Raw genomic sequence first — 55,422 nt, 5'->3', positions numbered from 1 at the left:
CCCGCGAGCCGGCTCCCCGGTTGTGCAGTGTCGTTTCATCGAGTGCTCGAAGAGTGCGCCCCTACTGTCGGATCCGCCGCGTCCGCCCCGAACCAGGAGTACAGACATGACTGTGACGATCACAACACCCGCCCGTTACGCCCTGACCCTTCTCGCCGGAGCAGGAACGCTGGCGACATTGGCCGCCTGTTCGAGCACGACCACCGGCGCCTCGACGGACGCGACGACCGCACCGAGCACCGCTTCCAGTCCGGCGACGGGTGCCGCCGCGAGCGGCAGCACTGTCAAGGACGGCACCTACCAGGCCGAAGGGTCCTACACCTCGCCCGGCGGCAACGAAAAGGTCGGCGTCTCGCTGACCCTTGCCGACGGGGTTGTCACGGCGGTCACCGTCACCCCCGAGTCCGAGAACCCGACCGGGCAGCAGTACCAGGAGCGCTTCGCAAGCGGCATCTCGGGAGAGGTCGTGGGCAAGCAGCTCGACGAGCTGAAAGTGTCGAAGGTCTCCGGCTCTTCACTCACCTCCGGCGGGTTCAACGACGCCGTCACGACGATCAAGGCCGATGCCACGGCGTGATGCCTCGTTCGCTCTCGAGCACGCCTGGCGGTTCGACGCGATAGGGACCGTCTGGCAGATCGACACGGCCGAACCGCTCGGCGACGCGCGGCGCTCAGCTGTGTCGGCCCGTATAGAGGACTACGACCGTACATGGTCGCGTTTCCGCGAGGACTCCACGGTCTCGCTCCTACGCTCGGGAGGCGCGCACGTTTTCCCGGCCGAGGCCGGTGAACTCTTCGCCCTTTACGACGCGCTCGACGAGCTGACCGGGGGAGGCATCACTCCGTTCGTCGGAGGCGCGCTCGAGCAGCTCGGCTACGACCCCGCCTACAGCCTCGTCCCCCGAGGGCCCGCCGCTCCCGCCCCGTCCTGGAGCGCGGCCCGCGGTGGCGAACCGGATGAACTCCGCGTCGAAGCGGGCACGGTGCTCGATGTCGGCGCCGCAGGCAAGGGGCAGCTCGTCGATCTCGTGCTTGCCGAACTCGCGGCGACAGGAGTCGAGCACGCCCTCGTCGACGCGAGCGGCGACATGCGCGGAGTTGGCGCGGGTGAGTACCGGGTCGGGCTCGAACACCCGTGGAATCCCGCCCTCGCCCTGGGTGTGGCGGTCCCCGGCGAGCGCGCGCTGTGCGGCTCTGCGAGTAACCGCCGGGCCTGGGGGGACGGGCTGCACCACGTCCTCGACGGTCGCACGGGGATGCCCGTCGAGACGATCGTGGCGACGTGGGCCGTCGCCGAGAGTGCCCTGCTCGCCGATGCCCTCGCGACGGCGTTGTTCGTCTGCCCACCCGAGACCCTCGCCGAACGCTTCGACTTCGACTTCGTCCGCGTCCGCAGCGACGGCACCCTCCACTACTCATCCTCCTTCCCCGGAGAGGTCTTCCGATGATCGGCACCCTCGACCGCGCCCTCGGGCGCGTCACCACTTATCGACTGGTCTGGATGACGCTCGCCGCGCTCCTGATCGTCACCATCGGCTACGCCGCCGCGGGACTCGTGTCTTCGACGCCGCTCGAGATCGTCGCCAGCAGCGCGGTCGCGGTCGGCTCGACCGCCCTCGTCAGCGCTGGGCTCGCACGGATCTTCCGCAGGCGCGCGCACCTCGAATCCTCGCTCGTGACGGGCCTTCTCATCGCGTGCCTGCTCTTCCCCACGGCGGATCCCAGCGGGCTCGCCATCATCGCCCTGGTCGGCGCTATCGCTGCCGCCTCGAAGTACGTCCTCGCCTGGCGCGGGCGCCACCTCTTCAATCCGGCAGCCATCGCCGTGCTGATTATTGGCGTCACTGGCTTGAACGCCGGTGCCTGGTGGATTGCGAGCGGCGTGATCTGGCCCTGGGTGGTGCTCGGGTCCCTTCTTGTCGTGGCACGGGTGCGCCGATGGGCGGTCTTCGCCGTCTTCGTGCTCGTCGCGGGCGGAGTCTCGGTTCAGCAGGCGGTGCAGCACGGCCAGGACCCGGGACCGGCTCTCGCGCAGGTCGTCACGACCTACCCCCTCGTGTTCGCCGGTGCGTTCATGCTGACTGAACCGCTGACGCTGGCGCCGCGGCGCTCGCAGCAAGTGATTGTCGCCGTCGTCGCTGCGCTGCTGGCCAGTGTCCCGTTCCGATTCGGCGTCTTCTCCGCTACTCCCGAACTCGGCCTCGTGGTCGGCAACGCGCTCGCGTTCGTCTTCGCCTTCCGTCAGCGCCGACATCTCGCGCTCGAACTGACCGCGACCAGGACCCTGGCCCCCGGTATTGCGGAGTATCGATTCCGGACGCGTTCACCGCTGCATTTCGAGGCGGGGCAGTGGCTCGAGTTCGATCTGCCGCACCGCGCTGATCGACGGGGGAGCAGGCGAACCTTCTCCGTCTCCTCCGCGCCCGGTGACAACGAGATCACGATCGCCCTGCGGATGCCGGAGCGCGCGAGCAGCTTCAAGCGCGCTCTCGCCGCGCTCGAGCCCGGTGGCACAATCCGTGCGACGAGTGTCGGTGGCGACTTCGTGCTCCCGGCCGACCCCTCCGTGCCCCTTTTGCTCGTCGCAGGCGGGATTGGCATTACTCCGTTCGCCAGTCATCTGCGTTCCCTTGCCAACGGCCAGGGGCGGGACGTGGTGGTCGTGGTGGCCGCGCCGAGTCTCGAGCATGTCGCCTACCGCGATCTGCTGCAGGAGTCGGGCGCACGCGTCGTCCTCTTTGCTTCGGAGGCGCCTACAAAGCTGCCGACGGGCTGGTCGCACGTGTCGGGGCGGCTCACCGGCGCACTACTGGCGGACGCAGTACCGGATGCCGGTCGACGCGTCGGCTACGTCTCGGGATCGCCGTCCTTCGTCGATTCCGTTCGCGGAGCCCTCCGCAACGCGGGTGCGAAGCGGATCCGCACCGATGCCTTCGCCGGGTACTGACGCTCTCACGGGGTACTGACGGTTAGTGTGATTCCGGCGCTCCCGTCGGGGACTGACGCCCGCTCGGGGTACAGGCTCCAGCATTCTGACCGGCTGGCCGTCTACACTGTCGCGGTGCCGTCCTCCCCTTCCCGCGCGTTCTCCCGCCCCCTCGCCTGGCTGCGTGAGAACCGCGACTCCGTTGGAGTCCTCTGGGGCGGATTCGCGCTCGTGCACGTGCTGCTCTCACTCCTGGCGCTGTTCGCGCCGGGACTCCCTCTGGGCGACGTCAGCATCCACTACAAAGGATGGATGCAAGCGGCCGTCGAGGGAGGCGCTGTCGCGGGGATCGACACCGGCTGGGTCTACCCGATCCTGGCCTGGGGCCCGATCGCCTCCTCCTGGCTCTTCGGGGCCGACGGCTACGACCTGACGTGGCTCGTGCTCGTGGCTCTCGCCGACGCGGCGGCCTTCGCCCTCCTGCTGCGCGGACGCACGGCGGCACGTCTCGCCGCTGCGCGCTGGTGGCTCCTGTTTTTCGTCCTGCTCGGTCCCATCACGATCGGTCGAATCGACGCGTTCACGGCGCCACCCGCGATAGCGGGGATGCTCTGGGCCTCCACACGGCCGGGCGTCGCCGCGTTCCTGCTCACCATCGGCACCTGGATCAAGGTCTGGCCGGCCGCGATCCTCGCCGCCGCCGTACTGGTTCTTCGCGGTCGCGTCCGGATGGTGCTCGTCCCCGCCGTCACGTCCGTCCTGATCGTGCTCGGAGTCGTGCTGATCGGAGGCGGCGACCAGGTCTTCAGCTTCGTCACCGACCAGACCGACCGGGGGCTCCAGATCGAGGCGGTCGTCAGCACGCCGTGGATGTGGCTGTCGGTCGTTCCCGGCACGGGCAGTTACGTCTACTACGCGGCCGATATCAACACCTTCGAGATGCACGGGCCCGGCACAGAGTGGGCGGCGAGCCTCATGACCCCGCTGCTCGCACTGGCGATGCTCGGCGTGGCGCTGCTCGGTCTGCGAGCCCTCGCGCGCAAGGCGGAGCCCACATGGCTCTTCCCACTGCTCGCCCTGACCTTCGTCGTCGTGTTCATCGACACGAACAAGGTGCTGTCTCCGCAGTACATCGTCTGGCTGGCCCCGCCGGTGATCGCGGGCCTCATCGCGTGCCGCGATGGTTCCTTCGACCGTCCCGCTGCGCTGACCCTCGTGACGGCGGCGCTGACTCAGGTCATCTACCCCTACCTGTACCTCCTCCTTCTCTGGTCGCAGTGGTGGATGGTCCTCGTGCTCACCGCGCGCAACGCGCTGCTGGTGGTGCTCCTCGGCTGGCTCGTGCGCGAACTCTGGCGGGCAGGCTCGCCTCGGGCTCTGGAGCGCGAAGCCAGCCTGCCTGCGGTGGCTCTCGCCGCGCACTCGGCCTGAGAACCAGGGCCTCGTAGGCTCGCAGTGCGCAACCGAGACGCGGCTGCGTTGAGGGAGGCTCTCATGCTCGTTGCTTTCTCCGTCGCTCCGTCCGGGGGTGAGGCGCCCGACGCCTCCGTGCACGACGCCGTCGCCGCCGCCGTCCGCATCGTTCGCGAGAGCGGGCTCGCGCACCGCACCACGTCCATGTTTACCGAGATCGAGGGCGAGTGGGACGACGTCTTCGACGTGGTGAAGCGGGCGACAGAGGCCGTCGGCGCCTATGGCACGCGTGTCTCGCTGGTGCTGAAGGCCGACATCCGACCCGGCTACTCGGGCGAGATAGACGGGAAGCTCGAGCGGTTGAACCGGGCGCTGGAGGAGTAGCGGCGCTCGCGGAAACCTCTCTTCCGCATGGGTGCTCGAATCGATTCGACATTGCGCCGATCCTCGGTACCCTTGGCCCGTGACACTCACCCCAGCCCGCACCCGACTCGCCCTACTCGCCCTCGCGATGGGCGGATTCGGCATCGGCTGTACCGAGTTCGTTGCGATGGGACTTCTGCCGCAGCTGGCTGCCGACCTTCTGCCCGACGTCTACGCCGAGAGTTCGGAGCGGGCCATGTCGCAGGCCGGGATGCTGATCTCGGCTTACGCGCTCGGCGTGGTCGTCGGCGCTCCGACGATTGCAGCCGCAGCGGCGCGCTGGCCGCGCAAGCGGCTCCTCCTGACGCTGCTGGTCGCCTTCCCTGTGGGCACGATCGGGTCAGCGCTGCTGCCGACCTTTTCACTCGTCCTTGTGGCGCGATTCGTCGCAGCGTTGCCGCACGGCGCCTACTTCGGCATTGCCTCCCTCGTCGCCGCGGATCTGATGGGGCCGGGTAAGCGCGGGAAGGGTGTGGCGTTCGTCCTCTCGGGCCTCACCATCGCCAATGTGGTCGGCGTGCCGGCGATCACGTGGGTCGGTCAGGTGGCGGGCTGGCGCAGTGCCTACGCGGTGGTCGCCGCGCTCTTCGCGCTGACGGTCGTCGCCGTGCAGGTGCTCGTTCCACACCAGCCGGGAAACCCGGCCGCGACGATGCGCAACGAGCTCCGGGCCTTTGGCCGACTTCAAGTGTGGATGACCCTGCTGGTCGGTGCGATCGGATTCGGCGGTCTCTTCGCGATGTACACCTACATCTCCCCGCTCTCGACCGAAGTGACCGGGTTGCCGCTAAGCGCGGTCCCGTGGATCCTGGTCGTGATCGGCCTGGGGATGACCGTCGGCAACCTCGTGGGCGGGTGGGCGGCCGACCGGAACGTGCGGCGCGCGCTAGTCGTCTTCTTCGTGGGAGTCGGCGTCTCGCTGATGGGACTCGCGCTCACCGCATCGACGCTCGCGGGACTCATCACCTTCACCTTCCTCGCCGCGGCATTCTCGGCAGCGGCATCTCCTGCGATCCAGACCAGGTTGATGGATGTTGCACGCGAGAGCCAGACCATCGCCGCCGCACTGAATCACTCCGCCCTCAACATCGGCAATTCGATCGGAGCCGCCCTCGGAGGCGTCACGATCGCAGCGAGTCTGGGCTACCTCTCGCCCATCTGGGTCGGAGTGGGCCTGACAGCTGCCGGCGTCATCCTTACTCTCGCCAGCATCGGGATCGACCGCGCTCGCGGCACTCTGTACCCGGTGTACCGCGAATCGACGGAACCCGGCGCGCGCGAGATCCCGATCACCGTGGCGTAGCGCCGCCACACAGCTCCGACTGCGACGCGGTCAACGGGTCGGGTCCGCGCTCTGGAAGACTCGCGTCATGCGCGCCGTCAGATACGTGGATTTCGAAGCTCCTCCCGAGATCGTCGAGGTCCCCGATCCGGTCTGCCCACGTGACGGGGTCGTGGTTCGCGTGGCCGCGACCGGGGTTTGCCGGAGCGACTGGCACGCCTGGAAGGGGCACGACGACTCCGTCGTGCCTCCGCAGATCTCGGGTCACGAGTTCGCCGGGACCGTCGCCGAGGTCGGCGCGGAAGTGGTGAATTTCGCCGTCGGCGACCGGGTCACGGCGCCTTTCGTGTTCGCGTGCGGCGACTGTGACCAGTGCCATGAAGGAGCGACGCAGGTCTGCCTTCGCCAGCAGCAGCCGGGGTTCACGCTCGACGGATCACACGCCGAGGCGCTGGTCGTCCCCCGCGCCGACCTGAACCTGGTGGCCCTCCCCGACGCCGTCGGCTTCGTTGAGGCCGCCGGGCTCGGCTGCCGCTTCGGGACGGCCTACCACGCGGTGCACGCCCGGGGTCGCGTTGCCCGTGGCGAGTGGGTCGCCGTCTTCGGTTGCGGAGGAGTGGGCTTATCGGCAGTGCTTGTCGCACTGGCAGCGGGAGCGCGGGTCATCGCCACCGACGTCTCCGCTCGGGCACTCGAGGTGGTCGCGGCGCTCGGTGCGGTCACTGTCGTGGCCGGTGACGGCGCCGTCGAAGCGATTCTGACGGCGACCGGCGGCGGAGTCCACCTCGGGATCGACGCTGTCGGGAGCAGGGCCACGGCGGAGGCGTCGATCGCTGTCCTGCGGCCACGCGGGCGGCATGTCCAGGTGGGTCTTCTGCTTGACGCGGAGGCTGCGCCCGCGATCCCGCTCGGCCGGGTCATCGCCCAAGAACTCGAGCTGCTGGGTAGCCACGGGATTGCTCGCAGCGAGTACGCGGCTCTGCTCGGCGAGATCGTCGCGGGACGACTACGCCTCGGCGACTCCGTAGGGCGTGTCATCCCCTTCGAGGACCTCCCCGCCGCCCTGGTCGCGATGGACGGCCCATCCGCTTCGGCCGGCATGACCGTCGCGGTCGCCCCCACCCGGTCCTGACTCGCCGCGCTCCTTAGCGCCCCGCCCCCCGCTCTTCCCCATGCGTCCCCTTCGAACAGCCAACGGCGGCGCCGCCTGCCGCGCACGACAACTCAATCCGTCTCGATGAGGATTCCGTCGTGGATGGCGCGTTTGCGCAGCGCCACCTTGGTGCCCACATCGATGCCGACCACGCGGTACTTCTCGCGGATGCGTTTGAGGTATGACTTCGCGGTCTCCTCCGAGATGCCGAGTTCGAAGGCGACGGACTTCACGGGCTCGCCGCCCCCGTAGAGGGCCATGACGCGGCGCTCCTGAGCGCTCAGCTTCGGGGCACCGTCCGAGTCGCCGGTCGACAGAGCCATGTCGAGTTCGTGCGAGATGTAGGAGTGGCCGTCCTTCGCCGCGCGGATCGCCTCGACGATCATGTCGGCGTCTTCGGTCTTCACGAGGTATCCGAGGGCGCCGGAGGCCAGGGCCTCACGCACGACAGCCGGTTCGGAGTAGGTGCTCATCAGCACCGTCTTCACGCCCGTCGTCTTGAGGGTCGACAGCTTCACCGAGATCGGGATGTTGTCCTTGAGGTCGAGGTCGAGCAGCACGACATCGACCGGGAATTCGGGATGCGTGAGGAGCTCGGGCCAGGAGGCGACGGCCGCGACCAGCTGGATATCGGACGCGGCTCCGCGGATCCACTCGGTTAATGCACCAAGGAGCATCTTGTGGTCGTCGACGACCGCGAGGGTGATCTTTGAGTCAGGGGTGTGGGTCATCGGTGTCCTTCGGTCGGCTGTCGTCTGCGGGATCTCGGCCACTCACCGGTCGGCAGGATTCTCGACAAGGCAGTCGATCTCGATCCATAGCTCTCCATCCCGCGAGGTGTCGCGGAAGACGCCGACCTGAGCGATAGCTTCCCACGTCGCAGGATCGACTCCGCGCAAAGGCGCGCCCGAGGAGCGGAGGGTGATGGGGACCAGCAGGTGGCGTCCGGCCGCATCGCTGCCCGTCGCGCGTGCTCTGCCGGCCTCGACTTGCAGTTCCACGGCGAGGCCGGTGGCGCTATCGGCGATGAGCCACACCGCCGAGAGGAGGCCATCGCGCTGGCGATGGTTCAACAGGCCGGCGCTTCCGTCGGGATCGTCCAGGTCGACGAGGGGCGCGAGCAGTTCGGACTCGAGAATCGCGTGGTGCAGCCAGGTTTCGTGGCGCCTGTCAATCAGGTGCAGGCGGAGTTGCGTGGCGAGGGACGCCGCTTGGGCTGCACGTTGTGTATCGAGTGGCAGGTCGATGGAGCCGTCACCGACGTCGGTGAGGAGACGCTCGGCGGCAAGATCGAGGCGGGCCAGCTCCTCGGAGGCGAGCATTCCCACTGCGTAGCGCGGCCCGAGAGTGGTGCTCTGCACAAGGGCGCGATCGATCTCGAGTTGCACCATCCGACGGAAGCCGCGCATCGTCACCACCACGACGACGGCGGGAGCGATAGTGACCACGAGCGCGCCGATCCGAACCGAGAGGATGTCCGCCTCTCCGGAGCCCATTGTGCAAAAAGCGATCACCTCGGCGCCCGCGACGAGGATCCCGACGGTGAGAATCTCGAAACCGCGCCGATGCACGATGAGGGCGGAGTGCGCGACGACCGCGGCCACGGTGGCGGTGGGGACGGTGCGGGCGGAGTCGGATCCGGTGATCGCGAGCAGGTCGAGCGCAACGGCCGTCGCGGCGAGGAGGAGAAAGCCCACGTACACGCCGGTCGGCAGGCGTCGTCCCGGCAGGTGCACGACGGCGATGGTCGTGGCGAAGGCGAGGAGCACGAGAATCCAGGCGACGACGGTCAGACCGGGCTGGGTGTATCGGCTCGATGTCGCGAGGAAGATCAGCAGCTCGTAGGCCATGATGGCCGCCGCGATCCCGTTCAGTCCGCTGCCGAGATAGTTGGTGCCGAGCCCCTCCTGCCGACGGCGCAACGATCGGGCGGCCCGTGAGAGACGACCCGGCGCGGCGGTACCCCCCGTGAGCAAAGGGGCGGAGGAGTCCGGCAGCGCGTCGCTCACTTGGGCACCTCGAGTACCACTGTCGTTCCCGAACCGGCGGAGCTGAACAGTCGTGTCCGACCGCCCACATCGCCGAGCCGAGCGACGACCGACTCCCTGAAGCCGAGCTTTGAGGCTGGCACTGTGGTGACGTCGAAGCCCGACCCGGCGTCGGTGACCATCGCGCGCACGGTCGTCTCGTCCTCCGTGATGGTGACGTCGGCGGTGGAGACGCCCGAGTGCCGGCGCACGTTCTCGAGGCATTCGGCCAAGGCGAGCACGAAAGAGTCGAGTGCCACGCCGGAGAGCGCCACCTGGCCGGATCCGTGCCAGATCACCTCGAGGCCCATCCTGCCGAAGCGGCTGCGGACGGTCTCGAGCGTATTGGCCGCGGGCGCGGTCGTGACGCTCGTGAGCCGGTAGGAGCCGGAGGCGCTCGGAGTCGGGGTAGCGCCGAGCCGAAGCTGGCGCAGGAGTTGCGCATCTTGAGCGGCCTGCTGGCGGAGCGCTTCGCTCGAGACGCCGAAGCCGGAATGCGCCAGGAGAGTGAGCGTCGCGAGCACGGTGTCGTGCAGGAGTCGGGCGCCCTGCCGCCGCCGCGCCTCCATCTCGCTGGCCTGTCGCTCGACGCGGTGAGCATTGCCGATGCTGTCGATCCGGCGAATGACGCGGGGGACGGCTGTGCTGATCCAGAGGGCGAAGCCGCTCAGGGTGCCCCACGGTAGAAGGCTCTGCAGGACGACGGTGGGAATCGTTGTGCCGCTCGAGGCGAGGACCGAGGGGATGATGCTCAGGATCAGCACGGGCAGCAGGAGGGCGAGGCGGCGCAGAGAGGTCGTCACGACCATGGCGATGCTGGCGGTCACGGCGTTTGCCGTGTTGACCAGCACGAACCCGTCAAAACCGCTCTCGGGCGTGATGCCCACAGCGAGACCCGCCCCCAGCAGGAGTCCACCGACGGCTACGGCGATGAGGCTGCTCGGGCGGCCGGTGCGGGCGAGTTCGATATGCGCGGCGACCAGACCCAGGAGCAGCAGCACGGCGAACGGGACAGCGGCGGGCCGCAGTGTGCCGGGCACGAGCGCCATCGTGAGCGCGGCGACGTCGATGATCACGCCGATCCCGCATGCGGAGTGACGCAGGAGTCGGTCGCGCTCGCGTGCGCTGCGGATCATCGGCACGCTGTGGACTCCCTCCGGTCATCGACGCGGGGTTGACCCCCCGGTCTCACGATAGCCACTGGCCGGATGCGAAGGATCTGAAGTGGCAGCTCCGGCGCGTCAGCTTCAGCGACCGGCGCTGTTGTCGGGAGACGCGAGCAGGCGGGCGAGGTGGGCCCCGACAGCGTCGTCCTCGATCAGGAACCCGTCGTGCCCGAAGGTCGAGGCGATTACAGCGACGGTGCCGTCGTCGAGGGCGCCGGGGGCGTGCGCGGCGATGATCCGCTGGCCCGCGACGGGGAACAGGCGATCGCTGTCGATCCCGAGCACGAGCGTGGGACTGGTGATGCGGCGCAGCGCCTCCGCCTCACCGCCGCGCCCGCGACCGACATCGTGCGAGTTCATCGCCTCGACGAGTGTGATGTAGCTGTTCGCGTCGAAGCGGCGGGTGAACTTGTTGCCGTGGAAGTCGAGGTACGACTCCACGGCGAATCGGCCGCCACCGCCAAGAGGGCTGAGCCCCGACTGCCAGCTGCGCTCGAAACGGTCGTTGAGTTCCGAGGGGCTGCGGTAGTTCACCAGCGCCATCCGCCGGGCCAGGGCCAGGCCGTGGTAGGGGCCCTTCCCGTCGCCGGCGTCGTAGTAGGCGCCGCCCGCGAAGGCAGCATCGTTGCGGATCGCCTCAAGCTGCACGAAATTCAGAGCGATTTGGTCAGCGGTGGCGCGCGGCGGGGCGGCGAGCACGGCGAGGCGAGCGACACGCTCCGGATAGTCGATCCCCCATTCGAGCGCCTGCATCCCGCCCATCGACCCGCCGACGACGGTGTGCCAGCGCTCGATGCCGAGGAGGTCGCTGAACAGCACCTGCGCTCGGACCTGATCGCGGATGCTCGTGTAGGGGAATCGGGCTCCCCACTCGTGCCGGTCTGGGGCGAGGGAAGCCGGACCGGTCGACCCCTGGCAGCCGCCGAGCATGTTTGGGGCGACGACGAACCAGCGGTCGGTATCGAGGACGCGGCCTGGTCCGACGAGGCCCGACCACCAGCCGTCGGTCGCGTGGCCGGGATCATCGCGGCCGATGAGGTGCGAGTCTCCGGTCAGGGCGTGCAGGACCAGGACGGCATTGTCGCGTTCGGGCGCGAGTGTGCCCCAACTCTCGTAGGCGATCCGCACATGGGGGAGGTGCCCGCCGGCCTCGAAGTCAAACGGTCCAAGGTCGGCGAAGCGTCGGCCGCCCGGGTGGTCGCCGTCGCGCCAGGCGCCGGTGGCGGGGGGCTTCCCCAGCATCGAGCGGAGCTGGCGCTCGGTGACGAACGCCGAGGGGACAGTGTCTTCGAGTGTCTGCTGCCAGTCCATAGCGGTGTCCATCGTGGCAGAGCACGGCGGAGCGTCCTTTCTCGTGGCGGCCGGGTGGGCCGCCCGCATTGCACGAGATCCCACCGAACGGACGAGATTCCACGCAGTGGCAGGCAACCTCGTCCGGCCCTGGGGATCTCGCGACATTTCGCGAGACGGCTGGTAGGGGTTAGGCGTTCGCGCGGGAGGTTTCGACGAACGTATGTGCGGCGCGGAGGGCCTGGTCGAGGTCGGCACGCAGGTCGTCGATGTTCTCGAGGCCGACCGACAGGCGCACCAGACCGGGGGTGACGCCGGCGGTCAGCTGCTGCTCGGGCGAGAGCTGCGAGTGCGTGGTCGACGCGGGGTGGATGACCAGCGAGCGCACGTCTCCGATGTTCGCGAGATGGGAGAACAGCGTGAGCGAGTCGACGAAGGCGCGCCCGGCATCCACTCCGCCCGTGAGTTCGAACGAGAGGACCGCGCCAACCCCCTTCGGGGCGTAATGGTTCGCCGCCGCGTACCAGGGCGAGGTCGGTAGGCCGGAATAGTTGACCGACGCGATGTCGGAGTGGTTCTCGAGATACTCCGCGATCTCCTGCGCGTTCTGCACGTGGCGCTCGATCCGCAGTGAGAGGGTCTCGATGCCCTGGATGAGCTGCCAGGCGCTCGCCGGAGCGATGGAGGCGCCAAGATCACGCAGCAGTTGCACGCGGGCCTTGACGATGTAGGCGAGGGAGTCGCCGACCGCTGCGGTGTAAACAGCGCCGTGGTAGGACTCATCCGGGGTCGTCAGGCCGGGGAAGCGCTCGGCGTTCTCGCTCCACGAGAAGCGGCCACCGTCGATGATCGCGCCGCCGATGACGGTCCCGTGCCCGCCGAGGAACTTGGTCGCGGAGTGCACGATGATGTCGGCACCGTGCTCGAACGGGCGAATCAGATACGGCGTCGCGATGGTGTTGTCGACGATCAGGGGCACGCCCGCGTCGTGCGCCACGTCGGCGACGGTGCGGATGTCGAGAATGTTGATCTTGGGGTTGCCGATGGTCTCGGCGAAGAACAGCTTCGTGTTCGGGCGGACCGCGCGGCGCCACTCCTCCCGGTCGTCCTGGTCCTCGACGAAGGTCGTCTCGATGCCCAGCTTCGCGAGGGTGTACTTGAAGAGGTTGTAGGTGCCGCCGTAGATCGAAGAGGAAGAGACGATATGGTCGCCGGCCTGCGCGAGGTTGAGCACAGCCGCCGTCTCAGCAGCCTGTCCCGAGGCAAGCAGTAGGGCGCCGGAGCCGCCCTCAAGAGCAGCGAGGCGCTCCTCCACGACCGCGTGAGTCGGGTTCTGGATGCGGGTGTAGATGTTGCCGAACTCGGCCAGCGCGAACAGGTTCTGCGCGTGTTCTGCACTGTCGAAGACGTAGGAGGTGGTCTGGTAGATCGGTGTCGCGCGGGCCCTGGTCACCGGGTCCGGTGCGGCTCCCGAGTGGATCTGCTTGGTCTCGAACTGCCACTTCTCGGAGTCGGTCATGATTCTTCCCATCGGATCATCGGGGTCGAGGACGGGGCCTTTCTCCGTCGCGATGAGCGTACGCGCGCCCCTGCACGGCGGCCAGGGTCCCCGAAACACGGGGTAATGCCGGTCAGCGTCGCTCGGGCTGCCGGTCGCGCTTTGCTCCGGTGGGGTCGGCGCGGTCCGGTCGCGGCGGTCGCGCGTCGGCGTTTGGGGCGAACAGCCAGGCTGCGCGGGGCTCGACCAGCCGGTGGAAGACGGTGCGCGTCCAGCCCAGCGAGAGGGCGATTGAGACGGCGATACAGAACAGGATCATCAGCACCAGCGCGAGCGTGCTCTCCGTCCGGGACAGGAGCCCCGACTCCCGCAGCGGATAGAGGACGAAGCTGTGCAAGAGGTAGACGTACATCGTCGACTGGCCCCACGCAGTGAGCGGCGTACGTCGGCGCGGAACGAGGGCGAACAGCGCCAGCGAGAGGACCACGGCGGCCACCATCAGCGCCAGGCGCACCAGGCCGGCCCACCACTGCGTCTCGCCGAGAGCGTCGTAGGGGCGGTCGTAAAAGAACCAGAACCGCAGGTCGACCGCGCGGAACGCCTCAATGTTGACCGTCATCACGACCGTCGCCACCGCGAAGAGGAGGACCGCGGCGACCCGGGCTCCCAGTACTCGCGCGGACGGTTGTGCCAGCCACCACTCGACGACGGAGCGGCCGCCCGGTGCGAATCCGCGCAGCCGCCAGCCGAAGACGAAGAACGGCAGGATCCCGATCGCGCGCGCGAGAGAGAAGGTCGAGTCGATGTTGTCGTAGTAGCTGACCCCGACCGCGAGCATCACGCTGATCAGCAGCGGCCAGCGCAGCAGCGTCAGATAGGGGAGGACCAGGCGGAAGATGCCCAGAGCGAGCAGGAACCACAGCGTCCAGCTCGGCGTGGTCGGGTTGAACTCCTGCTTGCCCTCGACCAGGAACTGTACGAGCGTCCAGATCGTCTCCATGATCAGGTAGGGCAGCAGGATGTCCGTGAGAACCCGGCGCATCGCCCGTGCACTCGGCGCCCCACTCTTGGAGAAGTAGCCCGAGATGATCGCGAACGCCGGCATGTGGAAGGCGTAGATCGTCAAGTAGACGATGAGCGAGGTGTCCGAATGGGCCGTCAGCCGCTGGATCCCGTGGCCGATCACGACGAGAGTCACGCAGAGAAAGCGCGCGTTGTCCCAGAGGGGCACGCGGCGCTGGGGAGCAACGGCTGTCCCGGCGGTCGCGGGGGCCGGGTCGGCGGGCGGCACGCGGCCAGACTAGCGTTGGGCTGCGACGACGGGGTCGAGGGTGTCCAAGGCTTGACGGAAGGGAACGGGCGTGGGTCGACGCGTTGTGGTGACAGGAGCGAGTTCGGGGATCGGAGCGGCGACGGTCCGCTTGTTCCGAGAGCACGGCTGGGAGGTCGTCGCTGTCGCGCGCCGGCGCGACCGTCTGGAGGCGCTCGCCGCCGAGACGGGCGCCGAGTTCTTCGTCGCCGACCTCACCGACGCCGCCCAGGTCGACGCGATGCGCGACCATCTCGCCGCGTCAGGGCCTGTGCACGCCCTGGTGAACAACGCGGGCGCCGCGCTCGGACTCGATCCGATCGAGACGTCGGACCCCGAGGACTGGCGCCGCATGTTCGAGATCAACGTGCTCGCGGTCAAGCTGGTGATCAGCGCGCTGCTCCCGCTGCTGCGTGCGGGGATCGAGGGGAGCGGCTCCTCCGCCGACATCGTGACCGTCACCTCGATCGCCGGGCACACCTCCTACGAGGGCGGAGGCGGCTACAACGCCTCCAAGTTCGCCGCGCACGCGCTCGTCGGCGTGCTACGGCTGGAGCTGGCCGGGGAGCCGATCCGCGTGATCGAGATCGCTCCCGGGATGGTCGCCACCGATGAGTTCGCGCTGCTGCGCTTCCGCGGCGACCGCGAACTCGCCGACGCCGTCTACGCGGGTGTCACCGATCCCCTCGTCGCCGAGGACGTCGCCGCCGCGATCGTCTCCGCCGTCGAGTTGCCCGCCCACGTCAACCTCGACCTGGTGACCATCAAGCCGGTCGCTCAGGCGGCCGCGCACAAGGTGGCGCGGGCGCCTCTGGCACCGCGCGCCTGAGCGATGTGACGCGAAGGCCCGCGACGGCCTAGCCTGTCCCTCATGGTTTCCGACGCCGACGACTCCGCCGCCCTCCTCGCCGCCGCGGAGAAGGAGGTGCTCGGCTGGCTCGAATTCGGTGATGCAGCACGCCACTTGGCCGACGACGTCGTGGCGTCCGGCTACCGCCCGGAGCTGGTCGTCGCCATCGCCCGCGGCGGACTCTTGCTCGCGGGCGCCGTGGCCTATGCGCTCGGCATTAAGAGCTGCGGGGCCCTGAACGTCGAGTTCTACACCGGCGTCGAGGCGCGTCTGGCGGAGCCCGTCGTGCTGCCGACGCTGCTTGACGAGGCGTCGGTCCGCGGCAAGCGCATCCTCCTGGTCGACGACGTCTCCGACTCCGGCCACACCCTCGCCCTCTCGGTGACGCTACTTCGCGCGATGGGCGCCGAGGTGCGCACCGTCACCCTCTATACGAAGCCGCGGACGGTTCTCGAGCCTGACTTCTTTTGGCGCCGCACTCCGCGCTGGATCGTCTTCCCCTGGTCGGCTCTGCCCCCGGTGGACGGAGCCCTTGCCGAGGACGACCGATGAGCGTCCACCTGATCGGCGGCGGAGGCGGCGCCGAGCACGACCAGCAGTTGTACGGAGCCTTCCTGGCGGAGGCGCGTGCTCGTGCGGTCAACGCCGGCCGCATCGAGGGCCCCCGCATCGCGATCGTCGTCGTGCACGACGGCCTCGGCCTCGAGGCGTACTCCACCTATTCTGCGCTGCTCGCCTCGGTCGGGGCGCTGGAGCCGTGTGCCGTCATGAAGCCGGAGGGCGGGCGAATCGATCCCTCGGTGTTCGACGGCGTCGACGGGATCTTCGTCGGTGGCGGTCTCACTCCTGCCTATCGCGACGCCCTCGAAGCCTGCTTCCCCCGCTTGCGCGACCTCGTTTCCTCCGGCGTTCCCTACGCGGGCTACTCCGCAGGAGCGGCTGTCGCGGCAGACCGGGCGATCGTCGGCGGCCATCGCATCGGCGGCGTCGATGTCGCTCCGGAGGCGGTGGCTGAGGAACTGGACGAGGTGACAGTGCGTGAGGGTATCGGCCTGGTCGACGTCTCGATCGATGTGCACGCTGCCCAATGGGGCACGCTCGGGCGTCTCGTGGCTGCCGTCGAGGCCGGACTGGTCGACGGCGGAGTCGCGCTTGACGAGTCGACCGTGCTCATCGTCGGGACAGGCGCCCTCCGCGTCGGCGGCGCCGGGTCGGCCTGGCGCGTGAGCGGGAGCGACGCGGGAGTGGTCGTCGCCACTCTCGCGGCGAGCTGACCCGTGGACCTCACGCAACTCGCCGCCGCCGGCTTCATTGATGAGGGCTGGGCGCGCGCACTCGCTCCCGTCGGCCCCGACATCGCGGCGATGGGTGACTTTCTTCGCGGCGAGGTGGCGGAAGGGCGACGGTACCTCCCCGCGGGGCGCGACGTCCTTCGCGCTTTCGCCACTCCGCTCGAGGACGTGCGCGTGCTCATCGTCGGGCAGGATCCGTACCCGACGCCCGGGCACCCCATCGGCCTCTCGTTCGCCGTCGAGCGACATGTGCGCCCGCTGCCCCGGAGTCTGCAGAACATCTACCGTGAACTTCGCGATGATCTCGGTGTCCCCGCTCCCGAGCACGGCGATCTCAGCGGCTGGACGACGAGCGGAGTCATGCTGCTTAACCGCGTCCTGACAGTAGCGCCCGGTGCTCCGGCGTCTCATCGGGGCAAAGGCTGGGAGAAAGTCACCGAGCATGCGATTCGCACCCTTGCTGCACGGGAGAGCCCTCTGGTCGCAGTCCTCTGGGGCCGAGACGCTGCGTCGCTGCGTCCTTTGCTCGGCGGCGCAGGAGTAGTCGAAAGCGCGCACCCGAGCCCCCTGTCGGCGTCGCGCGGTTTCTTCGGCTCTCGCCCGTTTAGCCGCGCGAACGAGCTGCTGATCGAGCGCGGGGCGGAGCCGGTCGACTGGAGTGCACTCGCATGAGCGGGGCAATGTCCGGGCGGTTACGCTGGCTCGGATTGACGGGCGGAGTCGACAGGGAGACACATGCTTGAGGAAGAGTACGAGAAGCGGCGCGTGCTGCCGCCGCACCTGCGGAAGGCCCTGCCGCCGGAACCAGACTTCTCATTCGAGATCCGCGAGGCCCGCGAAATCGACCTGCCGGACATCCGTGAGATTTATAACCACTATGTGCGCAACACCGTCGTCACCTTCGACGAGGACGACTCGACGCTGAGGGAGTGGCGTACCAAGTTCGCTCGCAGCAACAAGCTCGGGCACCCCTTTATCGTCGCCGTGTCGCCCTCCGGCCAGATCCTCGGCTACGCGATGGTATCGCCGTGGTCGTCTAAGCGCGCTTATCGGTTCACGGTCGAGAACTCGATCTATCTGCGTGCGGCGGCGACGGGCAAGGGGCTCGGCAAGGTGCTCATGACCGAGCTGCTGGAGCGTGCACAAGCCGTCGGCATCCGGCAGGTCATGGCCGTCATCGCCGATAGGGGCGCGGAGGCCTCGCTCGCGATGCACGCGCAGTTCGGCTTCGTCGAGGTTGGCCGCATGGGTCGCGTGGGCTTCAAGTTCGAGCGCTGGCTCAGCACGGTCCTGCTGCAAAAGACTCTCAAGTAACGCCTCGCCTTCCTCGACCGCGCTCTCGCCCTGCTTCACGAGTAGCTCGCATCGGGACTCGCCTCACCTTCTCGCCGCGCTGCCGCCTCCTGCGAATGCGCCTCATCGAGAGCGTCGAGAAGTATCCTCTCCTTACACTGGATGCCATGGAATGGCTTGTCCCGCTCATCGTCGTCGTGGTGCTCGTCGTGCTCTTCGGGGTCTACCTCTGGGCGACGTACAACTCTCTCGTGACGCTCAACGTCCGCGTCGACGAGGCGTGGAGCGACATCACCGTTCAACTCAAGCGGCGGGCCGACCTGATCCCCAACGTGATCGACTCGGTGAAGGGCTACGCCTCGCACGAGCGGCAGGTGTTCGAGTCCGTCACGCAGGCACGCGCCGAGACCCTTCAGGCACAGGGCCCCGCCGAGGCCTCGGTCGCCGAGGACCACATGCAGAAGGCGCTCAAGTCGATCTTCGCCGTGGCGGAGGCGTATCCCCAGCTTCAGGCGAGCCAGAACTTCCTTCAGTTGCAGGGTGAGCTGGTCGACACGGAGGACAAGATCCAGGCTGCCCGGCGCTTCTACAATGGCGGCGTTCGCGAGATGAACACCAAGGTGAAGGTCTTCCCGAACACGCTGTTCTCGCGTCGACTCGGCTTCTCCGAGCGTGAGTTCTTCGAGGTCGGCGATCTCGCCGCAATCTCGGAACCTCCCCGCGTGCAGTTCTAGGCGGCCCCCGTGTACAGCGCGATTGCTCGCAACAAGCGCAACACGGTGCTCATCGTCGTGCTCTTCCTAGCGATCATCGGTGGGCTCGGTGCTCTGGCGGCCACCGTGTACCGCAGCACGACCATCGTCGTTGTGGTTCTCGTCGCGGCCGCCGCCTATGCTTTCTTCCAGTACTTTTTCGCTGCGCGTCAGGCCGTCGCTTTGAGTGGCGGCGTCATGGTCGAGAAGTCTGACGAGCCTCGGTTATATCGCATCGTCGAAAACCTCTCGATCGCCACCGGAACGCCGATGCCGAAGGTCTACATCATTGATGATCCGGCACCCAACGCCTTCGCGACCGGCCGTGACCCGGAACACGCAGTCGTCGCTGCGACGACCGGGCTCCTCGCGATCATGGACGACGCAGAGCTGGAAGGCGTGATGGCTCACGAACTCGGACACGTCCGCAACTACGACATCCGCGTCTCGATGGTTGTCTTCGGTCTGGTCGTCGCGGTGGGTTTCCTCTCTGACGCTTTCTTGCGGCTAGCGTTTTTCGGAGGTCGTGGCAATAACGGCGGAGGCGGCAACCCTGCCTTGCTCATCGTCGGCCTGGTCGCGATGCTGATCGCTCCGGTCGTGGCGACCGTCGTGCAGCTCTCGATCTCGCGCCAGCGCGAATACTTAGCCGACGCGACGAGCGCTCTGACCACCCGTCACCCTGATGCGCTGGCCCGCGCCCTGCTGAAACTCGAGGCTACGGGCCGGCCGATGCTCCGCCAGAACAGCTCGATGGCGCACCTGTGGATCGCGGATCCGTCCAGGCCGGGCATTGTGGCCCGCATGTTTGCGACCCACCCGCCGATCGCAGATCGTGTGTCCCGCCTGAGCGAGATGAGCTCGCGCTTCTAGCTGCGCTGCGTCGACGGTGGGTGCATGGCCGATGTCGTCGCGTCGGATGAAAGGTTGCTTGCCGAGCGCCGGGCGACCGGATTCTCCTCCGGCCCGTTATGGTCGGGGTTTGGACATTTCGGACCGTCGTGGGTCGTTGCGGTCGATGGTTCCTTCGTCGCCGGGGAGCACGGCGCCTGCTGCCCGCTTTGCGTCGTCGTTGTCGCGGATGCTCGTCACGTCGCCCGGTTGGCAGTAGGACGTCGCTCCAACCATGTAGGAGTCGTTCGGCCCGTCGGTGGCGAAGCTGGCTCGGTGGACGGGTCCGCCGTCGGCGTAGACGGTGGGGTACCGTGCGTCGGTGCTGAGGATGGTGACGGTCATGCCGAGGCTTCGCCAGTAGTCGGCGACGACGTCTGCGGAATGCTCGCGGATCGCTGCTCGTGTGGGGTCGGTGCGTTCGTCCGGTCCGCGGGGTGCGAGGAGGTCGAAGTCGTACCGGGCACCGCGATCGCGGTTCGCCTGCGTGCAGTCGTAGGGGGAGGCGGATCCGTTTCTGGGCCACCAGCCGTCGATGTCGAGCTGTTGTGCCGTGTCGCGGACGAACTGGACCAGGGCGATGCGATTCTCCTGAGGTGTCAGGGTCGGCCTTTCTTCTTCTGCCTGAGGGGGAAATCGTGTGATTAGTGCGATGGCGAGGGTGATCAGAACGACTGTAATGAGAGGCATGTCACGGCGCACGAGTGAAATCTTCCGTGACAGCATCCCGGTTTTTCGATAGCGCCGGCGTGGTCTGAGCGGATATCAGCGAGAGCGCGCGGGCTTGTCGGAAGACTGCGCTGAACGAGGATCACGGGACGGGGGTGTTCTTGTCCGCCCGGCGGGGGTCGTCCCACTTGAGGGCGCCCTCGTCTCCCGGGAGGCTGATTCCTTTGTCGCGCTGTGCCGCGTCCGCCGCGAATAAATCCGTGACGTCGCCGCGTGAGCATTGTGCTTGCGCGCTCATCTAATAGGCGTGCTCGGCCGCTCCGGTGTCGAAGGAGGCGCTGCGTATTGGTCCGCCGGTAGCGTACACGGTGGGGAAGCGTGTCGGGGTGGCGGCGATGCGGGTGGTCATGCCGAGTTCTGTCCAGTAGTCGGCGACAATCTGCGCGTCACGTTCACGTTGTTCGGCGCGGAGTTCCTCGTTTTCGCCCTGTCGTTCGCGCGGTGCCCAGAGGTCGAAGTCGTAACTCGCACCCCGGGTCTCGTCCGGGAGGGTGCAGGTGCTCGGAGCGGCAGCACCGCTGCGGGGCCACCATCCGCGGACGTCGAGCTTCTGACTGGTGCTGACGATGATGTCGACGATGGTGGCGCGGCCTTCTTGCGGGTTCATCGGGTTCTCCTCGGTAGGTGGGCGGGAGCTGACGGTGGTGATGACCGCGCCTGCGAGCAGGACGGCGGTGATCACCAGGAGCGGCACGAGCGACAGCTCCCGGCGCTCGGTCTTCGTGTCGGCGGAGGGTGCGCTGCTGATGTCGTCGCGTCGGATGAAGGGCTGCGGGCAGAGCATGGGGCGACCGGATTCTCCGCAGGCTCGCTATGGTCGAGGTTTGGACATTTCGGACCATCGTGGGTCGTTGCGGTCGATGGTTCCTTCGTCGCCGGGCAGCACGACGCCTGCTGCCCGCTTTGCGTCGTCGTCGTCCAAAAGCTCATCGGCGTTGCCTGGGACGCATATGGAGGTTGCTCCGATGAAGTAAGAGTCGTCCGGTCCGTCGGTGGCGAAGCTGGCTCGGTGGACGGGTCCGCCGTCGGCGTAGACGGTGGGGTACCGTGCGTCGGTGCTGAGGATGGTGACGGTCATGCCGAGGCTTCGCCAGTAGTCGGCGACGACGTCTGCGGAATGCTCGCGGATCGCTGCTCGTGTGGGGTCGGTGCGTTCGTCCGGTCCGCGGGGTGCGAGGAGGTCGAAATCGTAGACAGCACCTGGGTCGCCGTTCGCGAAGGTGCAGTCGGAGGGGCTCGCCGGTCCGTTTCTGGGCCACCAGCCGTCGATGTCGAGCTGCTGTGTGCTGTCCCGGACGAACGAGACGAGGGCGATGCGAGTCTGCTGCGGTGTCATGATCAGCCGTTCTTCTTGTGCACGAAGGGGGAATCGTGTGATTAGTGCGATCGCGAGGATGGCGAGGGTGATCAGGACGACAGTGATAAGGGACGCGTCACGGCGCATGGGTAAAATCTTCCGTGACAGCGTGCTGGTGGTTAGTAAATCCAAGTGGGCGATTCTCTGTGATGAGGTCATCACGCCTCGTGACGGCCCGCGCGGCGTTCCAGACCGCCTCACTGCCCTTATCGAAGTACCCGACACGAGGCCCGCTGTCGCTCATCAGGGCGGCATGGTCTGTCACGACCCGGCCAGCGTCTCCTCCAGTCTCGACACCGAACGGATGGCCGCCGAAGCTGAGCTTCATCGGATTTACCTGATGTTCGGAGAGGAGCGAGCGTCCCATCCACGCTGCTTCATCGCCACTCTCTTGCTCCCACAGCAACCGGGGGCGGGCTTGACCGGAATAGACCGCATTCGCGTGCAAGTCGGACGCCTCGTCTGCTTGGGGTGGCAGACCTGCGGAACCGAGAGTGACGAAAGCATCCACGTGGACGTCGTTCTCGAGCATCGCGAAGGCGGCGGTCGTACTGCCGTAGGAGTGCGCGATGATGTCGGGCACGACGGGATCGTCATGGCGGACCGCGGCGAGGCCGCGGAGGGAGTTTGCGAGAGCGGCGCCACCGATCTCGGCGTGGTGATTGTCGAGCACAGCGGGATCCGGGTCGGTGACGTCCGGTACTGGCGGAGTCTCGTATCCGATCCACGCGACGATAGCGCTCTGCTCGTCGAGGAGATCGGCGATGTTCTGGGAGGCCTTGCACCACGACCTCATGTCGTTCGTCGTGGTTCCCATCCCGGGTACCGCGTAGACGACAGTCGTCGCCGTATCCAGGTCACCGATGCTCACCGCTGCGAGCGGCGGCTCATCGTCCGTCAAGGAGCACAGATAACGGGTGGCCGAGAGTGGTTCCCGGTTAAGGCTCTTTCGGATGTTCAGGAGCGGCCGCAGGCGTTCGTTCGCCCTGGTGACCGCGGTGGTGGCCGCTGCGATCTCGAGCGTCGATGCCCCCGGCCGGTCTCGCACCTCCTCGGCTCGGAGCAGCGCTGCGTCACGCTCGGCGGTAAGGGCGTCGATCCGGGCGGTCAGTGCGGCGCGGTTCGCGCGGTCGCGGGCGCCGTACGGAATGCCTTCGAGGGTGCCGAATAGCGACGGGCAGGCATCGAGGAGCACGGTTTGCCGCGGCGAGAGCGTTCCGGGCTCGCCGTCGAGCGTGTGCCACCAACTGTTCACGCCCGCGGCGTCGAGAGCGAGCAGTTCCTTTTGCAGCTCGGGTCGGGCTGCCCAGAGGGTACTCACGTCGTGAGGGTCGAGGGTCGCGAGGGTCGAGAGCAGGAGCGGATCGGAGAGGTGGAGCGAGGGAGCGCAGGCCACTTGCACGGCAGCCGAGGAGAGGCTTCCGCCACCCGCGGCCTCGAACGCGGCGGCGACTCGGTCCATCCAGTCGGCGTCGGCGTCGTTCTCGGCGATCAGTTCGCGCAGACCGTTGAACGCTGTGACTCTGCCCACCGGCGCCCACGAGCACTGTTCCTGGAAGCGCCGCCACACCACCTGTACTTCGTCGAGGAGTTCGAGGAGTCGCACGCCGCTCGACCGCGTCCGTTGAGCAAAGGAGCGCAGCCGTTCGGGATCAGCGGAGGTGCGATCGCCCGACCGACCCCCGGAGCGCTCGCGGGACCGCGCGGAGAACGCCGCTGTGAGCGGCCGCAGCGCCTCGACCGACTCGTGTGGCTCGCGCGGCGGTCCCCAGGCGCGTTCCGCCGCGGGCATGTCTTCTGCGTGCTCGTGCCACTGCGCGCATTGCGCCTCCCAGAGCGCGATTGCCGCCTGTCGCTGCCGCTCGCGCTCGGCCGCGGCGCGCATCCTTTCGATCTGCCGGGCGAGACTGTCGAGACGGCGCGCGAGAATCGTGCGGTCGAGCGCCTCCGCGGCGACGGCTGCTTCAAACAGGACGCGGTGCCCCCCTGCGAAGTCGTGTAGCGCATCGCCGACAGCCTCGAGACGCGCGCGGGACTGCGCATAAAGGAGTTCGTCGAGCGTGCGGGCTCCGGTAGCCAGTCTCCTGGCCACGTCGTCGTCGAACGCGATCATCCCCGTTGTCCTTCCCGCCCCCGCGGAGCCTCGCCAGTACGCGAGATCACCTCACGCTAGCCGGTCGAGAAAGGAGTGCAGGAGAAGTGGCGCGGAACGTCAGCGGACGGGAAAGTCACGCGGCAGGAGGGGCGAGGGGACCGCCGTCGAGCGTCGCCAGGTACTCGGCGAACACCGGAGCGGGATCGGCGCCGGTCACCGCCGCATCGACGAGCGCACGGCGCACCAGGGCCAGCACGACCGTGGCGAGTACGGCCGCGCGGGGCAGGGAGGCAGACGCCAGCCCCATCCGCTCGGCAAGGAACGGAGTCAGCGCTTCCTCGCCATCGTGCAGGGACTGTGCCCACACCGAGCGCATCGCCCGCGTCTCGGTGAGCAGCGGAATCAGGCGGAGGGTGCGGTCGAGCTGCGGTCCGGACGCGGCAACGGCGAAGGCTTCGGCCAGTGCGGTGTTGAGCGATTCGGCTGCGGGACGCCCGAGCAGGGCGCGCCCCATCGCGGCGATGGCGGCGGCGAGGACCGGTCGGACGCAGTCCTCCTTACCACCGAGGTAGCGGTGGAAGGTCCGCAGCGAGATGCCCGCCGCGTGCGCCAGCTCTTTCGTACCAACACCCGAGACTGTGCCTCGTTCGAGCAGCAGCGTGACGCATTTCTCGGAGAGCGCGAGCGCGAGCATCCCCTCGCCAGGGGTAGTGCGGCTCACAGGAGGACTCCGCGAGCGGCGAGTGCGGTAGCGAGTGCGGCAGCGAGGGTGCCTCGCCCGACTACCTCGACGGCCTCGAGACCCTGCCAGATCGCGGCCTCGACGAGCAGCACGGCGAGACGCTCGGCAGTCTCGGCGGGTGCTCCCGGCTCCACCCAGGCAGCCTGCACGAGCAGAACGCGACGGCCACGGTCGCTCTTGAGGTCGACCCGCGCGGCGATCACGTCGTCGAGCAAGACCGGGAGGACGTAGTACCCGTGCACCCGCTGCGCGGCCGGCGTGTAGATCTCGATCCGATAGTGGAAGTCGAAGAACAGTTCGGCTCGTGGGCGATGCCAGACGACCGGATCGAACGGCGAGAGCAACGCGTCGATCCGGAGTGCGCGCGGACGGCGGGCCTCGATGTGCCGCCACAGCTGGATCGGTCGTCCTCCTCGCTCCCAACCGCGTACCTCGACGCGCTCTAGTTCGCCGGCTTCGACCAGCTCATCGACCGCCACGCGGGTCGGCGCCTGCAGCAGCCGGTGGTAGTCGGCAAGGTCGCCGATCGTACCGATTCCGTGCGCCTGAGCGGCCCGCCGCACCAGCTCACGGACGGCGTCGGCGACCGGCAGCTCGGTCTCGAGCACCTCGCGAGAGAGCAGCTGTTCGGCCAGTCCGTACGAGCGCTCAAAGCGCGTGCGCCCCGCGGTCACGACCTCACCCCAGCGGAACAGCACCTCCAAGCCGCGCTTGATGTCAGACCATCCCCACCAGGGGCCGGTGCGGACATTCGATTCGTGCTCGATGTCGGAGGCGCGGAGCGGCCCATCGGCCAACGCAGCACGCAACCAGTCGAGCGTTGCGCGGTTGTCCGCGGCCCAGCCCTCATGCTCAGGGAGTCGCTTCCGGCGGTAGTGCTCCATGCGCCAGCGGTAGAGGGGGATGTCGTCACGGCGAATAAGGGTGGCCTCGTGCGCCCAGTACTCGAGATAGGGACCGTCGGGTGTGAACGCGAGAGTGTCAAGGAGTGAGCGGTCGTAAGGTCCCAGGCGGGCGAGGAGCGGCAGGTAGTGACTCCGCTCGAAGACGTTCACCGAGTCGAGCTGGAGCGGGCGGATACGGTCAACAATTGCCTGCACCTGGCGGGCACCCACCCGCGCTGACCGGGGCGCACCGAGGCCCTGCGCGGCGAGGGCGATGCGGCGCGCGAGCGCGGGGGAGAGCTGCTCGGTCATGGTCCGCCCACGCTAGCGAACGCTTCCGACAGTCGCTGGGCGGATGCGCCGCTTAACGAGGCATTGCAGGGCGCAGCCTCTGAGGACTCCCGTGGATACCGCCCGCGGAATGCGCCGGGGCCTAGTCTGAGCAGATGAGATTCGGCAGGTCCCGCCGCACCTCCCGCCCGCGCGCCGTCGACCGTGCTGCGTCCGCTCCTGCTCACCCGACCTCGCCTGCTCCAGTCCTCGTGAGCGACTCCGCCTTCGTCTCTGACGGCGTGCGAATTGCCGGGGCATGGGCCTGGCGGATCCTTGTGCTCGTCGCGGCCTTGGCCGTGCTCGCCCTGCTGGTGATCGAGCTGCGGCTGATCGTGATCCCGTTGCTCGTGGCAATCGTCATCGCGGCGCTGCTCGTGCCGTTCGCGAGCTTCCTGCAGCGCCACCGCTGGCCGAAATGGCTTGCCGTGGTCGTCTCGGAACTCGGAATCGTCCTCGTCATCGGCGGGCTCCTCTTCCTGGTCGTCACTCAGGTGTACGCGGGATTCGATGACCTCAGCCGGCAGACCGTCCAGTCCTACGACGCCCTGAAGTCGTGGCTCTTGCAGTCGCCGCTGCACCTGTCTGAAAGCGACCTGAACCAGTATGGGCAGCAGGCGCTGATGGCGCTTCAGCAAGACTCAGGGATGCTCGTCAACGGAGCGCTCAGTGTGGGCTCGACCGTCGGGCACGTGCTGGCCGGCGTTCTGCTCACACTGTTCTCGACCCTGTTCATCCTGATCGACGGCCCCGCCATCTGGGCCTGGGTGGTGCGCCTGTTCCCGCACCGCGCGCGCGGAGCCGTCGACGGCGCGGGGCGCGCAGGCTGGGTGACTCTCACCAACTTCGTCAAGGTGCAGATCTTGGTCGCGTTCGTCGATGCGGTCGGCATCGGACTCGGCTCCTTCTTCCTCGGCGTCCCCCTCGCCATCCCGATCGGCGTGCTCGTCTTTCTCGGTTCGTTCGTTCCGGTCATCGGTGCCGTCGCGACGGGCGCGCTCGCCGTCTTCGTCGCGCTCATCTATAACGGACCATGGATCGCTTTGATCCTGCTGATCGTCGTGCTCGGCGTGCAGCAGCTCGAGGGCCACATTCTCCAGCCGCTCATCATGGGCTCCGCGGTGAAGGTGCATCCGCTCGCCGTCGTCCTCGCGGTCGCCGGCGGCTCGATCGTCGCGGGTATCGCCGGCGCCTTCTTCGCGGTGCCGTTCGTCGCCACCCTCAACGTCATGGTCAATTATGTTGCGAGCGGAGCCTGGCGCCCGCCCGCCCCTACCCCTGAGAAAGTTGCCGCAGAGCATGCAGACTAGCCGCGTCGTCGGACCCTCGCTCCACGAGTTCGAGGCGGCCCGCGCCGTCATCGCGCCGGTGATCACCGACACCCCTATGCAGACGAGTACCTTCTTGGCGCAGGTGCTCGGCTCGCCCGTCTTCCTCAAGTGCGAGAACCTCCAGCGCACTGGCTCCTACAAGATTCGCGGAGCAGTATTCCGGCTCTCTCGCCTGTCTGCGGAGGAGCGTGTCCGCGGAGTCGTCGCTGCGTCGGCCGGCAACCACGCCCAGGGCGTGGCCTTCGCGGCGCGGGAACTCGGCATCGCAGCCACCATCTTCATGCCCATCGGAGTTGCCCTGCCCAAGCTTGCGGCGACCCGCGACTACGGGGCCGACGTGGTGCTGAGCGGCCACATCTTTAACGAGGCACTGGCAGCCGCCGCCGAGTTCGCCGAGCGCACCGGCGCGGTGTTCGTGCCTCCGTACGATCACCCCGACGTCATTACCGGTCAGGGCACCCTCGGGCTCGAGATCCTCGAGCAGGCGCCCGGAGTCGAGACCATCGTGGTTCCAATTGGCGGCGGTGGTCTTATCGCCGGAGTCGCATCGGCGGCTAAGCAGATGGCAGCCCGCGAGGGGCGTACTCTCCGCGTGATCGGCGTCCAGGCGGCGAACGCGGCTCCGTACCCGCTCTCACTCGCGAGCGGTGAGCCGACCGCGATCACAATCACGCCGACCATCGCCGATGGTATCGCTGTGGCCAAGCCCGGGCAGCTCAACTTCGCTATGATCCGCGATCTCGTCGACGAGGTCGTCACGGTCGAGGACGACGACATCGCCCGTGCGCTGCTGGTGCTGCTGGAGCGGGCGAAGCTCGTGGTGGAGCCGGCCGGGGCGGCAGGAATCGCCGCGATCCTCACTGGGAAGATTCGCGATGCCGGGCCGACCGCTGTCATCCTCTCGGGCGGCAACATCGACCCGCTGATGATGGAGCGCGTGATCAGCCGCGGGCTCGCCGCCTCGGAGCGCTACCTCAAGATGAGCATCGGCCTGCCGGACCGCCCCGGCCAGCTGGCGCGCATCGCTGACCTCATCGCGGAGGCGAACGCGAACGTGGTCGAGGTGCTGCACACACGCCATGGGCATGGCCTGCAGATTAGCGAGGTCGAGATCGAGATCAGCGTCGAGACCCGTGGCCCCGAGCACGCGGACCTGGTCCTACAGACCCTCACCGACGCGGGCTACGCCCCCCGCGTCTCCCGCAGCTGAGCCACCCGGCCAACACTTCCGCGAGATGCCTCTTGGTACGCGACACGCCGAAGGAGGCGTTCGCAAGTGGCATCTCGCGGGCTGTGATCAGTGGCCGGACCAGGTCTCGACGTTGGTGACCGTGACCTGGATCTCTCGACCGTTCGGGGCAGTGAACTGGGTCGCATCGCCGACGTTGAGGCCCATGATCGCGGAGCCGAGTGGGCTTTGGGGGCTGTACACGTCCAGGTCGCTCTCGCCAGCCATCTCGCGGTTACCGAGGAGGAAGCGCGACTCGTCGCCGGCGATCTCGGCAGTGATGATCGTGCCGGCCTCGACGACTCCGTGGCTCTCGGGCGGGGTGCCGATCTCGGCCTCGCGCAGCAGCGAGGTCAGCTGGCGGATGCGCGCCTCGATCTTGCCCTGCTCGTCCTTCGCCGCGTGGTAGCCGCCGTTCTCTTTCAGGTCGCCCTCCTCGCGAGCAACCTCGATGCGCTTGGCAATTTCCTCGCGTCCGGCGGTGGAGAGCTCGGTGAGCTCCGCCTCGAGGCGGTCGTACGACTCCTGGGTCATCCAGGTCACCTGTGACTGCTCGACCATGGTGGGCTCCTCACGTGAGTGCCGCGCTCGCGGCGCCCCGATCTGCGGATCGTCCGCGTCGGACGGTCGGAACGGCCGGCGTCCGGCGGCGGTGGAAATGACGAGGCCCCGACGAGTCCGTCAGGGCACCCGGCAACCCTACGGGAGCCAACAGGAGGAGATCAAACCTGTGTTCGCCAGCTCCGTGGTGCGCACGGTCTCGGTGAAGGAGCGGAAGCGCTCGGTCGACGCTGGATACTCCACCACTAACCAGCCGACGACCGCCGACTGCTCGTTCAGGGCCTGCACGGCGCAGGCTACGTCGCTACCAGGAGCCGCGGTGAGGTCGAAGGAGACGCTGACGGTTCGGTCGTCGACGACGCGGTGGGCGGTGTCTTGCACGTCGACCCCACTCCGAGCGCCATCGAGGCCGGCCCAGATCACCCACGCGCCGAAGACGGCGACGAAGGCGAGCGCAACACCGCCGAACAGCCAGCGGTTGCCGCGGCGGGTCCGGCTTGTGCGGCCGTACCGAGTGGCGAGTGGGCCCGCAGAACGCACCGCGTCGGGATCGAGCGCAGGGTCGCGCTCGACGCTCTCGGACATGCGGGCGGCCACGGATCTCCCTCGGTGATGCGTCTACTCTGGACGGGTAGCGCGAATCCTTTCAGGACGCGCAAATTCCATTAAACCCCGAGGAATCGAGCCATCGTGTCCCAGGTCGTCGAGGTCTCCGTCGATTCGGAGGTGCGGGACGTCCCACGCCTCCTCGCCGTGCATGCCCATCCCGACGACGAATCGAGCAAGGGCGCCGCGACGCTCGCCGCCTACGCCGCGCGCGGAGCCGAGGTGATGGTGGTCTCGTGTACCGGAGGCGAGGCCGGTTCCATCTTGAACGAGGGCCTCGAGCCGCGCGCTCACGCCGAGCGCGACATCGGCGGACTCCGCCGCCACGAGATGGCCGCCGCTCGTGAAGCACTGGGCGTCCAACACACCTGGCTTGGCTTCGTCGACTCGGGGATGCCCGAGGACGGCGTTGTCGACCCCTCCTCCTTCGCCGGCGTTCCGCTCCAGACCGCCGCCGCACCGCTCGTGCGCCTCGTCCGCCGGTTCCGCCCGCACGTCATCATCAGTTACGACGAGAAGGGCGGATATCCGCATCCGGACCACATCCGCGCCCACCAGGTCGCGGTCGAGGCATTCCGCGCTGCGGGAGTCGTCGATGAGTACCGCGGACTCGGCGCGCCGTGGAGTGTGTCGAAGTTGTACTACGACCGCGTCTACAGCCTGCAGAAGCTGCTGGCTATCGCCGAGCATCTCCGCTCGCTTGACCCGGAGGATCCCCGCCTCGAGGTCTTCGAGGAGATAGCGCACTGGAACGAGGACTCGCCGTTCCTTGTTACGACGCGCATTGTCATCTCAGGTTTCCACGACCGCCGAGACGCCGCGCTACTCGCGCACGCCAGCCAGGTCGCTCCCGATAACGCCTTCTTCTTCCTGCCGCACGACGTAATCGACGCCGCCTGGCCGACAGACGACTTCCAGCTGGTCGAGAGCCGCGTGTCGGCTCCGACGCCCGAGACCGACCTGTTCGCGGGCATCGACCTTGCCGAGCTGGCACCGGGGCCGACGGCCGTCGTGCCGCCGATCCCGCCGGATCCGGAGCCGACCGACTCCGTCCCGGTGATTCCCGAGCCTGCCGGTTCCGGGGTCGCCATTGCGGGAACGCCCGTCGCAGTCAATGAAAGCCGGGCCGCCATATGATCGCCACCGTCCTCGAGGAAGGCCGAACAGCGCTTGTCCTCGCCGCCAGCTCCAGCCCAGTACCCACCCCGGGCCCCGAGTTCAACGAGGACACGGTCACGCCGGGCCTGTTCGGCTTCGTGACCATGCTCGTGATCGCCCTCGCGGCGGTGCTGCTCGCGCTTGACATGGTGCGCCGGGTCCGCCGCACCACCTACACCGCGCAGGTGAAGGAGCGACTCGACGCCGAGGAGGCGGAGCGCCGCGAGCGCTGAGCCCGGCTACGCGTTATAGGCGGGATGGATCGAGACGATCAGCGCCGCCGTCCAGTGGCAGAGGAACGCCACCGCGGTGAGCGCGTGGAAGATCTCGTGGAAGCCGAACACTCCGGGCACGGGATTCGGCTTCTTCATGCCGTAGATCACGGCGCCCACCGAGTAGCAGAGGCCGCCAACGAGGACCAGCACCATCATCGCCGCGCTCACCTCGAAGAGTGGCCCGAGATACATCACCGCGGCCCAGCCGAGCAGCAGGTAGAGCGGCACGTACAACCACCGCGGAGCCGAGATCCAGAAGACGCGGAAGCCGATGCCGAGTAGCGCGCCCGACCAGACCAGGACCAGCAGGAGCGAGCCCTGCGCGGGCGGCAGGGCGAGGACGGCGAGTGGCGTGTAGGTGCCAGCAATCAACAGGAAGATGTTGGCGTGGTCGATCCGCTTGAGGATCATTTTCGTGCGCGGTGACCAATCAAACCGGTGGTAGAGGGCGGAGGTGCCGAAGAGGAGGAGCGACGTGGTCGCGAACACAGCGGCGGCCCACTTCGCCGCCGCGCCGTCGGCAACCGCGATCAGGACTACTCCGGCGATGATCGCGAGGGGAAACAGGCCCGCGTGGATCCAGCCGCGCCAGGTGGGGCGCAGTTCGGCGGCCGCGCTGAGGTCGATGGCGTCGTCAACGAGCGGAAGGGCCGGGAGGTCCGCGCCCTCGGCATCGTTTCGGGTCACGGCAGTCTCGCCGACGCGGCGCTCGGAGGGGTCGGGCAGAGGAGGCATCGGCCGCTGACTCATGCGCGATAGCTTACGACGCGCTCCGTGGGCGACACCGGGAGGCGATGGGCTTCGACGACCGCTCGCGTCGACTACCGTGTCACTGTGCCAAAGCCGAGACTGCCGATGGGAAGGGACCTCCTCTACGGCGTCTATAAAAAGCGGCTCCGTGCCAGTCTCCCGGCCGATTCCCTGCCGAACCATGTCGCGATGATCATCGACGGAAACCGACGCTGGGCGCGGCAACGAGCGCTCGAGACGGCCGCGCACGGCCACCGCGCCGGTGCCGCGAAGGTGCACGAGTTCCTCCAGTGGTGCGACGAGCTGGGTGTCCGACATGTCACCCTCTACCTGCTCTCGCAAGACAACCTCGTCGGGCGTGAAAGCAGCGAGCTGACGGAGCTGATCGCGATCATCGCCGACCTCGCCGAGGAGGTGTCGCAGCAGCCTGACTGGCGCGTGCAACACGTCGGTTCCGACGAGGGGCTGCCGGAATCGCTGGTGCTGGCGCTCGACACGGCGGAGGAGCGCACCGCCACTCACACAGGCCTGCACGTGAACCTCGCCGTCGGCTATGGCGGTCGGCACGAGATCGCCCAGGCCGTGCGGAGCATCCTCGACGACCACGGCAAGCGCGGCTCCTCGATCGAGGACGTCGCCGGCCTGCTCACGCCCGAGCTGATCGGCGAGCACCTCTACACCAGCGGGCAGCCGGACCCGGACCTCGTCATTCGCACGTCGGGGGAGCAGCGACTCTCGGACTTCATGCTCTGGCAGAGCGCGCACAGCGAGTTCTACTTCATGGAGGCGCTGGGCCCGGATATCCGCGAGGTCGACTTCCTCCGTGCACTGCGCGACTACGCCGGGCGCCACCGTCGCTTCGGCAGTTGAGGGCGCGGCTCCTATCGCACCACCTGCATCACGCTCTGGTGGCCGACCACCGGCTCGGAGCGGGAGCGCTCTGGGAGGATGACGGGGACGATGACAGCAAGGGGAGAGTGTGGGGAACGTCTACATTTATGCCGACGAGACGGGGAATCTCGATTATGGGACAAAACCTGGCGCGTCGCCGTACTTCGGGTTTGGGACCGCCGTTTTCCGCTCCGAGCACCCCGAGGCACTATGGGGTGGTCTCTCACTTCGTGCTTCCCTTGCCGCAGGGCAGAACGGGCGGCCAGGCGTCGCGCTGCCGAAGGGTTTCCACGCAGTCCAGGACACATGGGCGACGAAAACGGCGATGTTCACGGCTATCAAGGAGCAGCAGCCGCGTTTCGACAGCACATTTCTGATGAAGGCCAACGCTTATGAGCGGGTACGCACGCTCGGCGAGATGCACCTGTGCAAGATGGCTTGGTTCCTTCACTTTAGGCATCTCGCTCGGCAGGTCTCGAAGAGTGGAGACACCCTTGTCGTTGTGGTTGCCACGCTTGGTACCAAGGCCCGGCAGCGCGAGGCCGACGCTGCCTTGCGCGACGTCTGCTCGCAGGTCGACCGCCAGTTCGTGCTGTGCGTCTGGGATGCGAGCACATCCTGGGGGCTGCAGGTAGCCGATTATGGCTTGTGGGCTACGCAGCGGAGCGTCGAAGGCCGCTCGGGTACCTGGTACCAGGACTTCATCGAGCCATCCTGCTCACCGCCATTCTTCCCGTGGGGAAAGGCGACGAAATAAGGCGGCCAGCTATCCCTTTCGGGAAGACGTCCCCTGGATGTCTTTTCACTGACCTGAACTTCAGTGTACGGGTCAGCTACCCCTGATGTGAACCCCACGTAGGCCGCTGTCTGACTGTGTCGCGAGCGAAGCCCTTCTGGCTTCTGGGCACGCCTCGGTCGGCTCCTCGCTCGACACAAGAACATGCACTGGCGCACGAGCGTCCGGCGCCACTCGTTGGCCGCGAGAGCCTCGTTCGTGTACTGTGCGCTCGGATTGTGCCGACCAGCAGAGGCTGCTCGTCTCCAAGCGGGTCAGCGCCGTCGTGGACGTCGCCGATGAGTTCGGCTTGGCGGTCCTCGGCTCCCGTGACTGAGCACGAGCGCACGCCGCGCGTTCACGTGTTGGTTACACATTCGTAGCGGTGCGGAAGCACACGAATGTCATTCGCCGGGTTAGGTTCGAGTCATCAGGTACAGCGCCTGGTCGAGACGGCCACAGAAGTACGGCTCGATATCGCGCAGACACCGAAGGGACACTGCGCGGTGCACAGGTTGCACCGACGAGGCCGATTCGAGGACATGAGTCGGGGGTCCAGGCCCCCGAAGTGTGGAGAGTCGTCGTGACAGTTTCCCAGGGCATGAATCCGCAGACCGGCGCGCAGGGCGGCCTCCACCGCCGCGCGCAGCACGGCTCCGCGGAATCGACCGATCAGCTTCAGCGCACCTATGTCCTCGACACCTCGGTGCTGCTCTCGGATCCGTCCTCGATGTTCCGCTTCGCCGAGCACGCCGTCGTGCTTCCGATCGTGGTGATTAGCGAACTCGAGGGCAAGCGCAACGATCCCGAGATTGGGTACTTCGCCCGTCAGGCTCTGCGCAACCTGGACGAGCTGCGAGTGCAGCACGAGCGGCTCGACTTCCCGATCGCGGTCGGCAGGGGCGGCACCCTCCGGGTCGAGCTGAACCACTCGAATATGTCGGTGCTCCCCAGTGGTCTCCAGCTCGGCGACAACGACGCCCGAATTCTGGCCGTCGCGCTCAACTTGCAGAGCGAGGGGGCGTCGGTCACCGTCGTGTCGAAGGACATGCCGATGCGGGTCAAGGCCGCCTCGATCGGGCTCGCCGCCGAGGAGTACCTGGCCGAGCTGGCCCCCGAGTCGGGCTGGACGGGCATGGACGCGGTGACTCTCAGCGGCGACGCGATGAGCGAACTCTATGATCGCGAGCGGCTCTTCACCGATGTCGTGGCCGACATTCCCGTCAACACCGGGCTGGTCGTCCACTCCGACCGCGGCTCTGCGCTCGCGCGGGTGACCGGAAAGCGCCAGATCACGCTGGTGCGCGGCGATAAGGACGTCTTCGGCCTGCACGGCAGGTCGGCGGAGCAGCGCCTCGCCATCGATCTGCTCCTCGATCAGGAAGTGGGCATCGTTTCGCTCGGCGGTCGGGCCGGCACCGGGAAGTCGGCTCTCGCCCTGTGCGCCGGGCTGGAGGCGGTGCTCGAGAAGCGCCAGCACAAGAAGATCATGGTCTTCCGTCCGCTCTACGCCGTCGGCGGCCAGGATCTCGGCTTTTTACCGGGGGACGCCGCGGAGAAGATGAACCCGTGGGCGCAGGCCGTCTTCGACACGCTCGGCGCGCTGGTCTCGCAGAACGTGCTCGATGAGGTGATCGCACGGGGGATGCTCGAGGTCTTGCCACTCACGCACATCCGCGGTCGCTCACTGCACGACGCCTTCGTGATCGTCGATGAGGCGCAGTCGCTCGAGCGCAACGTCCTGCTCACTGTGCTCTCGCGCGTCGGCCAGAATTCTCGGGTGGTGCTGACGCACGACGTGGCGCAGCGTGACAACTTGCGCGTCGGCCGGTACGACGGTGTCGCCTCCGTGATCGAGACGTTGAAGGGGCACCCGCTGTTTGCACACGTCACCCTGACGCGCTCGGAGCGCTCGGCGATTGCGGCGCTCGTGACCGAGATGCTGGAGTCGAACGAGCTGGCGTGAGCCCGCCTCCGACTCGTCGAAATGGCGTCCGGCTCGCAGAATCCGTCACGTGCTGCGAGCCGGACGCGGGTGCGTGAGCCGCGGGCCGCGGCGCGTACGGTTGGCTGGGTGAGCATTCTTGACGACGCGCTCCTCGAGCGCTTCCGACTCCGCGCGGCCGACTACGACGAGCGCAACGCCTTCTGCGCTGAGGACCTGGACGAGCTGCGCGCGATCGGCTACCTCGCCCTGCTCGTCCCGGCTGATCTCGGCGGCGCGGGCCTCGGTCTGGAGCAGGCGGCGGCCGAGCAGACGCGGCTCGCGACCGCCGCACCCGCCACAGCGCTCGCTGTCAACATGCATCTCGTCTGGACGGCGATCGCCCGCATCCTGCTCGACCGCGGCGACGACTCCCTCCGCTCGGTGCTGACAGACGCCGCAGCCGGCCACGTCTTCGCGTTCGGCAACAGCGAGGCGGGCAACGATCTCGTCCTCTCGGACTCGCTGACGCAGGCGGAGCCGCTCGGGGACGGCGGCTACCGTTTCACCGGAACCAAGGTCTTCACCTCCCTCGCGCCAGCCTGGACGCGGCTCGGTGTCTTCGGCCGCGACGACACCGGCGTGGAGCCGCGGCTCGTGCACGGCTTCGTCGACCGGGAGGGCCCGGAGTCGCCGGTCGCCGGTCTCGACGTGCGCGACGACTGGGACACGCTCGGCATGCGGGCTACCCAGAGCCGCACGACCGTGCTCGACGGGGTCGTGGTGCCGGCCGAGCGGATGATCCGCTCACTGCCTGTCGGACCCACTGCCGACCCGTTCGTCTTCGCCGTCTTCGCGGCCTTCGAACTTTTGATCTCGTCGGTCTACCTCGGTGTCGCGCAGCGGGCGCTGGAATTGGCGGTCGCGTCGGTGCGGCGCCGGACATCCCTCCGCTCGGGCGGGCGCCCGCTCACCGAGGACCCCGACGTCCGCCACCGGGTGGCCGAGGTGGGCGTGCTGCTCGACGGGCTCGAGGCACCACTGCGCTCGGCGGCGGCCGACGTGGACGCGCTGGTCGACCGTGGCGCACGCTGGTTCCCCGCGCTCGTCGGAGTCAAGATCCGGACCACGGAAGGGGCACTGCGCGTCGTCGAAGGTGCCGTGCGGATAGCGGGCGGCTCGTCCTACGCCCGCCGATCGGAACTCGGCCGCCTGTACCGCGACGTACTCGCGGGGCAGTTCCACCCTTCTGATGAGTCCTCGGCGCACGGGGCCTGGGCGGCGCTCCTCCTCGGGCCGCTTCCTCCGCGCGGCTGAGCCTGTGGACAACGCCAGCGCGGCACAGGCGGTGGGCTCTAACCTCGGCGAATGATCCGCGGACCTCTTCTTGACCGGGCCGCCCTGGTCCTGGGCGCCCTGGCGCTGCTCATGATCGCGGCGCCGCGCCTCCGGGAGTCGCCGGGCCTGACAGCCGTGGCGCTGGTGAGCGTTCCGCTGGTGGTGGCGGATGTCCGCGGGAGGCGGCTCCCGAACGCGCTCACGCTGCCGCTGCTGGTGGCGGGCGTCGCGTTCGCGCCGACCGGAGGGACGCTGCTCGCCATCCTCGCGACCGTGCTGGGCTGTGGGACGCTGCACGCGGCCGGCGGGCTCGGGTTCGGCGACGTGAAACTTCAAGCAGCGCTCGCACCGCCGCTTGCCGCTCTCGGACCCGATCGGGTCGCGGCGGCGCCCACCCTCGCCTTCGTACTGGCGGGTTTGTGGGCGCTCGCCCTGCGCAGCCGCGACCGGATCGCCTTCGGGCCGTTCCAGCTCGCGGCGTTCTGGCTCATGCTCTGAGGGCCCCTCGCGCCGGACACGGGCCACCGGGGCTCAGCCGGGGTGCGTCATCGACATGACGTTCAGGGCGCTGTCGAGCTGCTCCTCCGTCACCTCGCCGCGCTCGACGAAGCCGAGATCGACGACCGATTCGCGCACGGTGATGCCCTTGGCGACCGAGTTCTTCGCGACCACGGCGGCAGCCTCATAGCCGATCACCTTGTTAAGCGGAGTGACGATGGAGGGCGACGACTCGGCGAGCGCGCGGGCGTGCGCGACGTCGGCTTCGAGGCCGTCGATCGTCTTGTCGGCGAGCAACACAGCCGAGTTCGAGAGCAGGCGAATCGATTCCAGCAGCGCCGTGCCCATCACCGGGATCGCGACGTTGAGCTCGAAGGCTCCGGAGGCGCCGGCCCAGGCGATCGTGGCGTCGTTGCCGATTACGCGCGCGCAGACCATCAGCACGGCCTCCGGGATCACCGGATTCACCTTGCCCGGCATGATCGAGGAGCCGGGCTGTAAATCGGGGATGCGCAGCTCGCCGAGGCCGGTATTCGGTCCCGAGCCCATCCAGCGCAGGTCGTTGTTGATCTTGGTCAGGCTCACCGCGAGCACCCGGAGCGCGCCGGAGGCCTCCACGAGCGAGTCGCGCGCACCCTGGGCCTCGAAGTGGTTGCGGGCCTCGGTGACGGGCAAGCCCGTCTCCTCCGCCAGGCGCGCGATGACTTTCTGCGGGAAGCCGGCCGGGGTGTTGATCCCGGTGCCCACGGCCGTGCCCCCAAGAGGGACCTCGGCGACCCGGGGGAGCGCCGAGTGCACACGCTCGATGCCGAGACGGATCTGCGCAGCGTATCCGCCGAACTCTTGCCCGAGGGTCACGGGCGTGGCGTCCATCAGATGGGTGCGGCCTGCCTTGACGACCTCGGCCCACTGCTCGGCCTTGACCTCGAGCGACTCGGCGAGCTGCTCGAGCGCGGGGATGAGTGACTCGATCAGCGCACCGGTGACGGCCACATGCACGGAGGTCGGGAAGACGTCGTTGGACGACTGCGAGGCGTTGACGTGGTCGTTCGGATGCACGGTGCGGCCGAGCGCGGTGGTGGCGAGCGAGCTCAGGACCTCGTTCATGTTCATGTTCGAGGAGGTGCCCGAGCCGGTCTGGTAGACGTCGATCGGGAAGTGCGCGTCGTAGCCGCCGCCGACGATGAGGTCGGCCGCGTCGGCGATCGCGGTGGCGATGTCGGAGTCGAGGACGCCCAGCTCGGCGTTCGCGAGCGCCGCGGCCTTCTTGATGCGGGCGAGGGCCGCGATCTGCGCCGGCTCGAGCCCGGCTCCCGAGATGGGAAAGTTCTCGACGGCCCGCTGCGTCTGGGCGGCATACAGGGCATCACGTGGGACTCGCACCTCGCCCATCGTGTCGTGCTCGATGCGGAAATCGCCGGAGTCGTCGGTCGGGGAGTGATCCACCACGCTGTGTTCGTCCTTATCTGATCGGTTGCTGCTGTCCTGCTGGGAGCCGCTCACGCGGCATCCGGTCCCTCTGCCGCAGAGGCTGCGGCAGAGGTGGATGAGCGAGAGCCGCGCTCCAGCTCAGAGACGTACGGGCTGAGCTCGGGAGGGTCGATACCGAGCACGATGTCGGACATCACGGTGCCGTCCGAGAGTCGGTAGTTAGCTCCGACCAGGGCGAGTTCGCCCGAGGCGACTGCGTCCGCGATGAGTGGCGAGCGCTGGAGCAACTCGGCGACGGTGTCGCGCAGGTGCTCGCGCCCGACGGCGAGCGCGTCGGTGACGGATGGGTCGATAAGTACGCGGCCGTCGGGCTGCGGGCCGACGTGGCGACGCACCGCCGGGATGATCGGCTCGATCAGGTGCTCGATGTGCGGCGGGAGGCGCTCGGCACCGGGCGCCTGCGACTGGATCGCCGCGCGGACGGCCCCGCACTCGTCGTGGCCGAGCACGAGCAGAACCTTCACGCCGAGCACGGCAACGCCGTACTCGAGTGAGCCGACGATCGAGTCCGCGATCACTTGACCGGCGTTGCGGACGACGAAGAGGTCGCCCAGCCCGAGGTCGAAGATGATCTCAGCCGCCAGGCGGGAATCACTGCAACCGAAGAGCGCAGCGAGCGGGGCCTGGGCGGCGGCAAGCTCGGCGCGGCGCTCCACGTCCTGGCGAGGGTGCCGCGGTTCGCCTGCGACGAATCGCTGGTTGCCGCGCAGCATCTCCTTCCAGACCCAGGCTGGTGGGCGCGATTCGCGGGGGACGTCGGTGCTCGTGTCGAGGTTCATCGGGACTCCTCCAGGCCGAGCTGCGGGGTGATGGCGTTGATGACCTCGCGGACCTCGTCCGTCGACGCCGTGCCGTAGACGAGGTAGGTGCTCGACCCCTCCGTCGTCTCGAGCGCGTAGGGAGTATTGCCGGTGTCGGCGCCGGAGTCGCGATGATCGTAGATCGTCCACTCGTGTCCGTCGATCTGTTCGACCCCGGTTGCAGCCCGGCGGTCGAGTTGCGCCGACACCCAGGACGCGTCGGCGTCGAGGCCCTGGCTGATCCCGACGTATCCGGCCCGTGGAGTGAGCAGCCCCACGTACCAGTAGTCGGTGCCGCCGTCGCGCCGGAGTTCGGCCGCATTCGATTTCCAGCCCTCCGGCAGGGACGGGACAGCCAGGGTCTGCGGTTCGCCGAGCTGCACCTGGGCGGCGACTCGCGGGATGTCGACCGAGACGGGGTTGACGGTGTCCCCTCGGGGAACGAGCAGCACGATGAGCGCGACGGCGCCGACCGTCGCGAGTAGGGAGAAAACGAGGTTATTGACCGTCTTGCGCTGGCGGTACAGGCGCGAGTTCTCGGCCTTGCGAGCTGCCATCTCCTCCGGCGTCTCGGGGCGGCCGAGTTCGGCGACGATTCGCGCGGGCTTGCTGCGGTTCATCCGGCGCTCGTTTCTGGCGAGCGCGCCGCGTCGAGCCGGGCACGCGCGCCAATCAGCCACTCCTCACAGCGGGCGGCGAGAGCCTCGCCGCGTTCCCACAGTGCGAGGGAGCGCTCGAGGGTGGAGTTGCCCTGCTCGAGTTCGGAGACGACACGGACCAGCTCGTCACGCGCCTGCTCGTACGAAAATCCCGAGACGTCGGAGTCGGTCGCCGGGGCATCGGGGGAGTCGGGCATAGGTGTGATCCTATCGATCGGGGCTGGGGGAGAGGCGGCGTGACGAGTTCAGGAGCGGCCCGCCGGATCGCCGGTCGGGCCCTCCGAGCGGGCGCCGACGGCTCCCTCGGCCAGCGTGAGGACGAGCGCGTCGCCTAGTGGTGCGTCTCCGGGTGCCCGCACGACGTGGCCGGCTGCATTCTGCACGATCGCGTACCCGCGGTCGAGCGTGTGCTGCGGCGAGAGGGCGCGCAGGTGCCCATGAAGGCGCTCGACCTCGAGGTGCGCGCGCTCAAGGCGGCGTTCGACGAGTTCGGCACCGCGGGCGACCCAGCGGGTCAGTTCTTCGGAGTGGCGCTCGACCAGCACGCGGGGCTGCGCGAGCACGGGCCGCGAGCGCAGCTGCGAGAGCCGGTCGATCTCGTGCGAGACGAGTCCGCTGACTCGGCCGGTCATTCGCAGACGCGCCTGCTGCACGCGCAGCAGCTCGTCGGAGACGTCAGGGACCACACGCTTGGCGGCGTCGGTGGGGGTGGAAGCGCGCAGATCGGCGACCTCGTCGAGCAGTGGGCGGTCGGCCTCGTGACCGATCGCGCTGACGACCGGAGTGGTACAGGCCGAGACCGCGCGCACAAGCGTCTCGTCGCTGAAGCCGAGAAGGTTCTGGAAGTCGCCACCGCCACGGGCGATCACGATGACGTCGATGCTCTCGTCGGCGTCCAGAGCCCGCAGTGCCGAGAGCACCTCGGGCACCGTCCGGTCGCCCTGTACGGCGGAGTGCACGACGCGGAAACGCACCGCGGGCCAGCGGAGTTGAGCGTTACGCAGGACGTCTTTCTCGGCGTCGGAGTCCTTGCCGGTGATCAGGCCCACTCCGTGCGGAAGGAACGGCAGTGGCTTCTTGCGGGACGGCTCGAACAGGCCTTCCGATGCGAGTTGCTGTCGCAGACGCTCGAGCTTCTCGAGCAGGTCGCCAAGACCGACGTGCCGCATCTCGAACACCTGCATCGAGAGCGTCCCGCCCCTGAGCCAATAGTTCGGCTTGACCAGCGCGATCACGCGGTCACCCTGCGCGAGATCGGTCGGGAGGCGCCCGCGCACCGACGACCAGATGGTGAAGCCGACCGTCGCGTCGCCCGAGAGGTCCTTCAGCTTGCCGTAGACGTTGCCGCCCGAGACGCCCCACTGGGTAATCTCGCCCTCGACCCACGCAGTGCCAAGCCGCTCGATCCAGCCCTTGATCTTGCTCGCGAGCAGTCCGACCGGCCACGGGGCGTCGGCGGTGGGTGGGGCGTCGGTCATCGCTGCCTTTGCTTGCGGGACGGGGAACGGGAGTGCTTTCCTGTGCCGACCACGGTACGGGATGCCTCCGACACTGCGACGGCCGGGCACGGAATGCAGCACGTAGAATCAGGGGGTGAGCCACGTCCCGATCAGCCTGCCCATGCCGCGCATGCCCCGCGCCTCCGGGCGTCTGCGCGATCTCCCTGTTAGTGGTCAGAAGCGCGTGCTTCTTGCCGCCCCGCGCGGATACTGCGCAGGAGTCGACCGAGCGGTCATCGCGGTCGAGAAGGCGATCGAGCACTACGGCGCCCCCGTCTACGTCCGCAAGCAGATCGTGCACAACGTGCACGTCGTGTCGACGCTGGAAAGCCAGGGCGCGATCTTTGTGGACGAGGTAGACGAGGTTCCCGAGGGCTCGCACATCGTCTTTAGTGCCCACGGCGTCTCGCCGGCCGTCGTGCAGGGCGCGGCCGACCGCAATCTTCAGGCGATCGACGCGACCTGCCCGCTGGTCACCAAGGTGCATCGCGAGGCCGTCCGTTTCGCCCGCGACGATTTCGAGATCCTCCTGATCGGCCACGAGGGACACGAGGAGGTCGAGGGCACTGCTGGGGAGGCGCCCGACCACGTCACACTCGTGGGCAGCCCCGACGACGTGCCGAACATCGTGGTGAAGGACCCGGACAAGGTCGTCTGGCTCTCGCAGACCACCCTCTCGGTGGACGAGACGATGGAGACGGTGCGCCGCCTCCGCGAGCGCTTCCCTCACCTGCAGGACCCGCCGAGCGACGACATCTGCTACGCCACGCAGAACCGCCAGGTCGCGATCAAGAGGGTCGCCGCGGGTGCCGAGCTGGTCATCGTCGTCGGTTCCGCCAACTCTTCCAACTCGGTGCGTCTCGTCGAGGTCGCGCTCGAATACGGCGCGAAGGCGGCCTACCGGGTCGACTATGCGAGCGAGATCAAGCAGGAGTGGCTCGACGGCATCAGCACCGTCGGCGTCACCAGCGGTGCCTCGGTGCCCGAGGTACTGGTGCAGGAGGTCCTCGACGACCTGGCCGCCGCTGGCTACGGCGAGGTCGAGGAGGTCAAGACGGCCGAGGAGGACCTGATGTTCTCGCTCCCCAAGGAGTTGCGTAAGGATGTCGCGGGCAAGCGCGACGCGCGCGGGGTCGGCGGGCGGATCAGCGCGGGCGCCGGCGCCTAGCGCGCCGCATCCCGCAGCGTCCGAAGACCGGTGTCGAACAACTCCAAAGCGCGGCGCGTCCGCGATTCGTTCCGCGCCAGAGCCAGCTCGCGCTTCACGATCAGGGTTCGACCCCAGCGATCGGGAGCGGAATCGGCGACGGCACCGGGCAGGCCAGAGGTCTGCTGGGTGCCGACGAAGAGGCTGAGCTGTGGGTCCAGCGCGGAGGAGCGCGGTCGATCTCGACGTGGACCTCGAGTGAGTCGCGCGCAGTCATCGGACGCGCTGTCGCACGAGGAGGTCAGCGCGCGCGACCCACGTCGGTCTTCAAGGGATCAAGTGCTTCGGTGAGGGTGCTGAGGACGCGGAGAGCCCGGGCGACGCGGAGGACGACGTGGAAACCGACGCTCGGGTCGCCGTGCTCTACCTTCCGGAGGGTCACTCGGGTGACGCCCGCGCGGTCCGCGACCTGCTCGGCGGTCAGCCCGAGGATCTTCCGCCACCCGGCGAGGCTGGCGCCGATCTCGATCGCTGAGGTGCGTACAGCGGCGGGAAGGTCTGCGGTCATGGCGGCGCTCCTGTTCGGCGCCCTCTAGTCTCCGCTAACGCGTCCTCTAATATCCACTACGCCTAATTAGGGTCACTGTGATGTCCTTATCCGGCATCGCGAGTTCAGTAGTCGGTGAAGCAGGTGGCGGCGACAGGTGGCGATCCACTGGTGTTCAGCGGGTCAGGTGGCCGTGCCAGCTTGCGAGGACGACATCCGTGTGACGTACTCGGCGAAGGTCGGGTCGCCAAGGATCGCGATCGCCGCGACGATCAACGAGAGCAGGACCGTCGCGGCGATGCCGAGGATCGGCACGAGCACCGCGCGCTTGCCCGCACGCAGGCGCCGGATCGAGATCCACACCGCGAACGCGACGATCAACGACTGCGCGAGCGCCACGACGACCCCGAGGATCCTTGCGAGCTCGGGCGAGGCATAGTTGCCGATGCCCTGCGTCCGATACAACTCCTGCAGCGTCACGGCGAAACTCGACGGATCGAGGAGTGCCGGCACGGCGAAGAAGACGCCAAGCGCGAGCAGCACGATGGTGAGCAGTCGGTCGACGGGATGCGCGACCACGGGCTTGGCCGGAGCCGACGCGGGTCGCCGGTCGGTCCCTGATCCGCGGGGATCGGGCACCACCACGGCGTCCTCCGGGGGTCGCCACGACCAGCCGGGCGGCGCGTACTCGCCGTACTGCGGCTCCGGACGCCCTGCGCCCGGCTGATCGTGTGCGTTCGTCACGGAGAGGAGCCCTACTTCCCGGAGTTGCCGGCCGAGCCGAGCTGACGGGTCGCCTCGGCGACGCGCGCGGCCATGGCGGTCTCGGCGATCTTGCCCCACGCGCGCGGGTCGTAAACCTTTTTGTTACCGACCTCGCCGTCGACCTTGAGGAAGCCGTCGTAGTTTTTCAACACAGTGTCGGCAATGGAGCGGCTGAATGCGTACTGCGTGTCGGTGTCGATGTTCATCTTCACGACGCCGTTGCGGACCGCCTCCGCGATCTCCTCATCGGTCGAGCCGGAGCCTCCGTGGAAGACGAGATCGAGCGGGAGGGCATCGGTGCCGTACTTCTGCTGGAGGCCGTCCTGGATCTCGCGAAGCAGTTCAGGGCGCAGACGGACGTTGCCCGGCTTGTAGACCCCGTGGACGTTGCCAAAGGTGAGCGCGGCCATGTAGCGGCCCTGCTCGCCGAAGCCGAGTGCCTCGACGGTCGCGATCGCGTCGTCGAGCGTGGTGTAGAGGTGCTCGTTGATGTCGTGCGAGACGCCGTCCTCCTCGCCGCCGACGACACCGATCTCGACCTCGAGGATGGCGTTGATGTTCTTGACGCGGGGGAGGATCTCCTTCGCGATGGCCAGGTTCTCATCGAGCGGGACCGCGGATCCGTCCCACATGTGCGACTGGAACAGCGGCTCGCGGCCTGCCTTGACCTCCTCCTCGGAGGCGGCGATCAGCGGGTAAACGAAGCCGTCGAGCGCGTTCTGCGGGCAGTGGTCGGTGTGCAGCGCGACCGTGACCGGGTAGTTCTTGGCGACCTCGGTCGCGAACTTCGCAAAGGCGATGGCGCCTGCGGCGCGGTTCTTGACGGTGTGGCCGGCGAAGTAGTCGGCGCCGCCGGTCGTGACCTGGATGATGCCGTCCGAACCCGACTCAGTGAGGCCCTGCAAAACAGCGTTGACCGTCTGCGAGGAAGAGACGTTGAACGCCGGATAGGCGAATCCGCCGGTCTTCGCCTTGTCGAGCATTTCTGCGTATTGGTCCGGGGTAGCGACGGGCATGGCATCTCCTTTGACGGATGAACGGGAGGGGTCGGGCAAGGCCCGCGACCCGGTCGAGTCTAGCGAGGAGGCCCTGCGGTGGCCCTCCTGTCGTGGAGGGCCGCTGGGCTAGGCTTCGAGCGGGATGGGGATCCGCACCGCGGGTCCTGCGACGACGTGCACGAACTCGACGACGAAGGACTCCGCTCAGTGACCGACAACGATTCAGTGATCGACAACGATTCGATGAGGGACAGCGACTCGCTCTACCTCCACCCCGATCGCAACCTCGGCATGGAACTCGTCCGCGCCACCGAGGCTGCCGCGATCCGCGCCGTGCCGTTCATCGGCAAGGGCGACAAGAACGCCGCCGACGGGGCCGCCGTCGACGCGATGCGTACCTTCCTCGGCACCGTCAACTTCGACGGCGTCGTCGTGATTGGTGAGGGAGAGAAGGACAACGCGCCCATGCTCTTCAACGGCGAGCACGTCGGCAACGGTTCGGGGCCAGCCGCAGACATTGCGGTCGACCCGATCGACGGCACGTCACTCACGGCTGCCGGGCGCCAGAATGCGCTGTCGATGATTGCGGTGGCCGATCGCGGCGCAATGTTCGATCCGTCCGCTGTCTTTTATATGGAGAAAATCGTCACCGGGCCCGAGGGCGTCGGCATCATCGACATCGAGCGACCGATCGGCGAGAACATCCGTGCGCTGGCCCGCGCCAAGCGCAAGCCGGTCGACGAGATGCGAGTCGCGGTGCTCGACCGCCCGCGCCACGCGAAGCTCATCGAGGACATCCGTGCGGCGGGTGCAGGGACCCGGCTGCTTCTCGACGGCGACGTTGCTGGCGGTATCAACGCCGCACGGCACGACTCCCGACTCGACATGTGCGTTGGCACGGGAGGGACGCCGGAGGGGATCATCACAGCGTGTGCTATCCGTGCGCTCGGCGGCGTGATCCAGGGGATCCTCCGTCCCAAAGACGACGACGAGCGTCAGCGGGCGATTGCCGCAGGGCACGACCTCGACCGCGTGCTCCACGCGAACGATCTGGTCCGGAGCGACAACACGTACTTCGTGGCGACGGGGGTCACCAACGGCGGGCTCGTGAAGGGCGTGCGCAAGGAGGGACACGTCATCACGACGGAGTCGATCGTCTTGCGCTCGCGCTCGGGCACCATCCGCCGTGTCACAGCCCAGCACCTCGCGGAAAAGTGGGTCTAGAACTGTCGTGACGCTCGGCCTGGTCGAAGAGTTCGGACCCTTCACGCGGACTGTGTGACCAGCAGGAACCCGCCGGTCGAGAGGCCTGAGGGCGGCGTACGGGAGCCGGCGATTAGGCACTTCGCTCGTCCTCTGACCCGCGCAACTCAACCGCGGTCAGGCGACGCGGCGACGCGGTGACGCCTCCGATCGGTGCGATCACCCGCGACTCATCGAGGGACTCGAATTGGCGCGCCGTGACCAGGACCCGGCTCTCGAGCGAGCCAGCGAAGGCGTTGTAGGAGTCGACCGTCTTCTCGAGCGAGCGGCGCAGCCCCTCGGCGTGATCGGCGAGAGTGCCCAGCCGGGCGTAGAGCGTCTTGCCGAGATCGAGCAGGCGCTTCGCGTCGTCCGTCAAGACGTCCTGCTGCCAGGTGTAGGCGACGGTCTTGAGCACCGACCAGAGGGTGACGGGCGAGGCGAGTGCCACCCTCTTGCCGAACGCGTACTCGAGGAGGCTCGGATCGGCGTCGAGCGCGCTCGCGAGCAGTGGTTCGCTGGGCACGAAAGCGATGACGAACTCGGGGCTGGCCGGCAGGCCCGTCCAGTAGGAGCGGGCTGCAAGCGCGTCGATGTGACCGCGGAGGGCGCGGACGTGCGCGCGCAGGAGCCCGGCGCGGCGCGCTTCCTCCTCGCCGCCTGCGCCCGCCGGGATCGCGCTCGCCTCGAGGTAGGCATCGAACGGGACCTTCGCGTCGACCGCGATCGCCTTGCCGCCCGGCAGACGCACCACCATGTCGGCGCGGCCGCGACCCGCCTCGCCTTCGAGGCTGAACTGCACGTCGAAATCGACCCGCTGAACCAGCCCGGCAGCCTCCACCACGTTGCGCAGCTGCGTCTCGCCCCACGCGCCGCGGCTCGTATTCGAGCGCAGTGCGGAGGCGAGCGTCTCGGTCGTCGACCGCAACTGCTCACCCGCGGCTCGCTGGCCCTCGAGCTGCTCGGTGATCGCGCCGAACTGCGCTGCGCGCTCGCGTTCGAGGCGACCCACCGCCTCCTGCATTCCGCGCAGGCTCTCGGCGACGGGGGAGAGGGTCTGCAGGATGCGCGCGTCGTGGCGCTCCCGCTCCGCCACCGCGCGTAGTTGCTCCTGTAGCTCACGGATCTGGTCGCGGGCGGAGCCGAGGTGCTCGCGGTGCTGCTCTGCGACGGCCTCGTGCCGCTCCTCGAGCCCGTCGGCCCGTGCTCGGGCAGTAGCAAGTTCGAGGGCGAGGGCAGCATCGGGAGTGCGTGACCGGGCAAGCAGGATCGACACGACGGCGGCGACAAGCGCGCCGACCAGCAGGCCGACGACAAAAGAGAGTTCCATGCCGCTGATGAGATCATGTACCTCCGACATCGGCGGCCCGTTGCGCCACGTCCTCTAAAAGGGGGACACGAGAGAGGGTCGGCGGCGGTTAGGCTTCGCAACCATGGGGAATCACCACAGCTCATCGCGTCTGCTCACGGCGGCGCTCGCACTGGCCGTTGGGCTGGGCACCGCACTTGTTCCGCTCGGTTCCGCCTCGGCGGCCGAGGATGCACCGACGCCATCGTCCGTCTCAGTCGAGACGGGCGCTCTCGACCCGTCGCTCGACCATGCCGACCTCGGCGTGCCGGATCAGGGTACGCAGGCATACGACCCGGACGAGACCCGCAGCTTCCGTGCCGGTTTCATCATCAGCGACGCCAACTTCTTTGACGGCGACGCGTTAAGCGCTACGCAGGTGCAGTCACTCCTGGACGACAAGGGCAGCCGGTGCACGACGGGCGGTGGTGCGCCGTGTCTGAAGGACTTCGCGCAGGCCACTCCGTCGAAGGCCGCCGACGCCATGTGCGGCGCCTACTCGGGCTCAGGCCGCGAGTCGGCCGCCTCGATCTTTACTCGCGTCGGGGCAGCCTGCGGCATCAATCCGCTCGCCCTCGTGGTGCTGGTGCAGAAGGAGCGCAGTCTCGTCACCGATGCGACTCCGACCCCCGAGGACTACGCCAAGGCCACCGGGTACAACTGCCCCGACACCGCCGCATGCGACCCCGGCTCCGCGGGTTTCTTCACCCAGGTCTACAGCGCCGCCCGCCAGTTCAAGCGCTACGCCAACCCGCCGGGATCCGGCTCGAACTTCACCGCGTTCACACCCGGAACGACGCCGAACATCCTGTACTACCCGAACGCGGCGTGCGGATCCTCTCCCGTGACGATCCGCAACCAGGCCACGGCCGATCTTTACTACTACACGCCGTATCAGCCCAACGATTACGCGCTCACGGGCAGTGGGAATTCGAACTGCGCGACCTACGGCAATATCAATTTCTGGTACCTCTTCAGCGACTGGAACCCGGCGGGGACGCTCGCGAACGCCGGCATCGCGCCGGCCGGCCGCATCGACGCCCCGCGCATCTCGGGGAGCACGCTGACCGCGTCGGGCTGGGCCGTTGACCCGACCACGCAGCAAGCCGCGCTCTCTACCACGGTCACTGTGACGGCGCCAGACGGCTCGAAGACGGTCCGCACCCAGAGCGCCAACTCCGATCGCGGCGATATTCCGGGCGAGTTCGCGGTCGCCGGCCGGGCGCACGGCTTCACCGCCACAGCGCCCATTTCGGCGCCCGGCACCTATCAGGTGTGCGTCAGTGCCGCTTCCGTCGAGTGGAACCGCTGGGTCGGCTCGGGCGACTCTCGCGGTCCGGGGTCGAAGGAGTTGGGCTGCTCGAGCGTCAGCACCTCTGCCGGTGTCGATGTCACTCGGCTGGCTGGCGCCGACCGCCAGGGCACGGCCGTCGAGATCTCGAAGGCGGTCTTCGGCGCCAACGTCCCGGTCGTGTATATCGCGACCGGCGCGAACTTCCCTGATGCTCTGAGCGCCGCGCCGGCCGCGGCCAAGCAGGGCGGTCCGTTGCTGCTCGTCGACCGCGACTCGATGTCGCAGCCGGTCCGTGATGAACTCGCCCGCCTCAAGCCTGGGAAGATCGTCGTCGTCGGCTCGGCACTCAGCGTCGGCGATAGCCTCCTGAACGAGCTCACAGGCTATGCGCCGGCGGTCGAGCGGATCGGCGGGAAGGACCGCTACGACACGTCGAAGCGGATCATCCAGTACGCCTTCTCCGGCGGATCCTCGCGCGCCTGGCTCGCCACGGGCGAGAAGTTCCCGGATGCGCTCGGTGCCAGCGCTGCGGCAGGCTCGGCCGACGCTCCGGTGATCCTCGTCAATGGCACCGGAACCTCCGCCGATGCAGTGACCCGCGGGATCGTCTCGGGTCTCAAGGTGCAGACACTGACTGTTGCAGGCAACGCGCTCTCGGTCAGCGACGGTATTGTCTCCTCTCTTGGCGTCCCGACCGTGAAGCGGATCGGCGGTGTGGATCGCTATGACACGTCGGAGCAGCTCAACCGCGCGGCGTTCACGAGCGCGAAGACAGTGTTCTTGGCTACCGGAGAGAACTTCCCGGACGCCCTGGCCGGAGCCACGGCCGCCGGTTATGCGAACAGTCCTCTGTTCGCCGTGCCGCCGACCTGTGTGCCGCGGGCGGTGCTGACCGATATCGCCAAGTCGGGAGCGAAGCGAGTCGTCCTGCTGGGCGGTCCGACCACCCTCTCGGAGGATGTTGCGCGCCTCACCCCCTGCGGCTGATCGCCCGCGGGTCGCACCACTGGCGGGGAGGGATGACTCCGACCGCACCGTCCCCGACCGGCGCCCGACGCCGGCGGGGAGGGGCGCTCGTGATCGCGGCGCTGATGTCTCTCCTGGTCGGAGGAGCGGCTGACTCGACCCGGCACGCCGCTGCACCAGGGGAGTCGCAGACGGTGCGCATGTGGACGTTCCTGCAACCCGGGCCCGTCGCCACCGACTTCGACCCAGGCGACATCGTCTCGGACGAGGTCTTCTTCGACGCCGACGCGCTCGGACCTCTGACCGTGCAGGCGTTCCTCAACGCCCGGGTGCCCGTGTGTCAGGGCGGGGCCGTGCCGTGCTTGCGCGACTACTCCGAGGACACCGCCGCGATCATGGGCGACGAGCAGTGCGATGGGGTGCCCGCAGGGCGGCAGCGCTCGGCAGCCGAGATCATCAGCACGGTCGCGGGTGCGTGCGGCGTGAATCCGGCTGTGCTGCTCGTGCTGCTGCAAAAGGAGCAGTCTTTGGTCACGGATCCAGCGCCGAGCGAACGGCAATTCCGCAGCGCCACCGGTTATGGCTGCCCGGACACGGCCGACTGCGACAGCGGTTTGTATGGATTCGCGGCTCAGGTCTATGGAGCGGCCTGGCAATTCCAGCGTTACCGCAGCCCCGAGAGCAGCTTCGACTGGTACCCAGTGGGCGAGACGCGCGACATCCGCTACTCGCCCGGCCAGGGTTGCGGTACGGCGCCGGTGACCATAGCGAACGCCGCCACGGCAGGGCTCTACTACTACACGCCGTACCAGCCGAATGCAGCGGCCCTCGCGAATCTGTACGGGGAGGGCGACGCGTGCTCGGCCTTGGGCAATCGCAACTTCTGGCGGATCTTCAGTATCTGGTTCGGCGATCCGCGCGCTTAGGCCGCAACGGTGGCCTTCGGTCGCAAGCGCTTCAGTGAGACACCGGCGAACTCGCCCAGCTCGGCCATGCTCGCCGCTCCGTGGCGCCGGGCGGCGTGCATCACGATCGCCGCGCACGCCTCCGCATCGCCCGACGCGTCGTGGTGGCGGAAGTCCTCGAAGCCCGCAGCCATCGCCACGGCGGGCAGGCGGTAGGACTCGAGCTCGTAGGTCTTTCGGGCGAGCTGGAGCGAGCAGAGATAGTCGTACTCGGGGTGTTCGAGGGCGGTCGCGGCGCACGCTGCCCGGATGACTCCCATGTCGAAGCCCGCGTTGTGTGCGACGAAGACGTCATCACCCGCGAAGGCGACGAGGTCGGCGAACTGGTCGACCCAGGACGCGGCGGCGCGCACATCGTGCTTGCGGATGCCGTGGATGCGCGTGTTCCATTCGAGGAAGTCGTCGAAGCCGAGCGGGGGCCGGATCAGCCAGCCGGCCCGGTCGACGACGCGGCCGTCGCGAACTTTCACGAGCCCGACCGAGCAGGCGGAGGCTCCGTGTGAGTTGGCGGTCTCGAAGTCGATGGCGGTGAAGTCGATGGGCACGCTCTAGCGTCTCACGCACCTCGGACGCCACCCGCCTCGGCGCGCGGTCACCGCCCTGGCCCTCCGCGGCCACGCCGTAGGATGGATGCCCGTGGCTCTCACTATCGCAATCGTCGGTCTCCCCAACGTCGGTAAGTCGACGCTCTTCAACGCGCTGACCAAGAACACGGTCCTCGCGGCGAACTACCCGTTCGCGACCATCGAGCCCAACGTCGGAGTCGTGAACCTGCCCGACCCCCGCCTGGAGGTGCTCGCCGGGATCTTCGGCTCCGAGCGCATCCTCCCGGCCCCCGTCTCTTTTGTCGATATCGCCGGCATCGTGCGCGGCGCGTCCGAGGGCGAGGGCTTGGGCAATAAGTTCCTTGCGAATATTCGCGAGGCCGATGCGATCGCGCAGGTCATCCGCGGCTTTGAGGATTCGGACGTCGTGCACGTTGACGGCCGGGTCGACGCCGCGAGTGACATGGAGACCATCAACACTGAGCTGATCCTCGCCGATTTGCAGACTCTCGAGAAGGCCGAGACTCGCTATGAGAAGGAGCTGAAGGGTCGCAAGATCGAGCCGATCGTGGTCGAGACCGCGAAGAAGGCGCGTGCGTTCCTCGACGCAGGTCAGCCGCTGTCCGCCTCCTCGCTCGATCTCGAGCCGATCCGCGAGCTGGGGCTGCTGACGGCGAAGCCCTTTATCTACGTGTTCAACGTGGACGAGGCCGTGCTGACGGACGAGACGCGCAAGGCCGAGCTTTCGGCGCTCGTGGCGCCCGCGCAGGCGATCTTCCTCGACGCGAAGATCGAGTCGGAACTGATCGACCTGGACGAGGCGGACGCCGCGGAGATGCTGGAGTCGACGGGGCAGACGGAGTCAGGCCTGAACCAGCTCGCGCGGATCGGCTTCGACACGCTGGGATTGCAGACCTACCTGACGGCTGGGCCGAAGGAGACGCGCGCGTGGACCATCGGGAAGGGCTGGACGGCTCCTCAGGCCGCGGGGGTCATCCACACGGACTTCCAGAAGGGCTTCATCAAGGCGGAGGTCATTTCATTCGAGGACCTGGTGACGACGGGGTCGATCGCGGAGGCGCGGGCGAAGGGGAAGGCGCGGATCGAGGGGAAGGACTACGTGATGCAGGACGGGGACGTGGTGGAGTTTCGTCACGGAGGAACGTCTGGCAGCGGGAACAAGTGACGAAGCACTTCCGCCTGGTGATGCTTGTACGAGGCCGGGACGCCTGACCGATGGCCAACGAGCGAATCACCGAAGACCTGGTGGAGGGCCGCCTTCGCGAGCTGGGCTACTACGACGATCCGGACGAGATCGTCGTTGAGAAGCAGCAGTCGGTCGTCCAGGAGATCCGAAAAGGCCTCTCTAGAGCGTCGAAGACCGGCAAGGGCAAGGCCGCCGGTTATCCCGAGTTCATCATCACAGCGCCTGGCACACCGGACATGGTGGTGCTGATCGAGTGCAAAGCTGATGTCAAGCAGCTCGATGCCAAGGATCCCGTGAAGGCCTTCGACGACTCGGATCTGATAATCCAGCGCGTCATGGTCGATGCCCGTGATTGCGTCTCCGAGGTCGACCGGATGGTCCCCGCTGGCTAGAGAGCAGACTATCGCCAGCACGCGCCGTTCGCCGCCGCTCAGGTGTCCGCATTCGGACAGGGCCATCTCCGCGTCGAACCAGAACCCGCCGACCGTGTTGCGGCGGATCCAGGGGCCGCTGAGGAGTTGCCCCCGGTTGAACCGGATCAGCAGCTCGATGGCGGCTTCGAGAGCGAGGTCGCCGCTGGCCCAGTTGCGGAGGACGTCGGCGCTCATCACGCGCCTGCCCTGTCGAGCTCAGCGCCCACCAGGCCAGCGAGGATAGTGTCGTCGCAGATTGGCGTGATCCGCCCATCCGGACCGGACTGGCATGCGGTGCTGAACCGTTTCCTCCACGTACCCGTTCGCCCTGGTGAGAGTGACGAGGCGTGGGACGCGCGTTGGACTGCGCTTGACGATGATTTTCGGTCTCGCGCCCAGGCGTATGAGCGCCTGCCGCTCGCTGACTGGCCCGACGCGCTCTGGGCCGAGCTCAAGGCATCCTGGGAGGCGATCTTCGACCCGGTGGCGTGGCGAGAAGACGTGCCACTTCAGGCGACGATGCGCGAGATCCGGGCCGCCGATGTCGTCCGCGCCGTGCGGGTTCAGTAGGGCGGTTGGTCTATGGTAATCGCGCTTATCAGGGCATGGAGAATACCTGCCGTCGCGTGACGAGATCCGCGAGGGGTGCTTAGACTGCAGCGTCGGCAGCGCAGCGGTGCGCGGTTCTATCGCTCGAACGACGAGACCGGAGGCGTGGACATCGTCCGCGTTCTGCATCAGCGGATGGACCGAGGGTGAAATCCATAGCGTCTATCAAGTCGACACACCCACGCATCTATCAGCGCCCGATCTCCTGAAACGTCTGCACAACCCCAAAAAACTGATACTCGATCCGAAGTCCGACGAACGCTGCTGACTCGATCCCGGACGAGGACGTCATTGTGACCGGGAGCTGAGTTTCCGCTTCGAGGTCCAACCAGGGTGCGCTCCCTGCGCGGACATCGATCTGGGATACATACGCATGCTCATAGCGCGTCCCTTCGACGTCTCGTCGCCCTTGTGCGCTCAGGGCCATCAAAGGGAGGACCACTGCGTCGATGGTACCGAGGTGCGGCTGCCTGCTCTTCCCTTGTTCATCCTGAGACCACCCCGTCAAATAGACCACGCGTGCCAACCACTCCGTGTCCGAGCCACGGATGGAACCTGACAACAGCTACAGGTTGTGATGAACGCTCCGGTAGCCTGAGGTGCCCCATTGTTTCTGGACCACCGCGCAATTGGTATGATTGCCGCGTTGACCGAAAGGATGATCGGGATGTCAAGTTCCCGTGGGAAGTATTCTCCGGAGTTCCGCGCCGAGGCCGTGCGTGAAGTCATAGATAAGTCGCGCCCTGTCGCCGATGTCGCTCGAGACCTCGGACTTGTTCCGCAGACTCTCACGAATTGGGTGGCTGCGTATCGCCGTTCGAATGGTGAGGGTGAAGAAGAGCTGACCGTACAAGACCGGGCGCGGATCAAAGAGCTTGAGCGTCGGATCCGGGAACTCGAGGCGGAGAACCTTTTCCTGGGAAAAGCGTCCGCGTTCTTCGCGAAGAAGTTGCACTGAGCACCAAGCTCGAGCTTATTCAACACGAAGAACGCGAACCCCGCCAATCGGCGTCGATCCGTGAAATGTGCCAGATCGTCGGCGTGAACCGGTCAAGTTATTACGAATGGCGTGATCGGAAGACCTCGGCAACCGCTCAATGGCGCACCGATATCACAAAGCTTATTCGCAAAGCATTTACCGATTCGGACGGGACCTACGGCTACCGCCGCGTCAGCGCCCAGCTGGCGCGGTGGGGTCGGCCTGTCGCCGACGAGACCGTCCGCAGGCTCATGCGCGCCGCGGGCCTGGAGCCTTGCCAGCCCAAGCCCTGGCGTCCGACGACAACGATCCCGGGCGACCCGGCCGATATCCCCGATCTCGTCAAGCGGAACTTCACGGCCGAACAGCCCGGATGCAAGTGGGTCGGCGATATCACATATATCCGCACCTGGGAGGGATGGGTCTACCTCGCAACCGTTCTCGACTGCTATTCGAAGAAAGTCGTCGGGTACGCCCTCGCGGACCACATGCGGACCGAACTCGTTACAGAAGCCCTCGAGATGGCCGCACGAAATCAACCTTATCGCGTCAGCACAACCATCTTCCACAGCGACCGAGGATCCGTATACACCTCAGCGGAATTTGGGAAAACCGCCAAACGGCTCGACATCAGGCAATCAATGGGTCGCACCGGCGTCTGCTGGGACAACGCGTGGGCCGAATCGTTCAACGGGACATTGAAGAACGAGCGATGCAATCGAACGCAGTATCCAACGAAGGAAAAAGCCACACGAGATGTAGCGCGATACATCGAATTGCAGTACAATCAGAAACGACTTCACTCCGGACTCGACTACCGAACACCAAACGAAGCCGAACAGGCATGGCTCACCCGAGATCTTGCCGCATAGACAACTATTTACCCGGTCCAGAAAACGTAAGGCAGCTCA

The 55,422-nt window shown here is 67.7% G+C and carries 57 protein-coding genes; 30 read left to right on the top strand and 27 right to left on the bottom strand.

The window, feature by feature from the left end; genetic code table 11:
• The first annotated feature begins 106 nt into the window (after positions 1–106).
• From B0H03_RS13040 to B0H03_RS13010, 7 genes are all read left to right on the top strand, one after another.
• Positions 107–577, top strand: a complete 471-nt coding sequence (locus B0H03_RS13040; RefSeq protein WP_181075048.1) for an FMN-binding protein — start codon at positions 107–109, stop codon at positions 575–577.
• Positions 564–1,448, top strand: a complete 885-nt coding sequence (locus B0H03_RS13035; RefSeq protein WP_104264236.1) for an FAD:protein FMN transferase — start codon at positions 564–566, stop codon at positions 1,446–1,448. Before B0H03_RS13040 ends, B0H03_RS13035 begins: the two co-directional genes overlap by 14 nt.
• On the top strand, positions 1,445–2,947 hold the full coding sequence (locus tag B0H03_RS13030; RefSeq protein ID WP_104264237.1) for an oxidoreductase: 1,503 nt from the start codon (positions 1,445–1,447) through the stop codon (positions 2,945–2,947). The genes B0H03_RS13035 and B0H03_RS13030 overlap by 4 nt, the downstream gene beginning before the upstream one ends.
• A gap of 114 nt (positions 2,948–3,061) precedes the next feature.
• The gene (locus B0H03_RS13025; RefSeq protein ID WP_127843941.1) at positions 3,062–4,357 is read left to right on the top strand and encodes a glycosyltransferase 87 family protein; all 1,296 of its coding nucleotides are present in this window, start codon (positions 3,062–3,064) and stop codon (positions 4,355–4,357) included.
• 63 nt (positions 4,358–4,420) lie between these two features.
• Positions 4,421–4,723: a thiamine-binding protein gene (locus tag B0H03_RS13020; protein WP_104264239.1), complete on the top strand. Its 303-nt coding sequence runs from the start codon at positions 4,421–4,423 to the stop codon at positions 4,721–4,723.
• A 127-nt stretch (positions 4,724–4,850) separates the two neighbouring features.
• On the top strand, positions 4,851–6,065 hold the full coding sequence (locus B0H03_RS13015; protein ID WP_104264281.1) for an MFS transporter: 1,215 nt from the start codon (positions 4,851–4,853) through the stop codon (positions 6,063–6,065).
• Positions 6,066–6,132: 67 nt separating this feature from the next.
• Positions 6,133–7,176: an alcohol dehydrogenase catalytic domain-containing protein gene (locus B0H03_RS13010; protein ID WP_104264240.1), complete on the top strand. Its 1,044-nt coding sequence runs from the start codon at positions 6,133–6,135 to the stop codon at positions 7,174–7,176.
• A gap of 92 nt (positions 7,177–7,268) precedes the next feature.
• Here B0H03_RS13010 and B0H03_RS13005 read toward each other — a convergent pair whose 3' ends face one another.
• From B0H03_RS13005 to B0H03_RS12980, 6 genes are all read right to left on the bottom strand, one after another.
• Positions 7,269–7,928: a response regulator gene (locus tag B0H03_RS13005; RefSeq protein WP_104264241.1), complete on the bottom strand. Its 660-nt coding sequence runs from the start codon at positions 7,926–7,928 to the stop codon at positions 7,269–7,271.
• Positions 7,929–7,970: 42 nt separating this feature from the next.
• Positions 7,971–9,206: a hypothetical protein gene (locus B0H03_RS13000; protein WP_104264242.1), complete on the bottom strand. Its 1,236-nt coding sequence runs from the start codon at positions 9,204–9,206 to the stop codon at positions 7,971–7,973.
• Entirely contained in the window at positions 9,203–10,360 is a 1,158-nt protein-coding gene (locus B0H03_RS12995) for a sensor histidine kinase (protein WP_104264282.1), read from the bottom strand. Before B0H03_RS12995 ends, B0H03_RS13000 begins: the two co-directional genes overlap by 4 nt.
• A 111-nt stretch (positions 10,361–10,471) precedes the next feature.
• Positions 10,472–11,701, bottom strand: coding sequence for a homoserine O-acetyltransferase MetX (gene metX, locus B0H03_RS12990; RefSeq protein ID WP_104264243.1), 1,230 nt, complete (start codon positions 11,699–11,701; stop codon positions 10,472–10,474).
• Positions 11,702–11,870: 169 nt separating this feature from the next.
• On the bottom strand, positions 11,871–13,199 hold the full coding sequence (locus B0H03_RS12985; protein WP_104264244.1) for a bifunctional o-acetylhomoserine/o-acetylserine sulfhydrylase: 1,329 nt from the start codon (positions 13,197–13,199) through the stop codon (positions 11,871–11,873).
• A 112-nt stretch (positions 13,200–13,311) separates the two neighbouring features.
• Positions 13,312–14,469 (bottom strand): acyltransferase family protein, encoded by a 1,158-nt coding sequence (locus B0H03_RS12980; RefSeq protein WP_241560421.1) that lies wholly within the window; start codon positions 14,467–14,469, stop codon positions 13,312–13,314.
• Positions 14,470–14,539: 70 nt separating this feature from the next.
• Here B0H03_RS12980 and B0H03_RS12975 point away from each other — a divergent pair, with 70 nt between their 5' ends.
• The 7 genes from B0H03_RS12975 to B0H03_RS12945 all read left to right on the top strand — a co-directional run bounded on the left by B0H03_RS12975 (position 14,540) and on the right by B0H03_RS12945 (position 19,547).
• Positions 14,540–15,316, top strand: coding sequence for an SDR family oxidoreductase (locus B0H03_RS12975; protein WP_241560420.1), 777 nt, complete (start codon positions 14,540–14,542; stop codon positions 15,314–15,316).
• A 42-nt stretch (positions 15,317–15,358) separates the two neighbouring features.
• The gene (locus B0H03_RS12970; protein WP_104354325.1) at positions 15,359–15,889 is read left to right on the top strand and encodes a phosphoribosyltransferase; all 531 of its coding nucleotides are present in this window, start codon (positions 15,359–15,361) and stop codon (positions 15,887–15,889) included.
• Positions 15,886–16,611: a Type 1 glutamine amidotransferase-like domain-containing protein gene (locus tag B0H03_RS12965; protein WP_104354324.1), complete on the top strand. Its 726-nt coding sequence runs from the start codon at positions 15,886–15,888 to the stop codon at positions 16,609–16,611. The genes B0H03_RS12970 and B0H03_RS12965 overlap by 4 nt, the downstream gene beginning before the upstream one ends.
• Before the next feature lie 3 nt (positions 16,612–16,614).
• On the top strand, positions 16,615–17,301 hold the full coding sequence (locus tag B0H03_RS12960) for a uracil-DNA glycosylase (RefSeq protein ID WP_104354323.1): 687 nt from the start codon (positions 16,615–16,617) through the stop codon (positions 17,299–17,301).
• 63 nt (positions 17,302–17,364) lie between these two features.
• Positions 17,365–17,943, top strand: a complete 579-nt coding sequence (locus B0H03_RS12955; RefSeq protein WP_104354322.1) for a GNAT family N-acetyltransferase — start codon at positions 17,365–17,367, stop codon at positions 17,941–17,943.
• A 146-nt stretch (positions 17,944–18,089) separates the two neighbouring features.
• Complete coding sequence (locus B0H03_RS12950; protein ID WP_104264249.1) at positions 18,090–18,656, top strand: LemA family protein; 567 nt, start codon at positions 18,090–18,092, stop codon at positions 18,654–18,656.
• A gap of 9 nt (positions 18,657–18,665) precedes the next feature.
• Complete coding sequence (locus B0H03_RS12945; protein WP_104264250.1) at positions 18,666–19,547, top strand: M48 family metallopeptidase; 882 nt, start codon at positions 18,666–18,668, stop codon at positions 19,545–19,547.
• Between the two features lie 96 nt (positions 19,548–19,643).
• Here the strand turns inward: B0H03_RS12945 and B0H03_RS12940 are convergent, their stop codons facing one another.
• From B0H03_RS12940 to B0H03_RS12915, 6 genes are all read right to left on the bottom strand, one after another.
• Positions 19,644–20,255, bottom strand: a complete 612-nt coding sequence (locus tag B0H03_RS12940) for a hypothetical protein (RefSeq protein ID WP_127843940.1) — start codon at positions 20,253–20,255, stop codon at positions 19,644–19,646.
• A 277-nt stretch (positions 20,256–20,532) separates the two neighbouring features.
• Positions 20,533–21,078 carry a hypothetical protein gene (locus B0H03_RS12935; protein WP_104354320.1) on the bottom strand — a complete coding sequence of 182 codons (546 nt, stop codon included), beginning with the start codon at positions 21,076–21,078 and terminating at the stop codon, positions 20,533–20,535.
• Positions 21,079–21,105: 27 nt separating this feature from the next.
• On the bottom strand, positions 21,106–21,738 hold the full coding sequence (locus B0H03_RS12930; protein WP_104354319.1) for a hypothetical protein: 633 nt from the start codon (positions 21,736–21,738) through the stop codon (positions 21,106–21,108).
• Positions 21,728–23,764: an alpha/beta hydrolase gene (locus tag B0H03_RS12925; protein WP_104354318.1), complete on the bottom strand. Its 2,037-nt coding sequence runs from the start codon at positions 23,762–23,764 to the stop codon at positions 21,728–21,730. Before B0H03_RS12925 ends, B0H03_RS12930 begins: the two co-directional genes overlap by 11 nt.
• 115 nt (positions 23,765–23,879) lie before the next feature.
• Positions 23,880–24,467 (bottom strand): TetR/AcrR family transcriptional regulator, encoded by a 588-nt coding sequence (locus tag B0H03_RS12920; protein WP_127843939.1) that lies wholly within the window; start codon positions 24,465–24,467, stop codon positions 23,880–23,882.
• Positions 24,464–25,684: a winged helix-turn-helix domain-containing protein gene (locus B0H03_RS12915; RefSeq protein WP_104354317.1), complete on the bottom strand. Its 1,221-nt coding sequence runs from the start codon at positions 25,682–25,684 to the stop codon at positions 24,464–24,466. Before B0H03_RS12915 ends, B0H03_RS12920 begins: the two co-directional genes overlap by 4 nt.
• Positions 25,685–25,818: 134 nt before the next feature.
• Between B0H03_RS12915 and B0H03_RS12910 the strand changes: the two genes are divergently transcribed.
• Both B0H03_RS12910 and ilvA read left to right on the top strand, forming a co-directional pair.
• Positions 25,819–27,012 carry an AI-2E family transporter gene (locus B0H03_RS12910; RefSeq protein WP_104354316.1) on the top strand — a complete coding sequence of 398 codons (1,194 nt, stop codon included), beginning with the start codon at positions 25,819–25,821 and terminating at the stop codon, positions 27,010–27,012.
• Positions 27,002–28,243: a threonine ammonia-lyase gene (ilvA, locus tag B0H03_RS12905; protein ID WP_104264258.1), complete on the top strand. Its 1,242-nt coding sequence runs from the start codon at positions 27,002–27,004 to the stop codon at positions 28,241–28,243. Before B0H03_RS12910 ends, ilvA begins: the two co-directional genes overlap by 11 nt.
• A gap of 87 nt (positions 28,244–28,330) precedes the next feature.
• Here the strand turns inward: ilvA and greA are convergent, their stop codons facing one another.
• A complete protein-coding gene (gene greA / locus B0H03_RS12900) occupies positions 28,331–28,822 on the bottom strand; it encodes a transcription elongation factor GreA (RefSeq protein ID WP_104354315.1) in 492 nt (163 codons plus the stop codon).
• 138 nt (positions 28,823–28,960) lie between these two features.
• Entirely contained in the window at positions 28,961–29,419 is a 459-nt protein-coding gene (locus tag B0H03_RS12895) for a DUF4307 domain-containing protein (RefSeq protein WP_241560419.1), read from the bottom strand.
• A gap of 93 nt (positions 29,420–29,512) precedes the next feature.
• Here B0H03_RS12895 and mca point away from each other — a divergent pair, with 93 nt between their 5' ends.
• Complete coding sequence (gene mca, locus B0H03_RS12890; protein ID WP_241560418.1) at positions 29,513–30,565, top strand: mycothiol conjugate amidase Mca; 1,053 nt, start codon at positions 29,513–29,515, stop codon at positions 30,563–30,565.
• On the top strand, positions 30,562–30,819 hold the full coding sequence (locus tag B0H03_RS12885) for a hypothetical protein (RefSeq protein ID WP_104264260.1): 258 nt from the start codon (positions 30,562–30,564) through the stop codon (positions 30,817–30,819). The genes mca and B0H03_RS12885 overlap by 4 nt, the downstream gene beginning before the upstream one ends.
• Before the next feature lie 6 nt (positions 30,820–30,825).
• On the opposite strand, the gene trhA is transcribed toward B0H03_RS12885, so the two are convergent.
• Complete coding sequence (gene trhA, locus B0H03_RS12880; RefSeq protein WP_241560502.1) at positions 30,826–31,548, bottom strand: PAQR family membrane homeostasis protein TrhA; 723 nt, start codon at positions 31,546–31,548, stop codon at positions 30,826–30,828.
• Between the two features lie 168 nt (positions 31,549–31,716).
• Between trhA and B0H03_RS12875 the strand changes: the two genes are divergently transcribed.
• The 5 genes from B0H03_RS12875 (at position 31,717) to B0H03_RS12855 (ending at position 37,037) form a co-directional block, all read left to right on the top strand.
• Positions 31,717–32,481, top strand: a complete 765-nt coding sequence (locus B0H03_RS12875; RefSeq protein WP_104264262.1) for an isoprenyl transferase — start codon at positions 31,717–31,719, stop codon at positions 32,479–32,481.
• A gap of 109 nt (positions 32,482–32,590) precedes the next feature.
• On the top strand, positions 32,591–33,259 hold the full coding sequence (locus B0H03_RS12870) for a DUF3800 domain-containing protein (protein WP_104354314.1): 669 nt from the start codon (positions 32,591–32,593) through the stop codon (positions 33,257–33,259).
• A gap of 619 nt (positions 33,260–33,878) precedes the next feature.
• Positions 33,879–35,243: a PhoH family protein gene (locus B0H03_RS12865; RefSeq protein WP_104264263.1), complete on the top strand. Its 1,365-nt coding sequence runs from the start codon at positions 33,879–33,881 to the stop codon at positions 35,241–35,243.
• 108 nt (positions 35,244–35,351) lie between these two features.
• A complete protein-coding gene (locus B0H03_RS12860; protein ID WP_241560417.1) occupies positions 35,352–36,518 on the top strand; it encodes an acyl-CoA dehydrogenase family protein in 1,167 nt (388 codons plus the stop codon).
• A 51-nt stretch (positions 36,519–36,569) separates the two neighbouring features.
• Positions 36,570–37,037, top strand: coding sequence for a prepilin peptidase (locus tag B0H03_RS12855; RefSeq protein ID WP_104354312.1), 468 nt, complete (start codon positions 36,570–36,572; stop codon positions 37,035–37,037).
• 33 nt (positions 37,038–37,070) lie between these two features.
• On the opposite strand, the gene B0H03_RS12850 is transcribed toward B0H03_RS12855, so the two are convergent.
• From B0H03_RS12850 to xseA, 5 genes are read right to left on the bottom strand one after another with little or no spacing between them, the layout of a single operon-like run.
• Entirely contained in the window at positions 37,071–38,486 is a 1,416-nt protein-coding gene (locus tag B0H03_RS12850) for a class II fumarate hydratase (RefSeq protein ID WP_104264266.1), read from the bottom strand.
• A 50-nt stretch (positions 38,487–38,536) separates the two neighbouring features.
• A complete protein-coding gene (locus tag B0H03_RS12845) occupies positions 38,537–39,307 on the bottom strand; it encodes a carbonic anhydrase (RefSeq protein ID WP_202130168.1) in 771 nt (256 codons plus the stop codon).
• Entirely contained in the window at positions 39,304–39,948 is a 645-nt protein-coding gene (locus B0H03_RS12840) for a DUF4245 domain-containing protein (RefSeq protein WP_104264267.1), read from the bottom strand. The genes B0H03_RS12845 and B0H03_RS12840 overlap by 4 nt, the downstream gene beginning before the upstream one ends.
• Positions 39,945–40,184 (bottom strand): exodeoxyribonuclease VII small subunit, encoded by a 240-nt coding sequence (locus B0H03_RS12835; RefSeq protein WP_104264268.1) that lies wholly within the window; start codon positions 40,182–40,184, stop codon positions 39,945–39,947. Before B0H03_RS12835 ends, B0H03_RS12840 begins: the two co-directional genes overlap by 4 nt.
• A 48-nt stretch (positions 40,185–40,232) precedes the next feature.
• Complete coding sequence (xseA, locus tag B0H03_RS12830; RefSeq protein WP_104264269.1) at positions 40,233–41,465, bottom strand: exodeoxyribonuclease VII large subunit; 1,233 nt, start codon at positions 41,463–41,465, stop codon at positions 40,233–40,235.
• A 142-nt stretch (positions 41,466–41,607) separates the two neighbouring features.
• Here xseA and B0H03_RS12825 point away from each other — a divergent pair, with 142 nt between their 5' ends.
• A complete protein-coding gene (locus tag B0H03_RS12825) occupies positions 41,608–42,654 on the top strand; it encodes a 4-hydroxy-3-methylbut-2-enyl diphosphate reductase (RefSeq protein ID WP_104264288.1) in 1,047 nt (348 codons plus the stop codon).
• 280 nt (positions 42,655–42,934) lie between these two features.
• On the opposite strand, the gene B0H03_RS12820 is transcribed toward B0H03_RS12825, so the two are convergent.
• The 3 genes from B0H03_RS12820 to fbaA all read right to left on the bottom strand — a co-directional run bounded on the left by B0H03_RS12820 (position 42,935) and on the right by fbaA (position 44,961).
• The gene (locus B0H03_RS12820) at positions 42,935–43,201 is read right to left on the bottom strand and encodes a helix-turn-helix domain-containing protein (protein ID WP_104264270.1); all 267 of its coding nucleotides are present in this window, start codon (positions 43,199–43,201) and stop codon (positions 42,935–42,937) included.
• 162 nt (positions 43,202–43,363) lie between these two features.
• Positions 43,364–43,924, bottom strand: a complete 561-nt coding sequence (locus B0H03_RS12815) for a DUF6264 family protein (protein WP_104264271.1) — start codon at positions 43,922–43,924, stop codon at positions 43,364–43,366.
• A gap of 11 nt (positions 43,925–43,935) precedes the next feature.
• Positions 43,936–44,961 carry a class II fructose-bisphosphate aldolase gene (gene fbaA, locus B0H03_RS12810; protein ID WP_104264272.1) on the bottom strand — a complete coding sequence of 342 codons (1,026 nt, stop codon included), beginning with the start codon at positions 44,959–44,961 and terminating at the stop codon, positions 43,936–43,938.
• Positions 44,962–45,186: 225 nt separating this feature from the next.
• Here fbaA and glpX point away from each other — a divergent pair, with 225 nt between their 5' ends.
• Positions 45,187–46,167: a class II fructose-bisphosphatase gene (glpX, locus tag B0H03_RS12805; protein ID WP_104264289.1), complete on the top strand. Its 981-nt coding sequence runs from the start codon at positions 45,187–45,189 to the stop codon at positions 46,165–46,167.
• 112 nt (positions 46,168–46,279) lie between these two features.
• Here the strand turns inward: glpX and B0H03_RS12800 are convergent, their stop codons facing one another.
• Entirely contained in the window at positions 46,280–47,515 is a 1,236-nt protein-coding gene (locus B0H03_RS12800) for a DNA recombination protein RmuC (RefSeq protein ID WP_202130169.1), read from the bottom strand.
• Between the two features lie 103 nt (positions 47,516–47,618).
• On the opposite strand from B0H03_RS12800, the gene B0H03_RS12795 reads away from it, so the two are divergent.
• Together B0H03_RS12795 and B0H03_RS12790 are read left to right on the top strand one after the other, a co-directional pair.
• A complete protein-coding gene (locus tag B0H03_RS12795) occupies positions 47,619–49,814 on the top strand; it encodes a cell wall-binding repeat-containing protein (RefSeq protein ID WP_104354310.1) in 2,196 nt (731 codons plus the stop codon).
• A 32-nt stretch (positions 49,815–49,846) separates the two neighbouring features.
• Positions 49,847–50,719 (top strand): hemagglutinin, encoded by an 873-nt coding sequence (locus B0H03_RS12790; RefSeq protein ID WP_127843936.1) that lies wholly within the window; start codon positions 49,847–49,849, stop codon positions 50,717–50,719.
• Here B0H03_RS12790 and B0H03_RS12785 read toward each other — a convergent pair.
• A complete protein-coding gene (locus B0H03_RS12785; protein ID WP_104264276.1) occupies positions 50,716–51,303 on the bottom strand; it encodes a 3'-5' exonuclease in 588 nt (195 codons plus the stop codon). The two genes, B0H03_RS12790 and B0H03_RS12785, sit on opposite strands and share 4 nt — an antisense overlap.
• A 91-nt stretch (positions 51,304–51,394) precedes the next feature.
• Between B0H03_RS12785 and ychF the strand changes: the two genes are divergently transcribed.
• Positions 51,395–52,489, top strand: coding sequence for a redox-regulated ATPase YchF (ychF, locus tag B0H03_RS12780; RefSeq protein WP_104264277.1), 1,095 nt, complete (start codon positions 51,395–51,397; stop codon positions 52,487–52,489).
• Here ychF and B0H03_RS16670 read toward each other — a convergent pair.
• Complete coding sequence (locus B0H03_RS16670) at positions 52,456–53,118, bottom strand: hypothetical protein (RefSeq protein ID WP_160487364.1); 663 nt, start codon at positions 53,116–53,118, stop codon at positions 52,456–52,458. The two genes, ychF and B0H03_RS16670, sit on opposite strands and share 34 nt — an antisense overlap.
• 48 nt (positions 53,119–53,166) lie before the next feature.
• On the opposite strand from B0H03_RS16670, the gene B0H03_RS12770 reads away from it, so the two are divergent.
• Positions 53,167–53,493: a hypothetical protein gene (locus B0H03_RS12770; RefSeq protein ID WP_104264278.1), complete on the top strand. Its 327-nt coding sequence runs from the start codon at positions 53,167–53,169 to the stop codon at positions 53,491–53,493.
• Between the two features lie 229 nt (positions 53,494–53,722).
• Here B0H03_RS12770 and B0H03_RS17515 read toward each other — a convergent pair whose 3' ends face one another.
• Complete coding sequence (locus B0H03_RS17515) at positions 53,723–54,058, bottom strand: AvrD family protein (protein WP_419956915.1); 336 nt, start codon at positions 54,056–54,058, stop codon at positions 53,723–53,725.
• A 141-nt stretch (positions 54,059–54,199) separates the two neighbouring features.
• Between B0H03_RS17515 and B0H03_RS12760 the strand changes: the two genes are divergently transcribed.
• Positions 54,200–55,383, top strand: a protein-coding gene (locus B0H03_RS12760; RefSeq protein ID WP_104266489.1) for an IS3 family transposase whose coding sequence is annotated in 2 segments (ribosomal slippage) — positions 54,200–54,452 and positions 54,452–55,383 — 1,185 coding nt in all. Because the reading frame shifts where the segments join, the coding sequence is not laid out codon by codon here.
• The last annotated feature ends 39 nt before the right edge of the window (positions 55,384–55,422 follow it).

Origin of the sequence: Rathayibacter iranicus NCPPB 2253 = VKM Ac-1602 (assembly GCF_003149025.1) — a bacterium.
GTDB classification, from domain to species: Bacteria; Actinomycetota; Actinomycetes; order Actinomycetales; family Microbacteriaceae; genus Rathayibacter; species Rathayibacter iranicus.
The sequence above is the reverse complement of the archived record's forward strand: the minus strand, read 5'-3'. Positions and strand labels throughout refer to the sequence as shown.

Excerpts from the sequence above, each read along its gene's own strand:
- B0H03_RS12790 (WP_127843936.1), top strand. The coding sequence starts at position 49,847 with ATGACTCCGACCGCACCGTCCCCGACCGGCGCCCGACGCCGGCGGGGA.
- B0H03_RS16670 (WP_160487364.1), bottom strand. The coding sequence starts at position 53,118 with ATGAGCGCCGACGTCCTCCGCAACTGGGCCAGCGGCGACCTCGCTCTC.
- B0H03_RS12855 (WP_104354312.1), top strand. The coding sequence starts at position 36,570 with ATGATCCGCGGACCTCTTCTTGACCGGGCCGCCCTGGTCCTGGGCGCC.
- B0H03_RS12965 (WP_104354324.1), top strand. The coding sequence starts at position 15,886 with ATGAGCGTCCACCTGATCGGCGGCGGAGGCGGCGCCGAGCACGACCAG.
- B0H03_RS12935 (WP_104354320.1), bottom strand. The coding sequence starts at position 21,078 with ATGCTCTGCCCGCAGCCCTTCATCCGACGCGACGACATCAGCAGCGCA.
- B0H03_RS13020 (WP_104264239.1), top strand. The coding sequence starts at position 4,421 with ATGCTCGTTGCTTTCTCCGTCGCTCCGTCCGGGGGTGAGGCGCCCGAC.
- B0H03_RS12800 (WP_202130169.1), bottom strand. The coding sequence starts at position 47,515 with ATGGAACTCTCTTTTGTCGTCGGCCTGCTGGTCGGCGCGCTTGTCGCC.
- B0H03_RS12985 (WP_104264244.1), bottom strand. The coding sequence starts at position 13,199 with ATGACCGACTCCGAGAAGTGGCAGTTCGAGACCAAGCAGATCCACTCG.
- B0H03_RS12925 (WP_104354318.1), bottom strand. The coding sequence starts at position 23,764 with ATGATCGCGTTCGACGACGACGTGGCCAGGAGACTGGCTACCGGAGCC.
- B0H03_RS12950 (WP_104264249.1), top strand. The coding sequence starts at position 18,090 with ATGGAATGGCTTGTCCCGCTCATCGTCGTCGTGGTGCTCGTCGTGCTC.
- B0H03_RS12795 (WP_104354310.1), top strand. The coding sequence starts at position 47,619 with ATGGGGAATCACCACAGCTCATCGCGTCTGCTCACGGCGGCGCTCGCA.
- B0H03_RS12885 (WP_104264260.1), top strand. The coding sequence starts at position 30,562 with ATGATCGCCACCGTCCTCGAGGAAGGCCGAACAGCGCTTGTCCTCGCC.
- B0H03_RS12875 (WP_104264262.1), top strand. The coding sequence starts at position 31,717 with ATGGGAAGGGACCTCCTCTACGGCGTCTATAAAAAGCGGCTCCGTGCC.
- B0H03_RS12915 (WP_104354317.1), bottom strand. The coding sequence starts at position 25,684 with ATGACCGAGCAGCTCTCCCCCGCGCTCGCGCGCCGCATCGCCCTCGCC.
- metX (WP_104264243.1), bottom strand. The coding sequence starts at position 11,701 with ATGGACTGGCAGCAGACACTCGAAGACACTGTCCCCTCGGCGTTCGTC.
- B0H03_RS13010 (WP_104264240.1), top strand. The coding sequence starts at position 6,133 with ATGCGCGCCGTCAGATACGTGGATTTCGAAGCTCCTCCCGAGATCGTC.
- B0H03_RS12940 (WP_127843940.1), bottom strand. The coding sequence starts at position 20,255 with ATGCCTCTCATTACAGTCGTTCTGATCACCCTCGCCATCGCACTAATC.
- greA (WP_104354315.1), bottom strand. The coding sequence starts at position 28,822 with ATGGTCGAGCAGTCACAGGTGACCTGGATGACCCAGGAGTCGTACGAC.
- B0H03_RS12930 (WP_104354319.1), bottom strand. The coding sequence starts at position 21,738 with ATGCGCCGTGACGCGTCCCTTATCACTGTCGTCCTGATCACCCTCGCC.
- B0H03_RS13005 (WP_104264241.1), bottom strand. The coding sequence starts at position 7,928 with ATGACCCACACCCCTGACTCAAAGATCACCCTCGCGGTCGTCGACGAC.
- B0H03_RS12955 (WP_104354322.1), top strand. The coding sequence starts at position 17,365 with ATGCTTGAGGAAGAGTACGAGAAGCGGCGCGTGCTGCCGCCGCACCTG.
- ilvA (WP_104264258.1), top strand. The coding sequence starts at position 27,002 with ATGCAGACTAGCCGCGTCGTCGGACCCTCGCTCCACGAGTTCGAGGCG.
- B0H03_RS12845 (WP_202130168.1), bottom strand. The coding sequence starts at position 39,307 with ATGAACCTCGACACGAGCACCGACGTCCCCCGCGAATCGCGCCCACCA.
- B0H03_RS13040 (WP_181075048.1), top strand. The coding sequence starts at position 107 with ATGACTGTGACGATCACAACACCCGCCCGTTACGCCCTGACCCTTCTC.
- B0H03_RS12910 (WP_104354316.1), top strand. The coding sequence starts at position 25,819 with ATGAGATTCGGCAGGTCCCGCCGCACCTCCCGCCCGCGCGCCGTCGAC.
- B0H03_RS13015 (WP_104264281.1), top strand. The coding sequence starts at position 4,851 with ATGGGCGGATTCGGCATCGGCTGTACCGAGTTCGTTGCGATGGGACTT.
- B0H03_RS13030 (WP_104264237.1), top strand. The coding sequence starts at position 1,445 with ATGATCGGCACCCTCGACCGCGCCCTCGGGCGCGTCACCACTTATCGA.
- B0H03_RS12995 (WP_104264282.1), bottom strand. The coding sequence starts at position 10,360 with ATGATCCGCAGCGCACGCGAGCGCGACCGACTCCTGCGTCACTCCGCA.
- B0H03_RS12835 (WP_104264268.1), bottom strand. The coding sequence starts at position 40,184 with ATGCCCGACTCCCCCGATGCCCCGGCGACCGACTCCGACGTCTCGGGA.
- B0H03_RS12840 (WP_104264267.1), bottom strand. The coding sequence starts at position 39,948 with ATGAACCGCAGCAAGCCCGCGCGAATCGTCGCCGAACTCGGCCGCCCC.
- glpX (WP_104264289.1), top strand. The coding sequence starts at position 45,187 with ATGAGGGACAGCGACTCGCTCTACCTCCACCCCGATCGCAACCTCGGC.
- B0H03_RS12825 (WP_104264288.1), top strand. The coding sequence starts at position 41,608 with ATGCCGCGCATGCCCCGCGCCTCCGGGCGTCTGCGCGATCTCCCTGTT.
- B0H03_RS12970 (WP_104354325.1), top strand. The coding sequence starts at position 15,359 with ATGGTTTCCGACGCCGACGACTCCGCCGCCCTCCTCGCCGCCGCGGAG.
- xseA (WP_104264269.1), bottom strand. The coding sequence starts at position 41,465 with ATGACCGACGCCCCACCCACCGCCGACGCCCCGTGGCCGGTCGGACTG.
- B0H03_RS12865 (WP_104264263.1), top strand. The coding sequence starts at position 33,879 with ATGAATCCGCAGACCGGCGCGCAGGGCGGCCTCCACCGCCGCGCGCAG.
- B0H03_RS13035 (WP_104264236.1), top strand. The coding sequence starts at position 564 with ATGCCACGGCGTGATGCCTCGTTCGCTCTCGAGCACGCCTGGCGGTTC.
- B0H03_RS12820 (WP_104264270.1), bottom strand. The coding sequence starts at position 43,201 with ATGACCGCAGACCTTCCCGCCGCTGTACGCACCTCAGCGATCGAGATC.
- fbaA (WP_104264272.1), bottom strand. The coding sequence starts at position 44,961 with ATGCCCGTCGCTACCCCGGACCAATACGCAGAAATGCTCGACAAGGCG.